Origin of the sequence: Devosia sp. 1566 (assembly GCF_004005995.1) — a bacterium.
Taxonomy (GTDB): Bacteria; Pseudomonadota; Alphaproteobacteria; order Rhizobiales; family Devosiaceae; genus Devosia.
Map to the genome: position 1 here is coordinate 396,283 of NZ_CP034767.1, position 57,256 is coordinate 453,538.

General features: G+C 63.6%; 51 protein-coding genes and 3 pseudogenes (2 of these 54 running past the window's edge). 37 read left to right on the forward strand and 17 right to left on the reverse strand.

The genetic code is table 11. From position 1 onward, the window contains the following. On the forward strand, positions 1-495 hold the end of the coding sequence (locus ELX51_RS01895) for a 3-carboxy-cis,cis-muconate cycloisomerase (protein WP_127751920.1). It extends 537 nt beyond the left edge of the window; 495 of the gene's 1,032 nt are visible here — the last part of the coding sequence; its start codon lies off the left edge, out of view; it ends in the stop codon at positions 493-495. A gap of 76 nt (positions 496-571) precedes the next feature. Further along, a pseudogene (locus tag ELX51_RS01900) lies at positions 572-775 on the forward strand (3-oxoadipyl-CoA thiolase); the annotation flags it as partial. A gap of 490 nt (positions 776-1,265) precedes the next feature. On the opposite strand, the gene ELX51_RS01905 reads toward ELX51_RS01900, so the two are convergent. The 5 genes and pseudogenes from ELX51_RS01905 to ELX51_RS01925 form a co-directional block, all read right to left on the reverse strand. Continuing rightward, positions 1,266-2,294, reverse strand: a complete 1,029-nt coding sequence (locus ELX51_RS01905; protein ID WP_127751681.1) for an IS110 family transposase — start codon at positions 2,292-2,294, stop codon at positions 1,266-1,268. Between the two features lie 164 nt (positions 2,295-2,458). Beyond that, a pseudogene (locus ELX51_RS01910) lies at positions 2,459-3,899 on the reverse strand (IS1182 family transposase). Positions 3,900-3,978: 79 nt separating this feature from the next. After that, positions 3,979-4,476, reverse strand: coding sequence for an SRPBCC domain-containing protein (locus tag ELX51_RS01915; protein WP_127751921.1), 498 nt, complete (start codon positions 4,474-4,476; stop codon positions 3,979-3,981). Next, on the reverse strand, positions 4,476-4,814 hold the full coding sequence (locus ELX51_RS01920; protein WP_127751922.1) for a metalloregulator ArsR/SmtB family transcription factor: 339 nt from the start codon (positions 4,812-4,814) through the stop codon (positions 4,476-4,478). Before ELX51_RS01920 ends, ELX51_RS01915 begins: the two co-directional genes overlap by 1 nt. Beyond that, a complete protein-coding gene (locus ELX51_RS01925) occupies positions 4,811-5,497 on the reverse strand; it encodes a glutathione S-transferase family protein (protein WP_127751923.1) in 687 nt (228 codons plus the stop codon). The genes ELX51_RS01920 and ELX51_RS01925 overlap by 4 nt, the downstream gene beginning before the upstream one ends. A gap of 361 nt (positions 5,498-5,858) precedes the next feature. Between ELX51_RS01925 and ELX51_RS20395 the strand changes: the two genes are divergently transcribed. From ELX51_RS20395 to ELX51_RS01940, 3 genes are all read left to right on the forward strand, one after another. Continuing rightward, positions 5,859-6,140 (forward strand): RES family NAD+ phosphorylase, encoded by a 282-nt coding sequence (locus tag ELX51_RS20395; RefSeq protein ID WP_206524683.1) that lies wholly within the window; start codon positions 5,859-5,861, stop codon positions 6,138-6,140. A 174-nt stretch (positions 6,141-6,314) separates the two neighbouring features. Continuing rightward, entirely contained in the window at positions 6,315-6,845 is a 531-nt protein-coding gene (locus ELX51_RS01935) for an AAA family ATPase (RefSeq protein WP_127751924.1), read from the forward strand. Next, entirely contained in the window at positions 6,769-7,287 is a 519-nt protein-coding gene (locus ELX51_RS01940) for an SMP-30/gluconolactonase/LRE family protein (protein ID WP_127751925.1), read from the forward strand. The genes ELX51_RS01935 and ELX51_RS01940 overlap by 77 nt, the downstream gene beginning before the upstream one ends. Before the next feature lie 91 nt (positions 7,288-7,378). Here the strand turns inward: ELX51_RS01940 and fabA are convergent, their stop codons facing one another. Next, positions 7,379-7,909 carry a bifunctional 3-hydroxydecanoyl-ACP dehydratase/trans-2-decenoyl-ACP isomerase gene (gene fabA, locus ELX51_RS01945; protein ID WP_127751926.1) on the reverse strand — a complete coding sequence of 177 codons (531 nt, stop codon included), beginning with the start codon at positions 7,907-7,909 and terminating at the stop codon, positions 7,379-7,381. A gap of 192 nt (positions 7,910-8,101) precedes the next feature. After that, positions 8,102-9,052, reverse strand: a complete 951-nt coding sequence (locus tag ELX51_RS01950; RefSeq protein ID WP_127751927.1) for an AraC family transcriptional regulator — start codon at positions 9,050-9,052, stop codon at positions 8,102-8,104. 268 nt (positions 9,053-9,320) lie between these two features. Here ELX51_RS01950 and ELX51_RS01955 point away from each other — a divergent pair, with 268 nt between their 5' ends. From ELX51_RS01955 to ELX51_RS01975, 4 genes are all read left to right on the forward strand, one after another. Further along, entirely contained in the window at positions 9,321-10,319 is a 999-nt protein-coding gene (locus ELX51_RS01955) for an aldo/keto reductase (protein ID WP_127751928.1), read from the forward strand. A 743-nt stretch (positions 10,320-11,062) separates the two neighbouring features. Beyond that, positions 11,063-11,617 (forward strand): DUF992 domain-containing protein, encoded by a 555-nt coding sequence (locus ELX51_RS01965; RefSeq protein WP_127751930.1) that lies wholly within the window; start codon positions 11,063-11,065, stop codon positions 11,615-11,617. A 32-nt stretch (positions 11,618-11,649) separates the two neighbouring features. Beyond that, positions 11,650-12,405, forward strand: coding sequence for a hypothetical protein (locus tag ELX51_RS01970; RefSeq protein ID WP_127751931.1), 756 nt, complete (start codon positions 11,650-11,652; stop codon positions 12,403-12,405). Beyond that, complete coding sequence (locus tag ELX51_RS01975) at positions 12,335-13,168, forward strand: hypothetical protein (protein ID WP_127751932.1); 834 nt, start codon at positions 12,335-12,337, stop codon at positions 13,166-13,168. Before ELX51_RS01970 ends, ELX51_RS01975 begins: the two co-directional genes overlap by 71 nt. Positions 13,169-13,587: 419 nt before the next feature. Here the strand turns inward: ELX51_RS01975 and ELX51_RS01980 are convergent, their stop codons facing one another. Next, positions 13,588-14,955, reverse strand: coding sequence for a sigma-54 dependent transcriptional regulator (locus ELX51_RS01980; protein ID WP_127751933.1), 1,368 nt, complete (start codon positions 14,953-14,955; stop codon positions 13,588-13,590). After that, positions 14,952-16,811 (reverse strand): ATP-binding protein, encoded by a 1,860-nt coding sequence (locus ELX51_RS01985; protein ID WP_127751934.1) that lies wholly within the window; start codon positions 16,809-16,811, stop codon positions 14,952-14,954. Before ELX51_RS01985 ends, ELX51_RS01980 begins: the two co-directional genes overlap by 4 nt. Positions 16,812-17,000: 189 nt before the next feature. Between ELX51_RS01985 and ELX51_RS01990 the strand changes: the two genes are divergently transcribed. The 4 genes from ELX51_RS01990 (at position 17,001) to ELX51_RS02005 (ending at position 21,133) form a co-directional block, all read left to right on the forward strand. Then, positions 17,001-17,981, forward strand: a complete 981-nt coding sequence (locus ELX51_RS01990) for a tripartite tricarboxylate transporter substrate-binding protein (protein ID WP_127751935.1) — start codon at positions 17,001-17,003, stop codon at positions 17,979-17,981. A 124-nt stretch (positions 17,982-18,105) separates the two neighbouring features. Next, the gene (locus ELX51_RS01995) at positions 18,106-18,567 is read left to right on the forward strand and encodes a tripartite tricarboxylate transporter TctB family protein (protein WP_127751936.1); all 462 of its coding nucleotides are present in this window, start codon (positions 18,106-18,108) and stop codon (positions 18,565-18,567) included. A 9-nt stretch (positions 18,568-18,576) separates the two neighbouring features. Continuing rightward, positions 18,577-20,082 (forward strand): tripartite tricarboxylate transporter permease, encoded by a 1,506-nt coding sequence (locus ELX51_RS02000; RefSeq protein ID WP_127751937.1) that lies wholly within the window; start codon positions 18,577-18,579, stop codon positions 20,080-20,082. A 76-nt stretch (positions 20,083-20,158) separates the two neighbouring features. Continuing rightward, the gene (locus tag ELX51_RS02005; RefSeq protein ID WP_127751938.1) at positions 20,159-21,133 is read left to right on the forward strand and encodes a tripartite tricarboxylate transporter substrate binding protein; all 975 of its coding nucleotides are present in this window, start codon (positions 20,159-20,161) and stop codon (positions 21,131-21,133) included. A gap of 126 nt (positions 21,134-21,259) precedes the next feature. On the opposite strand, the gene ELX51_RS02010 is transcribed toward ELX51_RS02005, so the two are convergent. The 4 genes from ELX51_RS02010 to ELX51_RS02025 all read right to left on the reverse strand — a co-directional run bounded on the left by ELX51_RS02010 (position 21,260) and on the right by ELX51_RS02025 (position 29,934). Further along, positions 21,260-21,502 carry a hypothetical protein gene (locus tag ELX51_RS02010; RefSeq protein ID WP_127751939.1) on the reverse strand — a complete coding sequence of 81 codons (243 nt, stop codon included), beginning with the start codon at positions 21,500-21,502 and terminating at the stop codon, positions 21,260-21,262. A gap of 496 nt (positions 21,503-21,998) precedes the next feature. Continuing rightward, a complete protein-coding gene (locus tag ELX51_RS02015) occupies positions 21,999-22,253 on the reverse strand; it encodes a hypothetical protein (protein ID WP_127751940.1) in 255 nt (84 codons plus the stop codon). 86 nt (positions 22,254-22,339) lie between these two features. Further along, a complete protein-coding gene (gene pbpC, locus ELX51_RS02020; RefSeq protein WP_127751941.1) occupies positions 22,340-24,451 on the reverse strand; it encodes a penicillin-binding protein 1C in 2,112 nt (703 codons plus the stop codon). After that, positions 24,448-29,934: an alpha-2-macroglobulin family protein gene (locus tag ELX51_RS02025; RefSeq protein ID WP_248305308.1), complete on the reverse strand. Its 5,487-nt coding sequence runs from the start codon at positions 29,932-29,934 to the stop codon at positions 24,448-24,450. Before ELX51_RS02025 ends, pbpC begins: the two co-directional genes overlap by 4 nt. 171 nt (positions 29,935-30,105) lie before the next feature. Between ELX51_RS02025 and ELX51_RS02030 the strand changes: the two genes are divergently transcribed. The 18 genes and pseudogenes from ELX51_RS02030 (at position 30,106) to ELX51_RS02110 (ending at position 46,709) form a co-directional block, all read left to right on the forward strand. Further along, the gene (locus ELX51_RS02030) at positions 30,106-30,399 is read left to right on the forward strand and encodes a hypothetical protein (RefSeq protein WP_127751943.1); all 294 of its coding nucleotides are present in this window, start codon (positions 30,106-30,108) and stop codon (positions 30,397-30,399) included. Between the two features lie 281 nt (positions 30,400-30,680). After that, positions 30,681-31,064, forward strand: a complete 384-nt coding sequence (locus ELX51_RS02035) for a RidA family protein (RefSeq protein ID WP_127751944.1) — start codon at positions 30,681-30,683, stop codon at positions 31,062-31,064. Then, the gene (locus ELX51_RS02040) at positions 31,065-31,631 is read left to right on the forward strand and encodes a DNA-3-methyladenine glycosylase (protein WP_248305222.1); all 567 of its coding nucleotides are present in this window, start codon (positions 31,065-31,067) and stop codon (positions 31,629-31,631) included. It begins immediately after the preceding gene. A gap of 136 nt (positions 31,632-31,767) precedes the next feature. Continuing rightward, positions 31,768-31,935 (forward strand): annotated as a pseudogene (locus ELX51_RS19890) (plasmid stabilization protein); the annotation flags it as partial. A 36-nt stretch (positions 31,936-31,971) separates the two neighbouring features. Then, on the forward strand, positions 31,972-32,826 hold the full coding sequence (locus ELX51_RS02045) for an SDR family oxidoreductase (RefSeq protein ID WP_127751945.1): 855 nt from the start codon (positions 31,972-31,974) through the stop codon (positions 32,824-32,826). A 69-nt stretch (positions 32,827-32,895) separates the two neighbouring features. After that, a complete protein-coding gene (locus ELX51_RS02050) occupies positions 32,896-33,225 on the forward strand; it encodes a hypothetical protein (RefSeq protein WP_127751946.1) in 330 nt (109 codons plus the stop codon). Between the two features lie 90 nt (positions 33,226-33,315). Then, a complete protein-coding gene (gene recQ, locus ELX51_RS02055) occupies positions 33,316-35,148 on the forward strand; it encodes a DNA helicase RecQ (protein WP_127751947.1) in 1,833 nt (610 codons plus the stop codon). Then, positions 35,145-36,131, forward strand: coding sequence for a heparan-alpha-glucosaminide N-acetyltransferase (locus tag ELX51_RS02060; protein ID WP_127751948.1), 987 nt, complete (start codon positions 35,145-35,147; stop codon positions 36,129-36,131). The genes recQ and ELX51_RS02060 overlap by 4 nt, the downstream gene beginning before the upstream one ends. A 159-nt stretch (positions 36,132-36,290) precedes the next feature. After that, positions 36,291-38,150: an ABC transporter ATP-binding protein gene (locus ELX51_RS02065; RefSeq protein WP_127755145.1), complete on the forward strand. Its 1,860-nt coding sequence runs from the start codon at positions 36,291-36,293 to the stop codon at positions 38,148-38,150. Next, the gene (locus ELX51_RS02070) at positions 38,147-40,039 is read left to right on the forward strand and encodes an ABC transporter ATP-binding protein (RefSeq protein ID WP_127751949.1); all 1,893 of its coding nucleotides are present in this window, start codon (positions 38,147-38,149) and stop codon (positions 40,037-40,039) included. Before ELX51_RS02065 ends, ELX51_RS02070 begins: the two co-directional genes overlap by 4 nt. 100 nt (positions 40,040-40,139) lie before the next feature. Further along, positions 40,140-40,880 (forward strand): TSUP family transporter, encoded by a 741-nt coding sequence (locus tag ELX51_RS02075; protein ID WP_127751950.1) that lies wholly within the window; start codon positions 40,140-40,142, stop codon positions 40,878-40,880. A 34-nt stretch (positions 40,881-40,914) separates the two neighbouring features. Further along, positions 40,915-41,826 (forward strand): LysR family transcriptional regulator, encoded by a 912-nt coding sequence (locus tag ELX51_RS02080; RefSeq protein ID WP_127751951.1) that lies wholly within the window; start codon positions 40,915-40,917, stop codon positions 41,824-41,826. A gap of 48 nt (positions 41,827-41,874) precedes the next feature. After that, positions 41,875-42,393 carry a copper chaperone PCu(A)C gene (locus tag ELX51_RS02085; RefSeq protein WP_127751952.1) on the forward strand — a complete coding sequence of 173 codons (519 nt, stop codon included), beginning with the start codon at positions 41,875-41,877 and terminating at the stop codon, positions 42,391-42,393. A gap of 157 nt (positions 42,394-42,550) precedes the next feature. After that, positions 42,551-43,477: an ABC transporter substrate-binding protein gene (locus ELX51_RS02090; RefSeq protein WP_206524684.1), complete on the forward strand. Its 927-nt coding sequence runs from the start codon at positions 42,551-42,553 to the stop codon at positions 43,475-43,477. Positions 43,478-43,552: 75 nt separating this feature from the next. Then, positions 43,553-44,524, forward strand: coding sequence for an ABC transporter permease (locus tag ELX51_RS02095; protein WP_127751953.1), 972 nt, complete (start codon positions 43,553-43,555; stop codon positions 44,522-44,524). Positions 44,525-44,555: 31 nt separating this feature from the next. Then, positions 44,556-45,521, forward strand: coding sequence for an iron chelate uptake ABC transporter family permease subunit (locus ELX51_RS02100; protein ID WP_248305309.1), 966 nt, complete (start codon positions 44,556-44,558; stop codon positions 45,519-45,521). After that, a complete protein-coding gene (locus tag ELX51_RS02105) occupies positions 45,518-46,276 on the forward strand; it encodes an ABC transporter ATP-binding protein (RefSeq protein ID WP_127751955.1) in 759 nt (252 codons plus the stop codon). The genes ELX51_RS02100 and ELX51_RS02105 overlap by 4 nt, the downstream gene beginning before the upstream one ends. A gap of 34 nt (positions 46,277-46,310) precedes the next feature. Continuing rightward, positions 46,311-46,709, forward strand: a complete 399-nt coding sequence (locus ELX51_RS02110; protein WP_127751956.1) for a VOC family protein — start codon at positions 46,311-46,313, stop codon at positions 46,707-46,709. Here the strand turns inward: ELX51_RS02110 and ELX51_RS02115 are convergent. Next, the gene (locus ELX51_RS02115) at positions 46,706-47,128 is read right to left on the reverse strand and encodes a helix-turn-helix domain-containing protein (RefSeq protein WP_127751957.1); all 423 of its coding nucleotides are present in this window, start codon (positions 47,126-47,128) and stop codon (positions 46,706-46,708) included. The two genes, ELX51_RS02110 and ELX51_RS02115, sit on opposite strands and share 4 nt — an antisense overlap. Positions 47,129-47,228: 100 nt before the next feature. On the opposite strand from ELX51_RS02115, the gene ELX51_RS02120 reads away from it, so the two are divergent. Further along, positions 47,229-47,978 (forward strand): SDR family oxidoreductase, encoded by a 750-nt coding sequence (locus ELX51_RS02120; protein WP_127751958.1) that lies wholly within the window; start codon positions 47,229-47,231, stop codon positions 47,976-47,978. Between the two features lie 22 nt (positions 47,979-48,000). Here ELX51_RS02120 and ELX51_RS02125 read toward each other — a convergent pair whose 3' ends face one another. The 3 genes from ELX51_RS02125 to ELX51_RS02135 are packed head-to-tail and all read right to left on the reverse strand — an operon-like array spanning position 48,001 to position 51,726. Continuing rightward, positions 48,001-49,521: a hypothetical protein gene (locus tag ELX51_RS02125; RefSeq protein WP_127751959.1), complete on the reverse strand. Its 1,521-nt coding sequence runs from the start codon at positions 49,519-49,521 to the stop codon at positions 48,001-48,003. 4 nt (positions 49,522-49,525) lie between these two features. Beyond that, positions 49,526-50,470 (reverse strand): DUF6384 family protein, encoded by a 945-nt coding sequence (locus ELX51_RS02130; protein ID WP_127751960.1) that lies wholly within the window; start codon positions 50,468-50,470, stop codon positions 49,526-49,528. A gap of 29 nt (positions 50,471-50,499) precedes the next feature. After that, the gene (locus ELX51_RS02135; RefSeq protein ID WP_206524685.1) at positions 50,500-51,726 is read right to left on the reverse strand and encodes a cell surface protein; all 1,227 of its coding nucleotides are present in this window, start codon (positions 51,724-51,726) and stop codon (positions 50,500-50,502) included. A gap of 233 nt (positions 51,727-51,959) precedes the next feature. Here ELX51_RS02135 and ELX51_RS02140 point away from each other — a divergent pair, with 233 nt between their 5' ends. From ELX51_RS02140 to ELX51_RS02160, 5 genes are all read left to right on the forward strand, one after another. Then, the gene (locus ELX51_RS02140; RefSeq protein WP_127751961.1) at positions 51,960-52,436 is read left to right on the forward strand and encodes an SRPBCC domain-containing protein; all 477 of its coding nucleotides are present in this window, start codon (positions 51,960-51,962) and stop codon (positions 52,434-52,436) included. A gap of 176 nt (positions 52,437-52,612) precedes the next feature. Further along, positions 52,613-53,617, forward strand: a complete 1,005-nt coding sequence (locus tag ELX51_RS02145; RefSeq protein ID WP_127751962.1) for a BMP family ABC transporter substrate-binding protein — start codon at positions 52,613-52,615, stop codon at positions 53,615-53,617. 12 nt (positions 53,618-53,629) lie between these two features. Beyond that, entirely contained in the window at positions 53,630-55,225 is a 1,596-nt protein-coding gene (locus tag ELX51_RS02150; RefSeq protein ID WP_127751963.1) for an ABC transporter ATP-binding protein, read from the forward strand. Continuing rightward, a complete protein-coding gene (locus tag ELX51_RS02155; RefSeq protein WP_127751964.1) occupies positions 55,222-56,352 on the forward strand; it encodes an ABC transporter permease in 1,131 nt (376 codons plus the stop codon). The genes ELX51_RS02150 and ELX51_RS02155 overlap by 4 nt, the downstream gene beginning before the upstream one ends. 3 nt (positions 56,353-56,355) lie before the next feature. Next, positions 56,356-57,256 carry the 5' portion of an ABC transporter permease gene (locus ELX51_RS02160; RefSeq protein WP_127751965.1) on the forward strand. The gene runs 68 nt beyond the window's last position, so only the first 901 of its 969 coding nucleotides appear in the window; it begins with the start codon at positions 56,356-56,358; its stop codon lies beyond the right edge, outside the window.

Sequence of the window (57,256 nt, forward strand, 5' to 3'; positions counted from 1 at the left end):
CGCCGTACCCTGCTCGTGGTGCAACTGGGCGGGCCGGTGGGGGATCGCGGCAGTTTTGCCGGGCAAGGCGACGCCATTGCTGCAGCCCTCGCGCTGCGGCTTGATCTGGGACTCGCTGCCCCTTGGCAGGCCACGCGCGACCCCATCGTGGCGCTTGGCAATCTCCTGGCGATGATCAGCGGCAGTCTGGGCAAGATCGGCGCGGATATCGCCTTGTTGGCGCAAAATGAGGTGGCAGCAGTGCAGCTGCACGGCGGGGGCGGCTCGTCGGCCATGGCGCACAAGTCCAACCCGGTCAATGCCGAGGTGCTGGTGGCGCTGGCCCGCGCCAATGCGGGCCTGGCCGGCACGCTGCAACAGGCCATGGTGCATGAATATGAGCGCTCGGGCGCAGCCTGGACCCTCGAATGGCTGACTTTGCCGCCCATGCTACTCAACACCGGCGCCAGCCTGCGGCTGGGTCTGGAGGTGCTCGATCAGGTGGAACTGCGCTAGCGCAGCATACATTGCAATTCGCGTGGACGCGCCGCATGGCGGGCAGATACCTGGTCAGATCCTCGGCGCTGCTCCGCAGATCATGGGCCTCGCAGAAGATGATCCGCGCGTTAACTCCAATGGCGGTGCCATCGCCTTCGGGGCACCCGCTAGGCATGAGCGGGCCCGCATCACCGGCACCGCAGCGCTGGAGTTGTCACTTACTGGTAAGCGCCGCGCGCTCGTCACCATGTGCATCGGGGTAGGGCAGGGCATTTCAGTCGGATTTGAGGGTGTCTAACCGTGAGCAGGTGAAAAGAACACCGCATCAAGCAACGCAGGTTGGCAACACGTCTTTAGCTAGAGAAGCCATCGACGTCTGCTTTGGACCAGAGCTGCTTGAATGCGGACTGGCAGCATTCCACCCCCAGGAAGACGTTCCGGGGCGCCGAACCAGAACGGCTGCTTTCGGGAGCTTGATTGGACTGGCTGAACGGCCTCTGTGGATGGCTCCCGCATTGCAAGAGGTAATTCGACATTTTGGCGCGTTGTTCGGGTGCAGTCTTCTGTCCGGCCTGTTGATGCAGCCATAGAGACTGCTGGCCCTGATGGGGTCGGCGAACAGGGTCCCAATCTGGAATTCAGGCTATCATGCCTCGGTCGTTCGACGGGTTGTCCCTGTTTCCGGCCTGACCGGTTTCGCCATCACATCGCTTCGCTCTCACAACCTCATGGAGCCGGTTGGTCGGCTCGAACTGGATCTTGCTTCAAGATTCAATCTCTTCCTGGTTTTACGCTGCAAGACCGGGGGCATGGCGAGCCTGGTAGACCTCGCCGCGGGCCATGACCGCCCAGACCACGCGGGCCATTTTGTTGGCCATTGCCACGCTGGCATCACGCGCCGGCTTTCGGGCAAGCAACGCCAGGAGGTAGGGATCCGCGGCCTCTGGCTTGTGCTTGGTTCGGCGGACCAGAGAGGTCGCGCCGATCACCAGGAGCTTTCTCAGATACCGGTTACCCATCTTGGTGATGCGGCCAAGCCGGTCTTTGCCGCCACTCGAGTTCTGCGAGGGTGTCAGTCCCAGCCAGGCGGCAAACTCTCGACCGGAGCGGAACTGTCCTGGATCGGCAACCGATGCCGCGAGCGCTGTGGCACCAACCGGCTTGATGCCAGGAATGGTGGATAGTCGCCGCGCCACTTCGTCTGTTCTCTGCAGGGCAATGACCGCGCGGTCGATCGCCTGCAAACGGACATGGGTGTCCAGTACCTGACCACACAGGAGATCAAGAATCTGCATCGCTATCGCGGGCACTTCTGGTTTGGCTTCCCTGGTCGCGATCTGGCTCGCCAGCTTAAGCGCCCGCTCCAGGCCTTCTGGGATGTTGATGCCGAACTCGGCCAGGAGGCCGCGGATCATGTTCACCAGTTGTGTGCGCTGCTTGACCAGAAGGTCGCGTACCCGATGCAACGACAGTGCTGCCTGCTGATCGGTCGACTTCATCGCCACAAAACGCATGGTGGGGCGGGTCACGGCTTCGCAAATCGCTTCGGCGTCCACCGCATCGTTCTTGCTGCGCTTCACATAGGGCTTCACGTAGGCCGGCGGCATTATGCGCACTTCATGGCCCAGCTTTGTCAACTCGCGAGCCCAATGGTGGGATGTGCCGCACGCCTCAATGCCGATCAGACAGGGCGGCAACTTGGTGAAGAACGGCAGCACCTGCGATCGCCGCAGTGTTTTGCGGACAACAACGTCTCCGGATACGTCGACGGCATGAACTTGAATGGCCAGATCAAGGCCCACGGTGGTAATCTGCATGGCGGATGGCTCCTTTGCTCGGGTTGCCTGATAGCAAACCCACTTTGGCACTCAGATGCCGGGAGCGGGAGCCATCCACCTCATCTGGAATGGGGCGGAGGCTGTGTGAGAACTCGCGGCGGCGTCTGGCCTGAGCGTGATGCGATGGCATCAGCGGGACCGCTTCATCCCCTTAACGCTTGGAGGACTGGCACGACGCCGACGACAGCGATGGCGCGCTTGATGTTGTAGGCCAGGATTGCCAGGCTAGCTTCGGTGGCGACGTTCTTGAGCCCCCGCGTTCGGAAGTGGGTGGCACCCATCCAGCCCTTGATGGTGCCGAAGACGTGCTCGACAGTACAGCGGCGGACCGCCATTGCCTCGGGCATCGCTTCGAACCTGCGCTCCATCTCGTCGAGCACCGCCTCATGCTCCCATCGCCGGATGCGCTTCTCCTTGCCGGCCGTGCACAGGGGACGCGAGCGGCATGCGCTACAGGCCTTCTGGTTGAAGTAGGCCCTGATGAGCTTGCCGCCCTCCACTCGGGCGAAGCGCTTCTGCAACTGCTGGCCGGCGGGGCACCGATAGGTGTCGGTCTCGGGCTCATGCACGAACATGGCCTTGCCCCAAAAACCTCGCGCCTGAGCCGGTGAGGTATTGGGCTTGGGCACCATCGGGATGATACCCGCTTCGGCGCAGGAGCGGATCTGCTCGCCTTCATAGTATCCACGATCGGCAAGGGCGATCATTCCCGGAGCGCCGGTCTCTGCCTGTGCGGCCTTTGCCATCTCCAGCAGGTGCGATCTGTCATGGCTCCCGGTTCGTCACCGCATTGGCGACGACGATATGGTGCTTGGTATCGAGTGCCGCCTGGACGTTGTAGCCAACGACGCCGCGATGGTCGCTTCCGGTCGCCATGGCCCGCGCGTCCGGATCGGTAAGGGAGATCTGCTCCTCGGGAGCGGCTTGCAGTTGGCGGCCGATCTCCTCGAGTTCCCCAAGTCGCCCGCGCAGCGACGCCAGCCGTTCGGTCAGGTGCTCGATGCGCGGCGTAGCCGGGCCGGTCTCCGCACTGTCGGCTTCCTCAAGCTCGGCGAGATAGCGCGCGATGCTCTCCTCGACATGGGCTTTGCGCCGCGCCAGCTTGCCCTTGGTGTAGTTCTTCTCGTGCGTGTTCACTGCCCGCAAGCGTGAGCCATCGATTGCGACCATAACGCCGCCGACCAGATCAAGAGCGCGGCAGATGGCAACAAAGCGCTGACATGCGATCTGGATCGCGCCGGCATTGTCGCGGCGGAAATCGGCAATGGTCTTGAAGTCCGGTACCAGCTTGCCGATCAGCCACATCAGCTCGATATTGCGGCCAGCCTCGCGCTCGAGTTTCCGGCTCGAGGTCAACTGATGCAGATAGCCATAGACATAGAGCTTGAGCATGGTGCCGGGGGCGTAGCCGGGTCTGCCAGTCGCTGCCGGCTGCACGCGGGCAAAGCCGAGTTCGGCAAGATCGAGTTCATCGACAAAGGCGTCGATGATGCGGACCGGGTTGTCAGGGTCAACATAGTCTTCAAGACAGGCCGGCAAAAAGCTCGCCTGGTCACAGTCAACAGCTTCAACGAAACGTCCCATATGGCACCCCCGAAGCAGTGCCAGATTATAGCATCATCAGGGGTTTTCACACAGCCTCGGGCGCAATGCTGTCGGCCATCTACGTGGCTTGGGCGCAACGATAGCCTAGGCTGGCAGGGTCCTCTATGTCAGCCATGACCTCTTCCAGCCGCGAGAAGCCGATCCCGGTGCCTGCTTCGCGAACCTCGCCATGGGCCGTGCTGCTGAAGACCGCCTGCTCCGTGAAGGTCATGAGGGTCTTGCCGTCTCCACCTTCAAACTCGACCGTGACCAGCGACGACGAGATGGGCGCACCATCCGCTCGCATAACGTAGGCGTAGATGATGCGCTGGCGAGGGTGAACCTCAAGGAAGTGAGCAAGCATGGTCTGCTCGATACCGTCGGGCGTGCGCCAAGCCAGGACCTCCTGCCCATCAACCCGGAAATCAAACCGGTCCTCAATCACGTGCCAGTCAGGGTGGCAGGCGGTCCAGCGGCGCTTCAAATCATGTTCGGACCAGAAGCGGAACGCGTGCGCGGGTGTACCCGGTAGTTCTCGCTTGATGACGAACGATCTGTGGTGAATGGAAGCACTCATCAGTGATCCTCCTTCTCGGGAATCTCCGACATCAAGCTGGCAAGGCGATCGAACGCAGCGTTCATTTCGCGCTGTCGCTCATCGAGCCAATCGGCCAACACAGCAAAGGCTTCCTGACGTATCCGGTAGGTTCGTGTGCGCCCCTCCTTCTGGCTGATGACGATCCCTCCGTCTTCCAGCGCTTTGAGGTGCTTGAGGACTGCCGGCAGCTGAACGTTGGCCGGTGCGGCCAGCTCGGTCACCGTTGCCGGCCCCTCACACAGGCGCTGCACAAAGCTGCGGCGGTGCCGGTCGGCCATGAGCTGGAACACCCGGTCAAGGCCGTCCTGGTTCGTCATGACAGTGGCTCCAGGAACTGCCGCGGCATGGCCTCTCGGTAAGGAAAGAACTCGAAGTAGGGCTGCGCCTCGGACAGCACGCGTTCAACGGAAGGTCGTGCGAGAAGACGCTCAAGGTAGCCCTGCAACTGTGGGCTATCGGTTCCGGCGGGATGGACGATCGTCGAGAAGAACAGGGCTGGCAATGCCGAGCAGTCCGCCATGGTGAAGGTTTGACCAGCAATCCACGGCGCCTTATGGAGCTGTCCTTCGATCATCCTGTAGGCCGTATCGAGTGTGGTCCGCGCTTCCACGACGCCATAAGGGTCTGCCGCACCCTCGGGGCGTATGCGATCCCCGACGATCTTCTGCATGGGCACGCTGACATAAAGGTCAAAGAAACGATCCCACAGACGCACGTCCAGCTGACGCTCCGCGTCGTTCGGGATCAGTTGCACAGGGCCAGGATAGTGGCTCTGCAGGTATTCGATCATGATGCTGGTTTCGGCGACTACGCGGCCGGTCTTGCTGTCATAGAGAACCGGGATCTTGCCAACCGGCCAGCGTTCAAGGAGCGCTGCCGCAGAGCCCGGGCTTGAGAAGTCAACGAGGCTGGCCTGGAAGGGCGTGTCGTTCTCATACAGGGCGATGAGCACCTTATGGCAAAAGGAAGCCAGGGGATGCAGGTACAGGGTGAGGCTCATGGTATGACTCTCAGTTTCCTTGCGCGGAAACTATTAGTACGCTGTCGCAACTAAGGCAACCCACTTCCGGAGGAGTAGAGTGTGTGTAGCAATCGATGAAGGCGCCGGTCGCATTGCACTCCGCGCGGTGGTTTCCAGGTCCGCTCTCGGGTACGCGCTGGCGCAGCGTGAACGGCCGACATGGGGCGCAGAGCCGATGGGCAGCTTTCGGCAGCATCAAACCGGAGGCTCAACGGCGCCGATCGTGGCGCCTGGTATGCTGCTCTGGATGTCGCCACCTGCATCAGCGAAGTCGGACGTCACCTGACCAACATGCTGGCAGATGCGGGGGATTGCCACGCCAGGGTTTGAGTACGCGGAGATGTTCTGTAGCCTTGCCGGCGAGTTCCTTGACCTTAGGCAGGTACCCGACCATCCTTCGCTCGATCCGGACACGGCGGGGGCCTACCCGGTCGGCAACGCCATTGCGGAGCGCGCCCGGGCCACTGGCCTCAACGGCATTATCTACCCATCCGTACGGCACCCGGGTGGTACCTGCATTGTCGCCTTGCGGCCGGCTGCCGTTCAGTCCGTTCGCCAGGGGGCCGTCTACCGCATGATTTGGAAGGGCGATCCAGCACCGCTGATCGAAGGGCCGCTGTGATCGCTTCGACCCTGATCAGATGGATGGTTGGACGGAGGCAGGGCAGGGCAGGGGCGCGTTGCCGCCCGGCAGCAATCGACCCCCCCCAAGGAGGCCGTTCAGCTATAAACCGCTTTCAAGCCGTCCCAGGCCTCCTTACTTTTAGCCGAAATCGGACATCCAACGCGGGATACCATGAACCTCAAACACATTGTGCTGTCCGGGTGTTCGGGTGGCGGGAAGTCGACCCTCCTCGCAGAGTTGGAGCGAAGGGGATTTTCCGTCGTACCTGAACCTGGTCGCCGGATCGTGGAGGAGGAGCAACGCAGTGAAGGGCTTGCCATACCCTGGGTCGACCTTGCCGCCTTCGCCAAACGGGCAATTGACCTCGCGTCCGAGGACCGGAGACGCATGGTAGACGAGGCGAGCTGGGTCTTCTTTGACCGGGGTCTGGTGGACGCGGCAGTGGCGCTTGAGCATGCGACAGGAAGCCCAGCGCGGACCTTGCTGGCCTCCTACGACCGCTACCATCAAAGCGTTTTTCTAACGCCTCCTTGGCCAGAGATCTATGTGACTGACACGGAGCGACAACACGATCTAACCGAAGCGACTTCAGAGTACGACCGCCTACTGACCGCGTACCGCGAGCTTGGATACGACACGGTCATCTTGCCAAAGGTCGGGGTCGGAGATCGAGCGGATTTCATCCTCCGGCATCTCAGCTAACGACCCCTTTGCGGTCGTAAATTCGCTTAGCCGCACTTCCCGAACCCGAACCTGGCCAGACGGCAAGACGCTGATTTGCGCCGAGTCTTACAACGGCAAATTGACCGCATTCGACATTGCACCCGACGGGACTCTGTCCAATCAGAGGCTGTGGGCGCATATCGAGGGACAGGGCGGCGACGGCATCTGCGTCGATGCGGAAGGCGCAATCTGGGCAAGTTCTGGAAAGCGCTGCGTCCGCATCATAGAAGGCGGCGCCGTGCTCGATACCGTCTATCTGGACCGGATGGCATTTGCCTGCATGTTGGGCGGAGTCGACGGTAAAACGCTTTTTATCGCAGCTAACGAATGGACCGGCAAAATCGACCCAACTGGAACAACCGGTCGGCTTTACTCGACGCAGGTTCAAGTTCCCCATGCCGGCTTCCCCCGCAATGGGTGATGGCGGAAGTTGATCGCGCTTAGTGATATGCTATTTGGCAGCAACCTGTCTGAGCATAAGGGGCATCTTTGCTGGGCCGAAAGCAGGCATCTTAAACCTCCGGCTTGATCATCCCGACCCTTAGGTCTTTGGCTGAGTAGATAGCCTTCCCGTCCACCAAAACCTGTCCATCGGCCTGCCCTAGTGTCAGTGCACCCCGCCGGGCTCGCTTGATGCTGACTTCGTACCTAACCAGGTTGGATGAGGGGGTGATGTCGCCACTAAAGCGCACTTCACCAACGCCAATAGCCCGCCCCTTGCCGGGCGCACCCGACCAGCCCAGCCAATAGCCGACGATCTGCCACATGGCGTCCAAACCAAGGCATCCAGGCATGACCGGATCATTTACGAAGTGGCAGTTGAAGAACCAAAGGCTTGGAGTGATATCGAGCTCAGCGACAACGTAGCCGTTCCCATATGAACCCCCATCCATGCTGATTTCGGTGATCCGGTCCATCATCAGCATCGGAGGAGCGGGAAGCTGGGCGTTGCCAGGACCGAAATATCCCCCGTTGGCCGAGGCGATCAGGTCAGGCTTGGAGTACGACGACTGCGGTGTGTGGAACGCGTGTGGACTTTGCACCCTTCAATACTCCAGTCAGCTATGTGTCTGCCGCGAGGCTGTTTCAGTTCCACCAGAATTAACCCGCTCCTGTTGAGACCGCCACTCCCTTGAAGCGCCACGGCGCTAACGCATCTGCCTACTGCAAATTGGCACTCGATAGCGGACCGGCAGAAAACCACCCCATTTTAGTCCTGTGAATGCCGACAGCATTCAGTTTAGGTGCGACGCCCGCGTAAGTGAAGTTGGAACGTGCTTCGTTGCGTCACCGACACGCGATCCGGAAGGCAGCGTTGCCCTCAACATTGCTGCGTCTTCGCTGGGTGTGAGGTTGAAAAGCCGGCGATAGTCGCGGTTGAACTGAGAAATGCTCTCATACCCCACATCATAGGCGACTGCCGAAATCATGCTGGCGCCCGATAGCCCACGGCGAGCTTCCTGCAGGCGAACGCGTTTTTGAAACTGCACCGGGGTCATTGATGTGACCGCTTTGAAGTGCCGGTGGAAGCTTGGAACACTCATGTTCGCCCGTGCTGCAAGATCAGGGATGGCCAGCGCTGAAGCGTAGTTGTCTCTGATCCATGCGGTGGTGCGCCCAATACGCGCCGCATGGCCGTTAGCAAAGGCCAGCTGGCTCAGCATGGGGCCATGCTCGCTGTGCAGCAGTCGCCATGCAATTTCTTTGACGATCAGGGGCGCCATGACAGGCATGTCATAAGGACGATCAATCAGCAACAGCAGCCGAACGAGCGGATCGATCAGGTCCTGATCCAGTGCATATTTGCCCGCAACCTTGATGTCCGGAGCAGTTGGACGTGGGCCGGGCTGTTCGCGCAAGAGCTCGGCAACTAAGGATGGATCAAAATCCAGATGGATAGCCAGGTAAGGTGCCGAGGGGCTTGCTTCCACTATTCGTGAGGTCACTGGAACATCGGCAGCACACAACAAGGATTCGCCCGCGGCATAGCGGAACGGCACTTCACCCACCATCAGTTCTTTGATGCCCCGCGCCACCAGGCCGAAGGACGGCTGGTACATCGAGTGTGCGACTTGCGTCGGCAAGTCGGTTCGCCCGACCTTTAGACCAGGGACAGGCGTCACATAATCATATCGGGCGTAGCGCTCAATGACGCTAAGCAGGTCGGAAAACTGCGGTTCGATCATTGGCAGATCCTTTAGTGCAAGCCAAACAACCGGCTCGACTTCGCTCTCCAGAACACCACCCAATGCAAGCAAGCGCTACGCATATTCTATCACGGACACGCCTTTTGATATCAAACGAGTTCGCGGCGCGAACCTGGGGTCATGGTTGAGAGCCGCAGGCAAGTCCCTGATAGGATCTGCATAGGGTCGGAGGCCGACCCTTCTCTATCCTTTGAGCAACAGCGCTGAGCGGCGCCTGTTCATCCCACCTCATCCCAGGATAAATGCCATGCGCATGCGCAAGTTTGGAAGCAGCGGTCTTTTTGTATCGGAGCTGTCATTGGGTGCCATGACCTTTGGTGGCACAGAGGGGATCTGGGGGCAGGTCGGTAAACTGGGTCAAGAAGAGGCGGATCTCCTGGTCAAGGCCGCTCTTGATGTGAGCATCAATCTCTTCGACACCGCCAATATCTATGCCAATGGTCGCAGCGAGGAGATCCTCGGGCAATCGTTCAGGAACCTGGGCGTGGCTCGAGAAGACGTGGTGATCGCCACCAAGGTGCACGGCGCCATGGGCAAAGGTCCAAACCGCCGAGGCGCCTCTCGCAGCCACATCCTGAGCGAGGTCCGCGCCAGCTTGAGGCGCCTGCAAGTCGAGCACATCGATCTTTATCAACTTCATGGGTTCGACCCGAACACGCCGATGGAAGAAACCCTGGAGGCGCTTGACACGCTCGTTCGAGCTGGAGATGTCCGCTACATCGGTCTGTCAAACTGGGCGGCGTGGCAGATAATGAAAGCGATCGGCATCACCGCACAGCGCCACCTTGCGCCGATCACCTCCTTACAAGCCTACTATACTCTGGTCGGACGAGAGCTCGAGCGTGAGATCGTGCCGATGCTGACCTCCGAGAAGATTGGCCTGATGGTGTGGAGCCCTTTGGCTGGAGGCTACCTCAGCGGCAAATACTCTGCTGGCGGCCACAGCACTGGCGGCCGCCAGACCGAGCTCAATTTTCCACCCATCAATCGGGATCGGGGCGAGCCGTTGATCGAGGTGCTGAAGGCCGTGGGTGCCAAGCATGGGCGCCAGCCGGCGCAGATCGCTATCGCCTGGCTCTTGCGGCAGCCTGTAGTCTCAACCGTCCTGATCGGAGCCAAGCGGACTGGCCAATTGCAGGAAAACGTCGCGGCCACCGAGATCACGCTGGATGATGACGATATGACCCAGCTGGAGTCGGTTAGTCGGTTGCCGATCGAGTACCCCGGCTGGTCACTCGGCGGCTAGCTTCTCCGAAGAATTGGAGTGGCAGGTTCCACCCGTGTTCGGGCTGCAAGCTGCCATTCCGCTACCCACCCCGGTGACGACAGGCACCTGCCACCCCATTCCTGACCCACAACACGGCGTAGCGACATCCCGAAAGCGGCCGTTGGCATGGTGCGCGCGCACTGTCGAACCTGGAAGAAGTTGCTCAGCCGACGAAAGTGGTGATCGCCAACCAGCCAGCATAAGCGAATGCGACGATGATGCTGGAAACGATCACGAGCTAGGCGATGGACACCAGGGTGCCGATCACCACCCAAAGACCATCCCGCTCTATCAGGCCGAACACCTGGATACAGATCGCAATAGGGGAAGCATATTCCCCAGTGGGATGGGCAGAACAGAATAATGCCGAGCAGCAAGGCAAGCGCGCCGACCAGATACTCGGCTGGTGATCTCGCGAGCATCGTCAAGCGCGGACGCATCAGCTTTTCTGCTGTCTGGAGCCAGGGTCCAACCTTGGTCACGACCTGCCGACCGCGGCAGTCCCTTAGCGTCACAAGTTGTGCACGGTGCGGCGATCACCCATGTGTGGCTTTGGGCGAGGAATGGAAGGGGCCGACTGATCCCGTCAACTTCGAGGACTGCACCCCGCCACCCCGGCACCGGTGAAATCGTCACGATCTTGACTTTGGTCAGCGCCGCAGGGGGTGAGGGCATTAGAATGATCTCAGGCTCCGAGGTGCGGGGCTTCCAAGGAGATCACGATGCGCCAAAACTCTGAGATCCAACCCCGGTACACTGACGGCATCCAGGCAGACGCTTTCCGCCATGCGATCCAGCAACGGGTAGTAAAGACGGGACTTCTTGCAGGGCTTACCCTCCCCATGATGTTTGGAATGTCAGGGGCCGCCTTCGCCGCCAAGCTGGAGGTCGGCACTCTGGCCTGCACGGCCGGATCCAGCGGCGGCCTCATCGTAATGACCGAGCAACCGCTGGACTGCGTATTCCAGCCGGCCGACGGCGGTGACGCCCAGCAATATGTTGGCGAGGTCCGTAAGTTCGGACTGGACGTTGGCGTGACGGGCGGGACCCAGATCCAGTGGCTTGTTCTCGCAGACGAGTCCGACTGGGATCCTTCGGCGCTTGGCGGTAACTATCTCGGTGTGTCAGCCGATGCGTCCCTGGGCATCGGTGCGGGCGTCAATGTCCTGCTCGGTGGCACCAACGGCTCCATCGTGCTGCAGCCGGTCAGCGTCCAGGAAGAAGTCGGCCTCGATATCGCCGTCGGCATCACCGACCTACAGTTGACCCCGGCATAACTGTACCCGACGGCGCTAAAGGGGGGGGGACAATGGGTGAGGTCGTCCAGCTTGCTCCGGCGGTGATGAAGCGCATTGGCGAGGTGCATGAGCGCTATCAGTCCTTCAACATCGAAATGCTCGAGGTGACCGGCGGCAGGTTCTGGAAGCCCTATAGCTCCATGGGTAAAGCCGCCAGCTCTGATGGCGCCGCGCCTGGTGGTGAACAAGGGGTGCCTGCTGGCATGGACCCCAATCTTTATGAATATCGTGCCCCGATCAATCTCACCAATCTGCGCCTGCTGGCCAAGGCACTGGCGCCGGCCTTTCTGCGCATAAGCGGCACCTGGGCCAATTCGACGTATTTTGCTGAGGGGGACAACCCGCCAGCGGCGCCGCCCCCGGGCTTTGGCAGCGTGCTGACGCAACAGCAATGGCAGGGGGCTATCGATTTTTCGCGCGCGGTTGAGGCGCCCATTGTCACCTCCATGGCGGTGAGCGGAGGTACCCGCGACGCCGACGCAGTCTGGCAGCCCGACGCGGCGCGCAGATGGCTGGCCTTTACCAAGGCGCATGGCGGGATGGTCGCCGCGGCTGAATACTTCAACGAGCCCACGATGGCGAGCCTGGGCGGCGCCCCCCAACTACACCGCGGCGGACTTTGGTCGCGACTTCAACATTTTCGAAACGATGCTGCGCCGCGAGTTTCCGGACACTGCGCTGCTGGGTCCCGGCTCAGTGGGCGAGGCGGATGCCAATTGGGCGGTCGCGCGCGGCGGTTATGGCAGCTTCCAGATTTTGAAAAGTGAGGACCTGGCGCAGTACACCGGGGGCGCCGACGCCTTTTCCTACCATCATTACGGCGCGGTATCGCAGCGCGGCGCACCCATGGGCCATCAAACCAGCCCGGACCGAGCGCTGGGCGAGGGGTGGCTTTCCCGGACCGACCAAACGCTCGCCTATTGCCGGCGCGTGCGGGATCGCTGGATGCCGGGCAAGCGCTTCTGGAACACCGAAACGGGGGAAACGGCCTGTGGTGGAAACCCCTGGGCCGGCAGCTTTCTCGACACCTTCCGCTATCTCGACCAACTCGGGCGTTTGGCCCGTCAGGAGGTGGAGGTCGTGCTCCACAACACCCTTGCGGCGAGCGGCTACAGCCTGCTCCACGAAGGCGACTTCACGCCTAAGCCAAGCTATTGGGGGGCGCTGCTATGGCGCGGGCTAATGGGAACAACAGTGCTCGATACCGGCTTCACCAATCGACCCGGACTGCATGTCTATGCCCATAACCTGCGCAGAGCGGCGGGGGGCGTGGCGCTTTTGGTACTCAACACGGATCGTGCGGCAAGCCGCAGCCTGGCCATACCGGTGGCCGCGCAGCGCTTCACGCTCGCCGCCACCAGCGTGACCGACACGTCAGTGACCCTCAACGGCACGCCGCTCGAGCTCGGCGCCGGCGATGCGCTGCCAGCGATGGCGGGCCAGCAGGTGGGCGCGGGCGAACTCGCCTTTGTCCCTGCAACCATCACCTTCCTCGCGATCCCTGCGGCGCAGAACGAAGCCTGTCGCTGAGATCGTCGCGCCCTGAGCAGGGTCGCGAAAGTTGGTTCTCTGGCACTTTGGCGGTGGCGCCGGGTTCCACCCCCGGCGGGCGATCACGCGTGCCGGTACGAGGGCGCATTTACTGCGTGGCAGCTATTGCTACCTGCCGCCCAAGAGCAGTCGGTCGGCTTGCCACCCCACTTCAGCCATGCCCGGCGCTCGAGCTAGCCGCGGGTCTCTTGGCCTTCGCTGCCCCAGTTGGGATCAGAATTTCCCAATCATTACAGTGCCCATCTATGTCGCAGCGGGCGCGCCACTTCTTTTCCATGACTTAGATTATTCCACCCGCCTTTGCCGCAGTGCTCGGCGAGGTCGGTTGTGAGTGCGCCAGCTTTCCCTTGGGAGACGGTTGCCAGCCGGCGGCCGCGCCGGCTGGCAACCAGATGCGTTTACGTCTCCTGCAGGCTTCTTCGGACCGCGAGGCGGGTCATTTTCTCGCTAAGCGTTCGCCGGGGGACCTGGAGGGTTTCGGCAACGGCCGCGACCGAGCCGGCGTGGAGAGACAGTTCGGCCTCGATGACGTGCCGTTCATAGCTCGCGACACGATCGGCCAGGCTCAGGCCCGAAACTGGCACCGCCTTGATGCGCGGATCAAGGATCGCCTGGAGCGAATGGCCCGACGGGTGAAGACCTAGCGCAAAGCGTTCGGCGGCGGCGCGCAACTCGCGCACATTGCCCGGCCAGGAATGCATCACCAGGGCATTGATGTCGGCCGGGTGGAGCGGAGGCACCGGTCGGCCAAAGCGGTGGGCGGCTTGGGCAAGGAAATGGTGGAACAGCATGACGCAATCGTCACCGCGCTCACGCATGGGGGGCAGCTGGAGCGTCGCCATGTTGAGGCGATAAAACAGGTCCGCGCGAAACCGCCCGGCCTCTGACTCAGCGCGCAGATCCACTTTGGACGCGGCAACAATGCGCAGATCGAGCGGGATCTGCCGGTTGGAGCCGAGGCGCTCCACGGTGCGCTCCTGGATCACCCGCAGCACCTTGGCCTGCGCGAGGAGCGGCATGGATTCGATCTCGTCCAGCAGCAGCGTGCCGCCATTGGCGAACTCGAATTTGCCGATGCGCTGGCCCTTGGCGCCCGTAAAGGCGCCGCCTTCGTGGCCAAACAACTCCGATTCAATGAGCTCGGCCGGGATCGCGGCGCAGTTGACGGCGACAAACGGGCCCTTGGCGCGGGGGGAGAAATCATGAAGGCACCGGGCGACCACTTCCTTGCCCGTGCCGGTTTCCCCCAGCACCACGACGTCGGTTGGAATGGGGGCGAGCTCACGGATGGCATGGCGCAGCTCTTCCATGATCCCTGAGGCGCCGACCAGGCGGGCGGCGAGTTCATTTTCGCCCCCATCGAGGCGCCGCCGCAGCTGGGCGATTTCGCGCTTGAGCGCGGCCTGCGACACGGCGCGATGAAGGCTGGCGACGAGTTCGTCGGGCACATAGGGCTTTTGCAGGAAATCAAAGGCACCCGCGCGCATGGCCCCCACGGCCATGGGCACATCGCCATGACCGGTAATGAGGATGACCTCGGTGGGCAGCGCCCGGTCGCGTACGGTGCGCAACAGGTTCATGCCCGACAGCCCCGGCATGCGCACATCGGTCAGCACTACATCGGGATGCACATCATCGAGCGCCAGCAGGGCTTCGGCGGCGCTGGTCGCGACCTCCACGGCAAAGCCGGAGAGGCGCAACCATTGCGCAAGGGCCGTGCGCACCATCTCCTCATCGTCAACAATTAGAACCAGGGGATCGCTCATGCGAATAGTTTCTCCGCAACACTGGAGTGGGCAAGGGGAAGGCGGACGGTGAAGGTGGAGCCCTGCTCGGGAGAGCTGCGTACGGTGATGGCGCCCCCCAGATCGCGCACCAGCCCATAGGATATGGCAAGGCCGAGGCCCAGCCCGCGCCCGACTTCCTTGGTGGTGTAGAATGGGTCGAAGACATTGCCCAGATCGGCCGGGGCGATGCCGGTCCCGGTATCGGTGACCACTATCTCGGCGCTGCGCTCATGCCGGTGCACGCCAATTGACAGCACCCGCACCGCGCTATGTTCCATCGCATCGGCGGCGTTGGACAGGAGGTTGATCACAACCTGTTCGAGATGAACGGGATTGCCGGTGGCCGGCAGCGCGGCGCGATGGCGCTGATATTCCACATCAATGCCAAAGGCGCGCAGCTTGTGGTCGACGAGGTCGAGGGCGTTGTTGATGACGCTGCCCAGCTCGGACTGCTGTTCGGTGCGCGTGTCCTTGCGCGCAAAGGTCTTGAGATGGCTCGTGAGGGCCGCGAGGCGATCGACCACCTTGTCCATGGTGACCAGGATCGGGGTGATATCCGTATTGGGCGAGCGGGTAGCGATGAGCTTGGCACTGGCCAAGTGCGTGGTCAGCGCCGCGACGGGTTGGCTGACCTCATGGGCTACCCCCGCAAGCGCCTGGCCAAGGCTGGCGAGCTTGGCCGCCTGCACCAGCCCCGCCTGCGCTTCAGCCTGCGCGCGCTCGGCGTGAATGCGCTCGGCAATCTCGGCGCGCAAAGCTTCATTGGCGACGTGAACGGCTTCCGTGCGTTCGGCCACGCGCTGCTCGAGCTGTTCGTGATCGGCAAGGCGTTGGGCGACGATGCGCTGGCGTTGCCAGAGAAGCGCGAGGATGAGGAGCACGGCCGCGGCGCCCAGCCCGCCCGCAGCCGCGGCAATCCAGGCCGAACGGAACAGCGGGGTCATGGGCGTAAAGGACACCAGCCGCCATTGATGGGTGGGCAGGCGCATCTCATCGACAGTGAATAGGCCCCGGGTTTCGCTGTCCTGGCCGGTGAGATAAGCCAGCTGGGTGCCGCGCGAGGGCCAGATATCGGCGGCGATAGGCGTTTCCACCCAGCCCCCGTCGCCATAGCGGCGCTGGTCGGTGATGCGGGACAGCTCGGCTGGGGAGGGCGCCAGGAGCGGGCGATAGCGCCAGTCCGGGCGCGTCGACAAGATGGCGACAGCGTTGTTATCGACAATGGCGATCAACTCGCCCGAACGCCACCAGGTCGCCTCGATCTCCCCCAGATTGATCTTGGTCACTGCAACGCCCAGCGGCCCGTCCGGGCCATCGATCCGGCGGGCCAGGAAATAGCCGGCAACACCGGTGACCGTGCCCACCGCATAGAATTTGGCGTCGCCATCGAACATCGCTTCTTCGAAATAAGGGCGATAGCCGAGTTTCTCGCCGAGCAAGCTGTCATAGGCCCACCAGTTGGATGCGGCGACCACCTGCCCATCCGTGCTCATGATGAACAATTCGCTCGCGCCGGCCGCATCATTGAGCTTGGACAAAAAGCCATTGGCGCGCTCGCGCAACTCGTCGTTGGCGGGGCTTTGCAGCAGGTCGCGCGCTTCGGCGGCAAGGGCTACCGAGGAGGGAAGATAATGAAAGCGCTCGATGATGGCCTCAAGCGTGCGATCGAAGAGGGCAAGCCGCCGATCCGCTTCATGCCCAGCATTGCGGATCGCGCCGGCCAAGGCGAACTCGAGGCACGCCCAGCCTACCGCGGTCACCAGCACCAATGCGCCCAGTGCTCGCGCCAGCTGCGCGCGGTTGGTGCTGGCCAATGGGGTGAAGAGTTGGGGCATTCGTCTCCCTGGCAGGTTTTTGCCAGATCTTGGTAGAAGCTCGGCAAGTTCTTGCCGGAACTGCTAGCACGCCAGAAGCTCCCTGCATATCTGCCTTGCGTATGCCGCTTGGCACGGCGATTGCAAAGCTTCCAGCATCGGGGTGGGCACGATCTGCTGCCCCTTGCTTATCCCCCGGGAGGATCAACAATGAAAAAGACTTTGACTGCCCTTGCCGCTGGCGCTTTCGTTGCCGGCCTCGGCCTTGCCTCCACCGCCTTCGCGCAGGATTACCCGACCAAGCCGATCACGGTCGTGGTGCCGTTCTCGGCCGGCGGGCCGACCGACACGGTTGCGCGCCTTGTTGCCGAAGTGATGAGCGCCGATCTGGGCCAGCAGGTGGTGATTCAAAATGTGGGTGGCGCGGGCGGCACGCTGGGTGCCGGCCAGGTCGCGACCGCGCCCAATGACGGCTACACGCTGCTGTTGCACCATATCGGCATGTCGACGGCGCCCAGCCTCTATCGCAGTCTGCCCTATGACCCGACCACCGATTTCGAGCCGATCGGGCTCATCACTTCGGTGCCGATGACCCTGGTGGCGCGCAAGGATTTCGAGCCCAGCACGCTGTCCGAGCTGCTTGAATACATCAAGGCCAATGGCGAGAACATCACCTATGCCCATGCCGGCATCGGTTCGGCGAGCCAGTTGTGCGGCATGCTGCTGATGAACGCGCTTGATACGCAAATGACCACCGTGCCCTATCAGGGTGCCGGCCCGGCCATGACCGACATCATCGGCGGCCAGATCGACATGATCTGCGACCAGACCACCAATACGACGAGCCAGATCCAGGCCGGCGAAGTGAAGGCCTATGCGGTGACGACGCCAGACCGTTTGAGCAATTTGCCCGACCTGCCGACCACGGCCGAAGGCGGTCTTGAGCTCGAGATCGGCGTCTGGCACGGTCTTTATGCGCCTGCCGGCACCGATGCAGCGATCATTGCCCGGCTCGAAGCCGCGCTCCAGGCCGCTTTGGCCAACGAAACCGTGGTGAGCCGCTTTGCCGAACTGGGCACCGTCCCGGTTTCTGCCGATGAAGCGACCCCCGCAGCACTGACCGAAACCCTGACCAGCCAGATTGCACTGTGGAAAGGCGTGATCGAAGCCGCCGGCGTCTTCGCTGAGTAAGGCGCGCGAGGTCTGAGGACCCCGTGCTGTCGAGTGTCGAGGTCGTGGCGCGATGCGATGCGCCGCGACCTGGCCCTCGGCATATCGATACTGCATCTAAGCGCAGAAAAGGAGTGACCGGCTGATGGCGGTCAATGCATCGACTAAAGAGCTCGTTTCCGGCGGGCTGTTTGTGGCCTTCGGCACCTATTTCGCCACCGAAGCCCTGCACTATGAAGTGGGCACGGCCTTTCGCATGGGCCCGGGCTTCATGCCGCTGATGCTGGGGGGTGTACTCGTCGCCCTTGGCGCTGCAGTGGCCATCAGCGGGCTGGGCAAGCCCGACAAGGAAACACGTTCGCCGCCGTCCTGGCGGGCGATCGTGCTGATTCTCGGGACGATCATCTTTTTTGCCGCAACGATCCGGGGCCTTGGCTTTGTGCCCGTGGTCTTCATTTCTGCGTTCGCCACCGCGATGGCCAGCCGCAACAATTCGCCCGTCTTTGCCGTGATCTTGGCGGTGGGACTAACGGTGATGTGCGCGCTGATCTTTGTGATCGGACTTGGCTTTTCCGTGCCGCTCGTCGGCCCCTGGCTCGGGCGATAGGAGACGGCCATGGATATCATTGCTTCGCTTGGACTTGGCTTTTCCGTTGCGCTCGATCCGATCAACATCTTTTATTGTTTCATCGGCGTCCTGCTGGGCACCCTGGTGGGCGTATTGCCGGGCATCGGGCCTACCGCCACCATCGCCATGCTCCTGCCGATTACCTTTTCGCTCTCGCCGGCCACCGCATTGATCATGCTCGCCGGTATCTATTACGGCGCGCAATATGGCGGCTCCACCACCGCGATCCTGATCAATCTGCCCGGTGAATCCTCCTCGGCGGTAACCGCCATTGACGGTTACCAGATGGCCAAGCAGGGTCGGGCGGGCCCAGCACTCGCCGCCGCAGCGCTGGGCTCGTTTTTCGCCGGGACCGTGGGCACGCTGTTGCTGGCCTTTTTCGCGCCGCCCTTGGCGCGAGCGGCGCTCAATTTCGGTGCGCCCGAATATTTCGCGCTGATCGTGCTGGGCCTGCTGGTCTCCATCGCGCTGGCGCATGGCTCAATCCTCAAGGCCCTCGCCATGATCGTGCTTGGCCTGCTGCTGGGCATGGTTGGGCAGGACATCTATACCGGCCAGCCGCGCTTCACCTTCGGCATCCGCGAGCTTTATTCCGGCTTGAACTTCGTGTCGGTTGCCGTGGGCATCTTCGGCGTCGCCGAAATCCTGCGCAATCTGGAGGTCGAAAAAGGCCGCGAGATCATGGTCAAGGCCGTCAAGAATCTGTGGCTGACCAAGGAAGATTTCCGCCGCTCCACGGGTCCCGTGCTGCGCGGCACGGCACTGGGGTCGGTGCTCGGTATCCTGCCCGGTGGCGGGCACATCCTGGCATCCTTTGCCTCCTATTCCGCTGAAAAGCGGCTGAGCAAGAATCCACAGGAATTCGGGCACGGCGCCATCGAAGGGGTGGCCGGGCCGGAATCGGCCAATAATGCTGCGGCCCAAACCAGCTTTATTCCGCTAATGACGCTGGGTATCCCCGCTCACCCCGTGATGGCGCTGATGGTGGGTGCCTTTATTCTTCAGGGCATCACGCCCGGCCCCAACGTCATCAACGACCAGCCGGCGCTGTTCTGGGGCATCATCGCTTCGATGTGGATCGGCAATGTGCTGCTGGTGCTGCTCAACCTGCCGCTGATCGGGCTTTGGGTGAAACTGCTGTCCATTCCTTACCGGGCGCTGTTTCCGGCCATCGTGCTCTTCGCCTGTATCGGGTGTTTCTCGATCAACCAGAACATCTACGACATCTATGCCATCGGGTTCTTCGGCATTGTCGGTTATGTGCTGATCCGGTTCAGTTGCGAGCCGGCGCCGCTGCTGCTGGGCTTTGTGCTGGGGCCGCTGCTCGAAGAGCATCTGCGCCGCGCCATGATCATCTCGCGGGGCGATCCGATGATCTTTGTCACCCGGCCCATCTCGGCAACCCTGCTCGCCCTGGCGGTTCTGGCGGTGGTGATTGCGGTGCTGCCCAATATCCGCAAGAAACGGCAGGAGGTTTTTGTCGAGGAGGACTGAGACCGCTTTTTCAAGCTACACCAAACGGGCGAATGTCCGCCGCAGAGCGGCTTCGCCCATTCATCGGGAGGAATAAATGCAACCAACGTCTTTGCTTGTCGCCGCCTTGTCACTCGCCTCAGCCCTGGTCACTCCAGCCTTGGCGCAAGACAATTTCCCCACCAAGTCCATCAACCTCGTTGTGCCCTTTGCACCCGGCGGCTCCACCGATCTGGTGGGGCGCGTTGTTGCCGAAGCCATGAGCCAGCAACTTGGCCAGCAGGTGCTGGTGGTCAACCAGGCCGGTGCCGGCGGCGTGCTCGGTGCCACTGCGGTGGCCGACGCAACCCCAGACGGCTACACGATCCTGATGGGCACCATCGCCACCCATGCCCTCAGCGCCTCGCTCTACACCACGCCGCCCTTTGATCCGGTGGCCGATTTCACGCCGATCTCCCTGCTGGTGACGGTGCCTAATGTGCTTCTGGTCAATCCTGATTTCCCAGCCAACACTGTCGAGGAGCTGATTGCCGAGCTCAAGAGCAAGCCCGAAGAATATGCCTATGCCTCTTCAGGGAATGGCACGCCCCTCCACCTTTCAGGCGAAGTGTTCAAATCCATGGCCGGAGTTGAAATGGTTCACGTTCCCTATCAGGGTTCGGGCCCTGCACTGGTGGACGCCATCAGCGGCGCCGTGCCGATCATCTTCGACAATCTGCCTTCCGCGAGCGAGCACATGAAGGGCGGTACGCTGCGGGCGCTGGCGGTTACGACGCTCGAGCGCTCGCCCAGCTTCCCCGACCTGCCGACCATGGATGAATCAGGAGTTCCCGGTTACGAAACCAACACTTGGAATGCGCTTTTTGCGCCAGCCGGAACGCCGCCCGAAGTGATCGCCAAGCTTAATGAGGCAGCGGTCGCGGCGGTCAAGGATCCCGCTGTGACGGCCCGTTTGGCAGAAGTAGGGGCTGTTGTGGTCGGCTCCACACCCGAAGAACTGGGGGAATATGTGCAGGCCGAAGTGCAGCGCTGGGCGCCAGTGATTGCCGAGGCGGGCGTCAAGATCCAATAAAGCTTGCCGCGTGAGCCGGACGACCCGCAAACCACGCTCGACACAACAGACCGGCGCCAGATCACTTCTGGCGCCGGTCTGTTGATCTTTGCAGCTAGCTTGTGCGCCGCATTGCCGCCAAGTTGATCAGTGCTTGCGCGGCAGCGGGAAATCGGCGCTGCGGTAAAGCTGAGTGAGTTCATGCTTACGATAAGCCTTGGTGCCCACCTGGAGCAGTGCCCCATGCAGGCTCACGGGTGCAGCTTCTTCAACGGCAAAGCGGATGGCCTGGGCAGCGGTCCGGAACCGCTTGGCCCCCTGTTCGAAGGCAGTCTGGTGATCACGGCCAAGGAAAAGCTCGGCGGGGGCAGTGTAGTCGGTATGTGTCATTCGGTCTCGTTCTAGGAGCCCCACTGGAGCGGGGGCTATGCTAACTCGCTGAACGCTTGTGGCGCTTTGGGGCGAGTTCCTGCGGGCTGAAAAGAGTTGGACGCGCGCAGGGTTGATGGTTCGGCAAGGGGAGGGCTGGCTGGCACCAATCCGGCGCCGCCTCGGCGGTGCGGTTCACATTGAACCTGGCCGCCAAGCCTGCCCCTCGACGAGTAAGGGCGAACAACGCGCTTTGGTTTCAGCTCTTCGGCAAATCGACCATGATGGTGAGCATCGTGGCGATGGCAGCGCTTCCCAAACCTGTCAGGTCGAGCTCAACAACCGCTCGGCCATGAGCCTGCGGTTGATAAACCTGCGCAATAAAACGAAGGAAGCCGCGCCGAAAATCCGCAGCCGCTTGGGCTGGAAACGCGTATGCTGCACAAATAAGCGCTCGCGGTGGGAAAGTAAAGCCCGCGGCAGCTTATCAGGTACCAGCCGGCGAACTACGGTGACTTCAGGCCAGTTCGCCCCAGTCATTGCGCCAAAGCCGCTCGTCTTCCACCATTACGACGATGCGGTTGAGACCCGTCTTGCGCCGTAGCTCCTCGGCGGCGGCCAGGGCCGCCGGCACCGGCAGGGGAAAGTCGGCGATAACATCCACCGCGGCAACATCGGCCACAGTTCGCCCCAGAGACTCCCGCACGGTCACCACCACTGCGTCCCAGGGCACCCGAGTTTTGGGTAACAGGCGCTCAAGTTTGATCAACACGCAATCCCCGACTGATTTCTAACACGGTAAATAAACGGCTAACCAGTTCGGTTGCATCACAAATGAGCATACATAAGTCATGGCCGTCATTGAACAAACACCGTGGCCGAATCTGCGCGCCCTTGGGCATCGACCACGGCCAGTTCAACAAAGCCAGGTCCATCGGGATGCCAGCTGTTCTGGCGGGCAAAGGCCGAACTCCCGATCGGCGCGCCGTTGGCGAAAAAGGTAAAGGGTGGGGCGCCGTTGCGGATCTTGACCGTCAAGGGGCTGTCAGATCCCCCTGCGAGCCCCAGATCAAGGTCGACCCCGTCGAGGGGAAAAGCAATCTCTGGCCCGCTCTGCTGGGCTACCCTTGTTTCATCAGGATGCCGAAAGCGGCGCAGGGGCTGAGGCAGTTCCGAATTCGCCGTGCGCAGCACGCCCGGAGGCGGCTGGCGCAGAGGCACGGCGGGTGCCCCGAGCCGATCAAAACTCTCGAACAGGATCGGCGCAGCACTCGACACACCCGAAAGGCCCGGAACTGGCGCGCCATCCGGGCGGCCAACCCAGACACCGATCACAGTCTGACCATCAAATCCGATTGCCCAGCCATCGCGGTAGCCATAGGAAGTTCCAGTCTTGTAGGCGATACGGCCGGGAGAGCCATTGAGCGGCGGCGGCACGTCACCCAAGATGTCGGCGACATACCAGGCCGCGGTGGCATCCAGCACGGGGGCTGCCAGTGGTGGTTCGTCGGCCTGGGTCAGTGTTTCATGCAAGTGGACCGGGGTGCCGCCGCGGCCAAGCGCAGCATAAACCCCAACCAGATCGCGCAAGGTCAACCCGACGCCGCCCAGGCCCATCGCCAGCCCCGGCGCGGCGCCCTTGGGCAGGAGAGGCGTAGCGCCCGCTCGCCGCAGCCGCGACACCAGCCGGGCGGTGCCCACGGCATCGAGCACCACCACGGCGGGAATGTTCAGCGACTCCGTCAAAGCCTGGCGGATGCTGACCGTCCCGCGACTGTAACCATCGAAATTGACCGGCACATAGCTGCCAAAAGCGGTGGGCCGATCTTCGATCAGGCTTTCGGGATGCGCGAGTCCCAGTTCGAAGGCCAGCCCATAGATTAGCGGCTTGAGGGTCGAACCTGGCGAGCGAACCGCCTTGGTCATATCCACAAAGCCGGCGCTGTCCTCGGCAAAAAGGCCCGCCGAGCCCACGGAAGCCACAATGGCACCACTGCTCTGGTCGGCAACGAGGATTGCTACCGAAACGCCGGGTCCCAACTGGGCGGCTCGCACCGCCCCCAGCCGCTCAAGCGCAGCCTGGAGCGGGCGCTTGAGCGTCAGCCGGATTTCGCGTTGGTCGGGCGCTGCCACGAGCGCAGCCTGAGCGAGATGGGGCGCCAGCAAGGGGAAGGGATGGCGGGCGGTGGGGATGGGTTCGCTCATGCCCGCTGCGGCATCATCGGCGGTCAGAATGCCGCGGCTCACCATCCGCTCCAGCACCAGATTCCGGCTGGCCAGCGCCGCCTGCGGGTCGCGATCGGGCCGGCGCGCTTCGGGCGATTGCGGCAGTGCCACCAGCAAGGCGGCCTCTGCGGGGGTGAGGCGGACCGGCTCCTTGCCGAAATAAGCCAGGCTCGCGGCGCGAATGCCCTCGAGATTGCCGCCATAGGGCGCCAGTGTCAGATAAAGGGCGAGGATCTGGTCCTTGCTCAGCGCGCGCTCGAGAGCATCGGCATGCACCATCTGGCGCAGCTTGCCCCAGCCATTGCGCGTCGGCTCGCCCTCCAGCAGCCGCGCTACCTGCATGGACAGGGTGGAGCCACCCGAAACGATGCGCCCGCCCGCGCCGACAAACTGCCCCGCCGCCCGCAGCATCGACCACCAGTTGATGCCATGGTGGCTGGCAAAATCGCGGTCTTCATAGGCCAGCAGCATGCGCAGGAATTGCCGGTCGACGGCGTCTGGAGCAGCCGGCAAGCGCCAGCGCCCGGCGATGGTGAAGGGGCGCAGCAGCGCGCCGTCGCGGTCCACCACGACGCTCGAGACCGGCATGGTGGCGAGATCCGGCACGGGCGGCAGAGTGGCGCGGATCTCCTCGATGGTCGCGCGCAGGCAAAGGGCGCCGCCCGACCCCAGCACAAGCAGCAGCAGGAGGCCGATCGCGAGGAGGCGCCGGGCGCCCCAGCGCCTCCGAGGGGCCGGGCTCATGGCCCAGCCGGGACAACCTCAAGGCTCCCGGCTCCCCCGTTGGCGCGCAGTTCTGGCCGGTACATGTCCTCCACCGTGGCGCCGGGCAGGGCGAACTGGCCCGGCGTGACCGCGCGGACGAGGTAGGCCGTCGAGAACTCGGGCGCTTCGGACCAGTAGCGGAAGGCGGCGACATATTGGTCGGTCCGTGCTTCCACATGGGCGGGGGTGGCGACCTCCAGCCAGGCAAAATCGGCAACGCCTTCGCCGCCCGCCAGCCGCGGGTTCTCGATCTCAAAGCCGGCGGGCAGGGGATCGACCACCAGATATTGCCCGGAGCCGAGTGTGGTCGGGGTGACCGTCAGCACGACCACCAATTGCTCGTTCTGGGCAATGGGAGTGGCGGTGGGGTCGACCGGGGTGCCATCGGGGCGGAAATATTGCCGGCTGAGACTGAAGCCGTTTTCGCTCGCGGGCGGGGCGACGGCTGGGACCCCCGTCACTGCCACCATTGCTTCGGTGGGCGTGGTGCCGGTGTTGCTCAGCTCGACCGGCGTTTCGCTGAGTTCCTGCTGGCTCCGGCGCCGGAAGATATCCCCGGAGAGGGGCTCGCCCGCGAGGGTGATGCTGCTGGTGGCCGTCTGGTCGGCGAGTGCTGCTGCCGCGAGGAGCGTCCAGGCATCCTCCTGGGTGGAGGTGTATTGGGCGTTGTTGCGCTGCTTGCTGAGGCGAGCGGCTAGAGTGGATGGATCAACTCCGGCGGGGGCGAACTCCGCAACCAGGGCCAGCACGGCGGCGGTGTCGCGCAACTGACTGCCGTAATCGGGGCGGTAGCCGGTGCGGTCATCGCCCCCTGCGAGCGCGTCGGCCGCAGCCAAAAACGCATCGGCTGCGCGGGTTTGGTCGCCATAAAGCGCGAGCGCCGCGCCCAGCTGCGCCTTGGCCAGGGGCGTTGCGAAAGCGTCGAGGCGGGCTTCCGCGTAGTAGCGCAGATCGCCGATGGCGGCGCGGCCGGCGCGGGCGAGGTCATGCAGGGCATAAGCAATGCCTTCCCCGCCATCGGTGAACTCGCTGGCATAGGCGACCTGGTTAGCCAGGTTATCCAGCGCCATCTCCAGAGATTGCTCTGGAACTGCAAAGCCTTGCGCCTTGGCGCGCAGCAGGAAGTCCGTGACATAGGCATCGAGCCAGAGATCGGTGGTGTCATAGGCGCCCCAAAGGCCGAAGGCGCCGCCCGAGTTCTGGTTGGCGAGGAGGCTCCTGATGGCGCCGCGGATGCGCTCATCAAGCTCGGTATCGTTGCCCAGACCGAGCATGGATGCGGTATTGTTGAGGTACAACAAGGGCATGGCCCGGCTCGTGACCTGCTCGGAGCAGCCATAGGGATAGCGGTCGAGCTGGGCGAGGAGCGAGGGGACATCGAGCCGCGCGATGGGGCCGACCGCCAGGGTCAACTCACCGGTGCCGGGCAGCAAGCCATTGAAATGGCTGGCGTCCAGCACAAGGGTGGCGCCGGCTTCGAGCGGCAGGAGGTTGCGCGTGGTGGCAGGATTGCTCGTGGCGAGCACGCCCAGGGTCAGGAGCTTGGTTTGGGTGGGGCCATCGGGGGCGGTGATGGTGAGCTCGAGCGGGAAATCGCCGATCTGCGTGCCCGAAAGCGCCACGTCAAGCGCCACCCGCTCGCCGGTCGCGAGGGTCACGTCGGGCTGCGGCAGCTCCGCCACAAGGCCCTCGCCGGTGCTGATGGCGAGGGCGTAAGTGCCTGCGGCGCCTTCGATATTGTTGATTTCGACCAGGAGGCGCGAGGTGTCGCCGACCCGCAGGAAGCGGGGTGGGCTGAGGGTTGTGACCACCGGGTCGCGGACCACGACATCAGCCTGGGCATGGCCGAGCGCGGTATCGGTCCAGGCCATGGCCATGAGGCGCACGGTGCCGGCAAAATCGGGCAGGTCAAACGTGACCTCGGCCACACCATCGCCATCAACCTGAACGGTTCCTGAATGAAGCGCGACGAGAACCGAAGTGGGTGGCGGCGTGCCGAGCCGGACACCGGCGCCATCGCCCCCGGATCGCATGGCGCCGGGCAGGCCCTGCATGGGATCGATCAGCTGGCCATAAAGGTCGCGGAAGGCGACGCCGAGCTGGCGCTGGCCGAAATACCAGCCATCGGGATCGGGGGTGGCAAAATTCGTCAGATTGAGGATGCCGAGGTCAACGGCGGCAACCGCGACATAGGCGGTGGTGCCGGGCGCGACATTGCCGAGCTTGACGCGGGCGGTCACCGCTTCGCGCGGCAGGGTGATCTCGGGCGCTTCGATGCTGACTTCGAGCACGCGATCGCCCGGATCGACATCGGCATAGGCGAGGCCGAGCGCGCGGGCGGGCATGCGCTTTTCGGCGGCGTCGGAGGGACGATAAAGAATGGCGGTGACATAGGCGCCCGGCCCCCAAGCCTCGGTGACGGGGAGCGAGACCGAAGTGCCTTCGGCCGGGACGGGGACGGCCAGCATGTCGATGATGCCCTGATCGACCACCATGACGAGCGCCGTGCCGGCAAATTGCGGCTCAAGGCGCAGCGTTGCGGTGTCGCCGGCGCGATAGGCTGGTTTATCGAGGGCGACCTGGAGCGTGTCGGGCGTGTCCGAGCCCGCTTCGGCATAGTAGTAGCCGGCATAAAAGCCGTAGCTGCTGGCGGTGGCGCCGGGGCCGCGGCTATCGACGTCGAGCTGGTAGCGACCCGAGGCGACGGGTGCGGCGATGGTGGCGGGACCAGCGGCCGTGGTGTCGAGCTCGCCATTGGCGACTTCGCGGCTGGTGCTGATCGCTTCCCACTTCCAGGTGCTGCCGTCGCGATACCATTGGTAGCTGGTTTCGATGCGCGACAGCGTCCACTGCAGGTCCGTAACGGCGACGGGCTCGCCATCGGTGCCGACCACGAGAATGTCGAACCGGGCTTCGCTACCTTCGGGCAGGTCGCCGGTACCAAACAGGGGCTTGATGCCGATGAGGTTGGTCGCGGCACGCACCGGGCGGGTAAGGCTGCGCTCGACGGGGCGACCATTGGTGTCAACGAGCCGGAACAGCAACTGCGCTTCGAGCGGCTTGGTGGTGACGGGCAGCTCGGGGATGGTGAGTTCGGCCGCGGCAGTGCCGTCGCTGCCGGTGGTGGCGACGACGCCGAGCGGGCGGCGGTCGGTTTCGATGGCATCATCCAGACGGCCGAACTGATAGCCGGGGAAAGCCGGGAGCGTGGTGCGCGGGCGCAGCACCAGATCGGCCTCAAGCTTCAGATCGGGCGCGGTGGCGCCATAAAGATAGCGGGCGGCAACATCGATGGCGGCCGTTCCGCCAGGCCTAACAGGGCCTTCGGGGGCGGTGACCTCGAAGGCCAGCCGCTCGGGCTCGAAATCTTCCACGAGGAAAGCAATATTGGCCAGCGGCTCGGCCTTGGGATCGGCAAGAAGGCGCAGATGCCAGGAGCCGCGCATGGCTTCGGCCGCCAGGGGCAGGGCCTGGTGATAGCTGCCGCTACCCACGTCGGACAGCAATTGACGCGAGGCAATGACGCCATCGGGGCGTTCGACCTCGAGGGTCAGCGGCAGGTCCTTGACCGCCTCGGCATGGTTGTCGCGCAGGAGCGCGGTGAGAAAGACGGTTTCCCCGGGGCGGTAGACACCGCGCTCGGTGGTGGCAAACAGATCGAGCGGACCGGGCGAGGGGCGCCCCTCGACGCCGCGGTCGGTCAGATCGAAGGCGGGCTGGGACACGTCGAGAAAGGCATAATCGCCGGCCGAGGTTTCGGCGACGAGCAACTGGGGCGCGCGGCCGCCGGTGCCACGGGCAAGGCCCGGCGTAAAGTCAAAGCGCCCCTGCGCGTCCGTGCGCCCTTCGCCCAGGATTTCGTTGTTGACGGCAACGAGGCGCAGGCTGGCATCGGCCACCGGCTCGGCCGATGTCAGCGAGCGCACAAAGGCATGCACGCCATCTTCACCGGCAATAGTGGTGAGGCCCAGATCGGTGACGATGAACCATTGGGTGGCGATCTCGTCCCAATATTCGCTCTTGCTGTCCTTGACCCGGGCGGTGATCACATAGGCGCCGGGTGCGACCCCGGCCAGGACGTCCGCCACGGGAAGGGCGGTGGTGGTCATGGCGTTGCGTGCGCCAGTGGCAAGGTCGACCTCGCCTTCCCAGAGCTTTTCGCCATAGTCATTGGCCACGGTTTCGGCGGAATAGCCGGTCAGGGTGCCACGAAACACATTATTGCGCACGGCGGCGGCAATGGAGCGGTCGCCAATGCGGTAGATCACCGCTTCTGCGGTTTCGGCATTGATCGAGGAGATCGGCAGCCCGCCACCGAGACCCGCGGGCAGCACATAGGCATTGTTGGCAAAGCCCACAAAGGGCGAACGGTCGGGCACGTAAACGCTCAGCGCCACATCCTTGCGCAGGGTCTCGTTGTCGGCCGAAGGCAGGCCGGCGCGCAGGCGGATCTCATAGCGGCGGCCATGTTCGGCGCCATCAAGGCAAATCTGGCTGGTTTCGGTTTCCACCGCCAGCGTCGGGGCGTTTTCGACCATGACGAACGGGGTCAGGTCGGTATTGCCAGCGGGCAGGGGATCGGAAAACACAACGCAGATGCGCGGCGATACGGCTTCCGCATCCACCTCATGCGAGACAACGCGAAAGCCGTGTTCGGCCACGGCTTGTTCGAGCCGCTCGGCGGTGGCGGGATCATTCGCAAGGGCAATGCTGGCGCGATAGGTAGCAATGGCTTCGCGCCACATTTCCCGGCGCGCGAGGCCGCGGCCGAGGAGGGACAGGGCATAAGCGCGCTCGGCTTCCCCTTCGGACGCCAGAAAGCCGTTGAGCGCGGCCGAGGTGCCGACAACGCCCAGATCATAGCTGTTGTCGCCCTCAGATTGGCCGGCCACCGCGTCAGCTTGCGTGAGGGCGAGCTCTGCCAGCTCCAGCCAAACGGCGGGGTCATTGCCGTTGATCGCCAGCGCCTGGCGCAGGTTCAACATGGCGGCGGCTGGATTGGCTTCGGCGGCGGCAGCACGCCCCTCCGCCACGAGATCGGCATAGCTGGCATTGGGCGGGGGTGGATCGGTTTGTTCGAGCTCGGCGGCAAAGCGTCGGGCTGCATCGATCAGGTCGGCGGCGGGAAAGGGCAGTTCGGTTTGGCGGGCCGCGGTGATCTCTTCGGGGGAAGCGCCATGGCTGACGCGGCCGGAACTGGCGGCGGCGAAGGGGACCTCATCGGCGCTGCCCGATTTGAGAAAGCACCAGTTCGCTTCGGTGTTGAAGGTGAAGGCGCGGCAAAGATTGTCGTCTTCGCAGGCGGCCTGACAGGCCCCGATGGTGGTGTTCTGTTGCACGGCATAATCAAAGCCGGGCAGGTCGATGCCGGGCAACAGCTCGGTGCGGCTTGGCTGGGCCAGCGCCCCGCTGGCCAGCATGGCAACCAGCGTGGCGCCAAGCACCGCGACACTCCGCATCATCACGCGCATTGGTCCCACCCTCATGCCCCCCGGCGCTGCCACCTTATGTGCACTCCCAGGTGGCGTAAAGCGCCACTGCAGCAAGCTTGCTGGCGCGACTGTGAGTCGATGGCGGGGGAACATCTGGGGAAAGGACACGTTGGTTTTGGTGCAACCCAAAGGAGAACCAACATGGCCAATCCTTCCAGCAATACCGGCAATCGCAGCGGCGGCCAGCAGGGCGCCAAAACTGCCGGCCAGGGCGAGCCCGGCGCCACCCTCGACGAGTTCGACCTTGCCGCCGATATCCAGGGCAAGAACAGCCTGCAAGGCGACAACCAGACCAATGTGGTCAACCAGCGCCAGGCGCAAGCCGGCGCCAAGGGCGAAACCGATGGTTTGATCGAAAGCTTTGAAAAGCTCGACAAGGATGTCCGGGCCGAACGCGACCTGGGCAAGGGCAATCGCAGCGGCGGTAAGCACTAACTTCGATCAGTGGCCAACAGGCCGATCATTCATCCCAGATGTGGGTGATTTGCCCTCCCTCCTCCTTGGGGAGGGGGTGGGTTTGGTGACCCGCCGATGGACCTCCACCCTAGCCCTCCCCTCAAGGGGGAGGGGACTGATCGAGTTGGCGGCGGCGCTCGGGTTCTGCGCGGGCGGTCCGCAAAGATTTTGCACAGGCTTTTGGAGGTCGCGGGGCGCAAGGGGGCGCGAAAGCGGCTAGGTTTTGGCCAGAAGGACAAAATCGAAAAGGAGCCGGATACATGCCGATCAAGCGCTATGGGGCGGAGAAAAGCGGTGCGGGCGGGCAGAACCTGCCATTTGCGCGGGCGGTGGAAGCCGGCGGCTTCCTTTATGTCTCGGGCCAGGTCGCGATGAAGGACGGCGAGATCGTTGGCACCGGCATCGTCGAGCAAACCCATCTGACCATCAAGAACCTGATCGCGATCCTTGAGGAAGCCGGCTACGGGCTCGAACATGTGGTGCGCTGCGGCGTGTGGCTCGATGATCCCCGCGATTTCTGGAGCTTCAACGCCGTTTACAAGAGCTATTTCGGCGAACATCCGCCGGCACGCTCGGCCGTGCAGTCGCACATGATGGTGGATTGCAAGGTCGAGATCGACTGCGTCGCCTTCAAGGATCCCTGAGTGGCGCAAACGTTGCTGAGCGCAGCGTTTTTCAACCGTCCGGTGACGCAGGTCGCGGCCGAGCTGATCGGCGCGACCCTGCTCGTCGACGGGGTCGGCGGACGGCTGGTCGAGGTGGAAGCCTATGACGGGGCCGACCCGGCCTCGCATAGCTTTCGCGGCCCGACGCCGCGCAACGCCGCGATGTTCGGGCCGCCCGGCCAATCCTATGTTTACAAGATCTACGGCATCCATTGGTGCCTCAATTTCGTTTGCGAGCCCGGCAGCGCGGTGTTGATCCGCGCGCTCGAGCCCACCACCGGCATCGCGCAAATGCGCGAGCGGCGGGGCGGATTGCCCGATCGCCAGCTCTGTTCTGGGCCGGGCAAGCTGTGCCAGGCACTGGGGATTGATGGCAGGCACAATGGCCTGCCGCTCGACGAGCCGCCTTTTGCCGTGCTGGCGGCAACTGGTGAGGCGCGCGTCGGCACTGGGCCGCGCATCGGCATCACCAAGGGCGCCGATACGCCCTGGCGCTTTGCCGAACCGGGCTCGCCCTTTTTGAGCCGGCCGCTGCCCTTGGGCTAATCTTGGTGCGCTCGGCGGAACAATCCGGGCGCCCGATCTTTTTCCCTTTATCGACGGCTTGGCAGTGACGGCAGCGCGCGGGTCCTTCCCGTCAGCGCTGGTCCACCTTTGCCGCTCCGCAAGAGGGAGATCCACCATGCCTCAAAGCGACAAATCCGCTTACACCGACAAGCAAAAGCGCAAGGCCGAGCATATCGAGGAAGGCTACGAAAAGCGTGGCCTGCCTGAAGAGGAGGCCGAGCGCCGGGCCTGGGCCACCGTCAACAAGCAGGATGGCGGGGGCAAGCAATCCGGCTCCGGCCGCAAGCACTAGTTCCCCACCAACCCAGAAGGTTCCCCCATGTCCGACGATCAGATCAATCCGCCCCAGCACCAGGACCATCAGCCCGGCCGGGAAACCGAAATGACCCCGGCACCCGATTTTGCCCCCAAATTCCCCGGCAACGGGCGGCTTGCCGGCAAGGTCGCGATCATCACCGGCGGCGATAGCGGCATTGGCCGGGCCTGCGCGGTGCTGTTTGCCCGCGAAGGGGCCGAGGTCGCGATCGTTTATCTCGAGGAAACCGAGGACGCCAAGATCACCGCCGACGCGATCAAGGCGGAGGGCAAGAATGTCCTGCTGCTGCGCGGCGATGTGGGCGAAAAGGCCTTTTGCGACAATGTCGTGGGCAAGGTGATCGAGGAATTTGGCAAGATCGACGTCCTCGTCAACAATGCCGCCGAACAACACCCGCAGGAAGAAATCACCGACATTTCCGAAGAACAGCTGGAAAAGACCTTCCGCACAAATATCTTTGGCTACTTCTTCATGACCCAGGCGGCAATGCCGCATCTGCAGTCGGGCGCATCCATCGTCAACACCACCTCGGTCACCGCCTATCGCGGCTCGCCCGAACTGCTCGATTATGCCTCGACCAAGGGCGCGATCCTGGCCTTTACCCGCTCGCTTTCGGGCAGCCTTGCCGAAAAGGGCATTCGCGTAAATGCCGTGGCGCCCGGCCCGATCTGGACGCCACTGATCCCCGCCACCTTCCCCGAGGACAAGGTGGCCGAATTCGGCGCCTCCCAGCCGATGAAGCGCCCCGGCCAGCCCAATGAAGTGGCGACCTGCCACCTGTTCCTGGCTTGCGACGAGAGCTCCTACATCTCGGGTCAGGTGCTGCATCCCAATGGTGGCGAGATCGTCGGGGGCTAAGCCGGCGGCAGATTGATCTCTTGAGGGCCCCATGCCACTCCTTGTTGCGCGATGCAGCGGGGGTGAGGCATGGGGCGCAGTGTTTTGGTGCGGCTGGGCGGATTGGCGGCGATCGCCATTGGCGTCGCTGTTTTGTATTTCTTTTTACTGGTGCCGCTCGGGCAGGCGCAAAGCGGCGCGCCCGAGGTGCACTATCAGCTGCGCGCCTTTGCGCTGGTGCCGCTATGCCTCGTCTTCGGGCTGGTGTTTCTGCTCGGGGGCGAGCGCTTCCAATATCGCACGGCCGACCACAAGAACCTGACCGCGGCAGGCTGGATCGCCTTTGCCGTCGTGGTGGCGCTCACCGCAATGGGCTGGTGGTGGTTCGACAGCCAGTTCACCGCGCTGGGCTATGTCTAGCTGTTGAATCAGCTGTGAGTTGCCCGTCACGCTCAGCTATGCTCGAAGCACGGTGCGGCGGGATTCGCCGCTTCGGAGCCCCTCCCTCGCATGGCAGCCTTGAGCCAAACCACCTCGCTTGATCTTCGCCCCGATCCCCTGGCGGTGCTGCGCGATGTGTTTGGCCACAAAAGCTTCCGCGGCCAGCAGGAAGAAGTGGTGCGCCATGTCGCCGATGGCGGCGATGCGGTGGTGCTGTTTCCGACGGGCGCGGGCAAATCGGCCTGCTACCAGATCCCGGCCCTCTGCCGGCATGGCGTGGGCATTGTGGTTTCGCCGCTGATTGCGCTGATGCGCGACCAGGTCGAGGCGCTGCGCCAGGCCGGGGTCGCGGCGGCGGCGCTCAATTCCTCGCTGTCGCCCGAAGAGTCTGCCCAGGTGCGCGGGCAGCTGCGCCGCGGCGAGCTGGACTTGCTTTATGTGGCGCCCGAGCGGGTGGCGACGCCCGGCTTCCGCAACATGGTGGATGGGCTCGATATCGCGCTCTTTGCCATCGATGAAGCCCATTGCGTCAGCCAATGGGGCCATGATTTCCGGCCCGAATATCGCGAACTCGCCCAGCTGACCGAACTCTTTCCCGGCGTGCCGCGCATTGCCCTGACGGCGACGGCCGACCCCACCACCCGCGCCGATATCATCGAGCGGTTGGGCCTGGGTGGGGCGCGCGTATTTGAGACCAGTTTCGATCGCCCCAATATCTCCTATTCCATCATCGAGCGCGACAATGCCCGCGCTCAGCTCTTGCGCTTCCTTGAGGGGCACAAGGGCGAAAGCGGCATTGTGTATTGCCTGTCGCGGGCCAAGGTGGAGGACACCGCGCAATGGCTGGAGGGTAAGGGCGTTCGCGCGCTGCCCTATCATGCCGGCATGGATGCCAGCATCCGCTCGGCTCACCAGGACATCTTCCTGCGCGAGGAGGATGTGTGCCTCGTGGCGACCGTGGCTTTTGGCATGGGCATCGACAAGCCCGATGTGCGCTATGTCGCCCATCTCGATCTCCCCGCCTCCATCGAAGCTTATTACCAAGAAACCGGCCGCGCCGGGCGCGACGGCCAGCCCGCCGACGCCTGGATGAGCTATGGCATGGCCGATGCGGTGCAGCGCCGGCGCATGATCGACGAGGGCGGGGCGCCCGACGAGATCAAGCGGGTCGAGCACGCCAAGCTCAACGCGCTCCTGGGCGTCTGCGAAACTGCCGAATGCCGGCGCCAGGCGATCCTCGCCCATTTCGGCGAAGTCTATGAGGGCCCTTGCGGCAATTGCGATACCTGCCGCTCGCCCGTCGCCAGCTGGGACGGCACCGAGGCAGCGATCAAGGCCATGGCCGCGATCTATCGCACCGGGCAGCGCTTCGGTTCGGGGCACATCATCGATGTGCTGCTGGGCAAGCGGACCGAAAAGGTCGAGCGCTTTGGCCACGACAAGCAGGCCGTGTTCGGCCAGGGCCAGGAATATGACAGCCGCACCTGGCAATCGGTGCTGCGCCAGCTGACCGCGTCCGGCCTCGTGCGGGTCGACCATGCCGCCCATGGCGCCTTGACGCTGGGGGAGGGCGCGCGCGCCGTGTTCCGCAAGGAGCGCACCGTCACCCTGCGCAAGGACCGGCCGAAAAAAGCGGCCGAAGTGCGCCGCCAACTGGCGGGCGCGGTGGAACTCGACGAAGCCGATATGGGCGTGTTCAATGCCCTGCGCGCCGAACGGCTGCGGATCGCCAAGGCGCAGGGCGTGCCCCCTTATGTGGTCTTTGGCGACGCGACCCTGCGCGCCATGGCGCAAACCCGGCCGGCCAAGTTGCACGATCTGCTCAATATCCCCGGCGTGGGGCAGGCCAAGCTCGAGCGCTATGGCGCGGCGTTCCTGGCCATACTGGATAGGGCGCGGTGAGCGAGCTCACCGCCCCACCGGTGCGCGCCCGCTTCCCGGTGATCGACATCGCCCGTGGCGTCGCCATCATTGCGATGATCATCTATCACCTGTGCTGGGATCTCGCCTATTTCCGCTTCATCCCCGCCGATGTCGGGTATGACCCGGGCTGGGTGCTGTTTGCCCGCAGCATTTTGTACAGCTTCCTGTTCCTTGTCGGCGTCGGCATGGCGCTGGGCAGCCGCGTGCCGACCGATTGGCCCCGGTTCTGGCGTCGCTGGGGGCTGCTGGTGCTGGGAGCGCTGGCGATTACCGTCGCGACCCTCTTCGCCTTCCCCGACACCTTCGTTTACTTCGGCGTGCTGCACGCCATAGCCCTTTTTACCCTCCTGGCGCTGCCGCTGCGCCGGGCGCCCTCCTGGCTGATCGGGCTAATCGCTGTGGTGGTGCTGGTGCTGCCCGCGGTCTTCTCCAACGAGTTCTTCAACGCCAAGGCCTGGTCCTGGCTGGGGTTCTGGACGGTGGCGCCGCCCACCAATGATCTCGTGCCGGTTTTTCCCTCCTTTGGCGTGGTGCTGCTGGGGCTGCTGGCCGGGCGCTGGTTGATCGGGTCGCGCTGGAGCACGCGCCTCGCCGCCATTGCCCCCGCCAATCGGCTGGCGCGGGTACTGCAAACCATGGGGCGCTGGAGCCTCCTGATCTATCTCGTGCATCAGCCGCTGCTGCTCGCCGTGCTGTTTCCGCTGGCCGGCTGGCTGCAGCCCCAGATCGCCATGCGGCAAACCGACTTCCTCAATGCCTGCCAACGCACCTGCGTCGAGGGCGGCACGACGCCGGGCCTTTGCACCACCTATTGCCAGTGCGGGCTCGAGACCGTGGAAGCCAATGATCTGTGGGATCCGGTGTTTTCCGGCACCATATCGGCCGAGCAGCAAGCCCTGCTCGATGCCGGCAACCGGCGCTGCTCGGCCGTAATCTATCCCGAGCTCAATGAACCTAAGTGACAGTTCCGTCACAAAGCGCCTAGCGTGGCGCTTTTTTGCGCAAATTGCCTCTTGAATGGTACTGACGATGGGCGTTGAATAATTCCACGAGATGATTTGTCGCACCCGGTGGCTGCCCTGCGCCCCACCGGAGCACCCTTTTTGAAGTCTGGATCTGCTGTGACCACCCCCTCGGCTGGCCGCGTCCGTGGGCGCGCTGACCCCCGCGCTCACCTGGCCTCTGTCCATGCCGGTAAAGGCACCGGCGTCTTGTGGCGCATCACCAAGCTGACGCTGCGCCATCCCTGGCAGGTCACCATTGCCATCGGCTCGACGGTGATTGCGGCGGGACTCCAACTGACCATTCCCCGCCTGCTGGGCCGCGCGGTGGACGAGGCGCAGGGCATTCTGGTGGCGGGCGATGCCGGCGAGCGGGCGCTCTGGACCACGGCGCTGCTCCTGCTGGCCGTGTCGGTGGCGCGCGGGCTCTTCACCCTGGCGCAGAACTATTTCAGTGAATCGGTGGGCCACACCATCGGCTACGAACTGCGCCTGGCCTTCTATGAAAAGGTGCAGCGCCTGAGCTTTTCTTTCCACGACCGCATCCATACCGGCGATCTCATCACCATCGGTCTGCTCGACCTCGATGGCGTGCGCATGTTCTTTTCGACAGGGCTCGTGCGCATGGTGCTGCTGTCCGTGCTGATCGGGCTGGGCGCCTATCTGCTAATCTCGACCGATCCGCTGCTGGGCGTCTTGAGCCTGAGCTTTGTGCCCTTTGTCGCCTGGCGCTCCTCGGTCGCGCAACTGACCCTGCGCAAGACCTGGCTGATGCTGCAGGACAAGCTGTCCGCCGTCACCCGCGTGATGGAAGAGAATCTGGGCGGCATTCGTGTCGTGCGCGCCTTTTCGGGCCAGAAGTTCGAACTCGCCAAGTTCGACCGCGCTTCGGCAGAAGCCCTGGAGCTCGCCTATACCCGCGTCGGCATTCGCGTGCGCAACACCAGCGCCATGACCTTCTCGTTCTTTGCCGCCATGGGGCTGGTGCTCTGGTTCGGGGGCAACAAGGTCATCGACGGCACCATGACCGTGGGCACCCTCGCTTCGTTTTTGACCTTCATGACCATTCTGCAGATGCCGGTGCGCCAGCTCGGCATGATGGTCAACAGCTTTGCCCGCGCCGCCACCTGTGGCGGACGCCTGTTCGACTTCCTCGACCAGCCGCTCGAGATCGACGACAAACCCGCGGCCAAGCCGCTCAAGTTAGGCGAAGGCGTGCTGCGCTTTGAGGATGTGCACTTCACCTATCCCGGCGCGCTGTATCCCACGCTTGACGGGGTGAGCTTTGAAGCCAAGCGCGGCCAGACCATCGGCATTGTCGGTGCCCCCGGCAGTGGCAAGTCGACCCTGGCCCATCTGATCTCGCGCTTTTACGAAGTGAGCGGCGGGGCGGTGACCATCGACGGGCAGAACGTCAACGACGTGACCCTCGCCTCGCTCCGGCGCGCCGTGGCCGTGGTGCAGCAGGACTCGTTCCTGTTCACCACCACGATCGAAAACAACATCGCCTATGGCGATCCCTGGGCCAAGGAGCGCTCCATTGCCGGGGCCGCCGAAAGCGCCCAGCTGCACAACTACATCATGGGCCTGCCGGCCCAATATGGCACCGTGGTGGGCGAACGGGGTGTCTCGCTTTCGGGTGGGCAGCGCCAGCGCCTGTCGATTGCCCGCAGCCTCGTGCTCAAGCCGGCGGTGATGGTGTTCGACGATTCCACCGCCGCCATCGATGCGGGCACCGAGCACCGCATCCGCAGCGCCATCAAGCGCTATGCGCAGGATCGCGTCACCCTCATCATCTCCCACCGCCTGAGTTCGCTGATGCATGCCGACCAGATCCTGTTTCTTGATGGCGGCAAGATCGTCGAGCGCGGCAGCCATGAGCAGTTGCTGGCCCAGAACGGTCGCTATCGCGCGCTCTACGACCTGCAGGTCAAGCCGGTCGACGCCGAGGACTTTGCCGTGGGGAGTGCGGCCCAATGAGCGTTATCGAGCATGACGACGACGTTCCGGTCAATCGCGGCCAGCGCCCGCCCCGCGCCACGGTGGGTTCGCACCGGATCGAGGAAGAAATCTTTGGCAAGGCCTATGATCCCAAGACCATCCGCCGGATCTGGGCCTTTGTGCATCCCTATCGCCGGCGCATGCTGCTGGCGGTGGCGGCGGTTATCGTTTTCACGCTGACCCAGCTGGCCATTCCGCTGATCATCGGCTTTGCCATTGACCGCGGCATGACCGCAGGCGGCGATCACGCCAACCTGATCGGGGCCGTCGTGGCCTTTGGCGTGGTGGTGCTGCTCAATTTCGGCGCCAGCTATGTGCAGGAAACCGTGGTCGGCGAAGTGGCCGAAAACGTGCTGTTCGATATGCGCCGCGCCATGTTCAGCCAGCTCCAGCGCGTGTCGCTGTCCTTCATGGACAAGACCGAAGTGGGTCGCCTGATGAGCCGCCTGCAGGGTGACGTCAATTCCATGCAGGAGTTTTTGGAAACCTCCGTGATCTCGGTGGGCGACATCGTGCTGCTGGTCGGCATTGTCGTCGTGCTGCTGACGCTTGATTTCCGACTTGGCCTGCTAACGCTCGCGACCATGCCGGTGCTGTTCGTCGTGCGCATTTTCTGGCTGCCGCGGGCGCGGGCCGCCTTCATGGCCGCGCACGAAACCAATTCCTCCACCGCGGGCGCCCTGGCCGAAGGCATTCATGGCGTGCGCACGGTGCAGAACCTCGATCGCCAGCGGGTCAATTTCGACCTCTATGACGACAAGGCCTTTGGTAACCTCAAGACCCAGCTGACCGCATCGAAATATGCCCAGGTCATGGTGCCCATCGTTGATAGCCTCACCGGCATCGCCATGGCTGTTGTGATCGTGGTGGGAGGCTCCATGGTGCTCAATGGCGGGCTGCAGGTGGGCGTGATCGTCACGTTCCTGTTCTATATCCAGCGCTTTTTCGATCCCATCCGCTCGCTCACCATGCAGTATTCTGTGATGCAGCGCGCCATGAGCTCGGGCCAGCGCATCACCGAAGTGCTCGATGTGCCCGTCGATATCGCCGACAAGCCCGGCGCCGTGGCGCTGACCGGGGCCATGGATGGCTCGGTTGAGTTCCGCAACGTGACCTTCGGCTATCGCGCCGATCATCCCGTGCTCAAAAATGTCAGCTTCCGCGTCAATCCGGGCGAAACCGTCGCCCTGGTCGGCCCGACCGGCTCGGGCAAAACCAGCGCCATGGCCCTTGTGCACCGCTTTTATGAAGTGCAGGGCGGCTCCGTGCTGGTGGGCGGTCACGATGTTCGGGATGTGACGCAGGAGTCACTGGGCGAGCAGGTGGCCATGGTGCTCCAGGAGCCGTTCCTCTTTACCGGCAGCGTGCTCGACAATATCCGCTACAACAAGGCCGATGCCACGCGCGAACAGGTGGTTGCGGCAGCCAAGGCCGTTGGCGCCCATGAGTTCATCGAACGGCTGCCCAATGGCTATGATGCCATGCTCGAGCAGCGCGGCTCCAATCTGTCGCTGGGGCAGCGCCAGCTGCTGAGCTTTGCCCGGGCGCTCGTCGCCGATGCCAGGATCCTCGTGCTCGATGAGGCCACCGCCAATATCGATTCCTATACTGAGCGGCAGATTCAGAAGGCGCTCCTGACCGTGCTCGAAGGGCGCACCGGGCTCGTGATCGCGCACCGGCTCGCCACTATTCGCGGGGCCGACCGCATCATCGTGCTGCAGAATGGTGAGCTGATCGAGAACGGCAATCACGACCAGCTCATGGCCAAGAACGGGCTTTATGCCCGGCTCTACAACATGAACTACGCCTCCTTTGACGACATCCCCGAAGAGGTGATCGCCGCCGGCCCCAAGGCCGCCTCCACCTGACCGCGCCAGCTTTGCCAGGAAAGCACCGGGCCATGCCCGATCCGTGCTGGCGCGCGGCTGCCCTGCCGGGCATGAACCCGGCTGAAACGGGGGAGCCCTGATGCTGAGCCTTGGAGCGGTGCTTGCCCTGTTGGGGGCGGTGTTTTTGACCTCGACCCTGTCGGGCGTCTTCGGCATGGCGGGTGGGCTGATCCTCCTCGGCATCCTTTTGGCGCTGCTGCCGGTGGGCACCGCCATTGCGGTGCAGGGCGCCATCCAGATCATCGCCAATGGCTCGCGGGCCTGGCTGTCGCGCGCCTTTATCGATTGGCGCATCATGGGCTGGATTACGCTGGGGCTGCTGGTGGCGGCCACCATCCTCTTCATCGTGCGCTATACGCCCGATCTCGCGGTTGTCTGCATCGCCATTGGGCTCTTGCCGATCCTTGTCTGGATTCCCGCCGACTGGCTGCGGCTCGATGCCAGCAAGCCCCATCATGCCGTGCTCTGCGGCATGCTCGGGGGCGGGCTTAACCTCGCGGTCGGTGTGTCGGGGCCGACCGTCGATATCTTTTTCATCCGCACCGCCATGGACCGGCGGCGGATCGTCGCGACCAAGGCGGCGGTGCAGGTGCTCTCGCATGGGGCCAAAGTGGTGTTCTACTGGAACGCCACCATGGTGCTGAGCTCTGGGGAATGGCTGGGCGTGGCGCTCGCCGCGCCTTTCGCGGTGGCCGGCACCAGCGCCGGCTACTGGATCCTGCAGCGCGTGACCGACGCCAATTTCCGCAGCTGGACGCGCTGGATCGTCTCGGCCATTGGCATTTTCTATCTTGCGCGCGGCCTTTCCCTGGTGCTCTGAACGCCCTATCAGTGGGCTCAGCCAGGGAGATGGGATGGCACCGTTCGACAGCGTCACCGCACGCCTGATTTTGCTGCTGGCCGATACCGGCTCGATCGGCCGCGCCGCCGAGCGCGAGGGCATTGCCTCTTCCGCCGTCAGCCGCCGCGTATCGGATCTCGAGAACCGGTTGGGCACGGCCCTGTTTGATCGCTCTGCCCATGGCGTGCGCCTGACCGCTGCCGGCAGCGCCTATGCCGAGGGTTGCCGCACCGTGCTGCGTGCCATCGCCGATCTCGACGCCACCATGGTGGATTTTTCCACCGGCCAGCGCGGCAGCCTGCGCCTCGCCTGCACCGGTTCGGCGCTGACCGGCCGGCTGCCCGAACTGCTGGCCCGCTATAGCCAGAACCATGCTGGCATCGGGCTCGACATCATGGAAATGGGCGCCGCCCGCGCGCTGCTGGCGCTCGATGAAGGCCGGGCGGATGTGGCCATTGTTTCGGACAATTACGATTTCGCCCGCTTTGAAACGCGCCCCTTCGAGGATGACCGCGTCTGGGTGCTGGCGCCGCCCGAGCATCCGCTGGCGCCCCGGCTCGAGCCCCGCAGCGGCATTGCCTTTGCCGAGGTGGTCGAGCACGCCATTGTGGGCATCCACCATGCCGGCGCGCTCGATCGCCTGCTCGCCGAAGCCGCCCGCCGCGACGGCCGCAAACTGACCGAAAGCCTGCGGGTGGAGAGTTTCCCTGCGCTGGTGCGCATGGTGGAAGCGGGCTTTGGCATCGGCTTTTTGCGCTCGACGAGCCTGCATCTGCTGGCGGGTACGGACCTCGCCTGTGCCCCGCTCGCCGATAGCTGGGCGCTGCGGCAACTGCTGGTCGCCCGCCGCCGCTCGACGCCGCTGTCAGCGCCGGTGAAGGGCTTTTTGTCGCTGGTCAGCGAAACCTATGCACCTACGCCCTAGTGGCGCGTTAAGCTGACGCCGTTCATCCGCTCACCCAGGATCACTCCGATGTTCCGCCGTTTCCGTGCCGCCGCCATTGTGTCTGCCCTGCTGCTCGTTGCGCCTGCTCTTGCTCATAACGGGGTGGTGCATCATGGCCCTCTCAACATTTCGGTGCCCTTTACCCGCGCGACCCTGCCCAATGCTCCCGTCGCGGGCGGGTATCTGACCATCGAGAACACGGGCGATGCGTCCGACCGGTTGGTTTCCGCCACTTCCCCCGCTGCCGGCACGGTGCAACTGCACCAGATGAAGATGGAAGGGGATGTCATGAAGATGAGCCCCCTGGCTGACGGCATCACCATCGAAGCGGGTGAAACCGTGGCGCTCGAGCCCGGTGGGCTGCACATCATGTTCCTGGGCCTGACCCAGCCCTTCGTTGAAGGCGAGAGCGTGCCGGTGACCCTGGTGTTCGAGCATGCCGGCCCGGTCGAAATCGAAATCCCCGTGCAGGCCGCCGATGCGACCGAAGCCCATGGCGCGGGTGAGCACGCTCATGACGCCCCCGAAGGCGAGCACAGCCACTAGGGACTAAAAACCCGGCGCCACTCGCCCTGTATAGGTGAGTGGCAGCCTCAACTATCTTTTGACTCGGCGCTTCCGCCCGGTTAGGTAACCCGACAAGCAACGTCAGCTTAAACTGGCAGTGCTGAGCTGTTTGCCCAAACCCTGGATTGGAAGTCTCGTGAACACCATCACCCGCACCCCCTCCTTGCTCGCCGCGCTCGTCGCTGGCGCGCTGGCCTTTACCAGCCTGGGCACCCAGGCTCAGGAAGTCACCGTCACCCATCCCCAGGGTGAAACCACCATCACCGGCGTACCCGAAAAAGTGCTGGTGTCCGATTGGGCAGCCTTTGACAACCTGACCGCGCTCGGCGTTCCGGTCGCTGGCATTCCCTCGTCCAATGTGCCCGCTTACCTCGCTGACTCCGTTCCCGCCGACGCGCTCAAGATCGGCTCGCTCCAGGAGCCCGATTTCGAAGGCATCGCTGCCGCCGACGCCGATCTTTATATCGTCGCTGCCCGCTCGCGCACCGCGTACCCGACCGCCGCCGAAATCCTGCCCACCATCGACCTGACCGTCGACAATGCCGATCTGGTCGAGGGCGTGGAAGCCAACATCACCAAGCTCGGCGAGATCTTTGGGCTCGAAGAGAAGGCCGCCGAACTCAACGCCAATCTCGAAGCCAAGATCGCCGAAGTCAAAGCTGCGGCCGAAGGCAAGGGCACCGCGCTCGTGCTCGTGACCAATGCCGGCAATGTCGGCGTTTACGGACCCGGCTCGCGTGTCGCCTGGATCTACAATGAACTCGGCATGCCCTCGGCCATGGCCGATGTGGAAGACGGCGATCACGGTGGCGACAGCGTTTCCTTCGAGTTCATCCTCGAAACCAATCCCGATTGGCTCTTCGTGGTCGACCGTGATGCCGGCGTTGGCGAGAACACCGGCGCTGCTGCCGCCCTGCTCGACAACGAATTGGTGAACCAGACCACCGCCGCCAAGGAAGGTCACATTGTTTACCTCGACCCTCAAGCCGCTTATGTCACCATGCATGGCTATAACGGCCTGATGCTGATGCTCGATCAGGTGCTGGAAGGCCTCAACAGCTAACACCGGCCCCTAGCGATCAATCATTCAGCCCGGCGGATCATTCCGCCGGGTTCTGCCATTTAAGAACGAGGTGCCATGCGGGCCTTGCCGCTGCTGATTATCGCTGGTGTGGCCACGCTTCTGCTGGCGATTGCGAGCCTGTTTATCGGGGTCAGCGATGTGACGCTGGCGGGAGTGTTTTCGGGTGGCCCCGAAGGGCGGCCGATGCAGGTGCTGCTGATCAGCCGCGTGCCCCGTACCCTGTCGCTGCTGCTCGCCGGCTCGTCCATGGCTATTGCCGGCCTTGTAATGCAGATCGTCGTGCGCAACCGCTTTGTCGAGCCGGGCACGGTGGGCACGACGGAGTCCGCGCTGCTGGGCTTTTTGCTCGTGACTCTGCTGGCACCCGGTTGGCCCATCATGGCCAAGATGATGGTGGCAGCGCTGTTTGCCCTCGCCGGCACTTTCCTGTTCTTGCGGGTGATCCGCAGCGTGCCGCCCCGCGATGTGCTGCTCGTGCCCCTGATCGGCATCATGCTCTCGGGCATTATCGGCGCGGTGACGAGCTTTTTTGCCTATCGCTTTGGCCTCCTGCCGTCGCTGCTCGCCTGGGAGCTCGGCGATTTTTCCGGCGTGCTGCGCGGCCGCTATGAACTGCTCTGGATTGGGCTGGTTTGTGCCGTCGCCGCGTATTGGGCCGCCGACCGCTTCACCGTCGCGGGGATGGGCGAGGATTTCACCACCAATCTGGGGCTCAACTACAACCAGACCATGACCCTGGGGCTCATCATCGTCTCGATCTCGAGCGCGGTGGTGCTGGTGTCCGTCGGCATCATCCCCTTCCTCGGCCTCGTCGTGCCCAATGTCATCAGCCTCCTGGTGGGGGACAATATGCGGCGCACCGTGCCCTGGGTGGCGGTATCGGGCGCGGCCTTCGTAGTGGCCTGCGATATCCTGGGGCGGGTGATCCGCTACCCCTATGAAATCCCGATCGGGGTGGTCGTCGGCGTCATCGGCAGTGTCATCTTCCTTTATCTGTTGCTCAGGACCCGTCGCAGTGCCGCCTGATCTCTCCACGGCTCACGCCCCGTTCCTGGGCATATCGCGCCGCACCTGGACCCGGCCGGTGCTGGTGCTGGTCATCCTGTCGCTGCTGGCACTCGTTTCCATCGTCTGCTTCATGACGCTGGGGGCCAAGGGCAGCTGGAGCTTCGTGATCCCGTTCCGCGGCCGCAAGCTCCTCGGTTTGATCCTCGTCGGCTATTCGGTGGCGCTCTCGACCGTGCTGTTTCAGACCGCCACCAATAACCGGATTCTCACGCCCTCGATCATGGGCTTTGATAGCCTTTACGTGCTGCTGCAAACCTCGCTGGTGTTCTTTTTCGGCATTGGCAGCCTCATCAGCCTCAATTCCGACCTGCATTTCCTCCTCGAAATGGTAGTGATGATCGGCTTTGCCAGCGCGCTGTTCTCCTGGCTGTTCGTCTGGCAGGAGCGCAGCCTGCATTTGCTGGTGCTGGTGGGCATTGTCTTTGGCATCATGTTCCGCAGCGTGATTTCCTTCATGCAGCGCCTGATGGATCCCAATGCCTTCAACGTGCTGCAGGACAGCTTTTTTGCGAGCTTCTCGCGGGTCGACACCGACCATCTCCTCTTCGCCTATGCGGTCCTGGCGGTTGTGACCATTGCCGTGATCCGGATGATCCCGGTCTTTGATGTGCTGACCCTCGGGCGCGCCAATGCGATCAATCTTGGGGTCAACTACAAGCGCACCATCACCGCCATGCTGATCATGGTGTCGGTGCTGGTGGCGGTCTCGACGGCGCTCGTGGGCCCGGTGACCTTTTTTGGCCTCCTGGTGGCGAGCCTGGCCCATTCGCTGGTGGGCAACAGCAAGCATAAATATGTGCTGCCCGCGGCGGTGCTCCTGGCCGTGATCTGCCTTGTGGGTGGGCAAACCGTGCTCGAGCGCATATTTGAGTTCGATACGGCGCTCTCGATCATCATCGAGTTTTTGGGCGGTATCGTCTTTATTTTCCTTGTGCTGCGGAGAACCGCGCGATGATCATCACCACCAACGTCACCAAACATTATGGTGCCAGCTGCGTGGTGGATGGCGTGACGCTGTCCATTCCTTCTGGCGGCATCACCTCCATTATCGGGCCCAATGGGGCCGGCAAGTCGACCCTGCTGTCCATGGTCAGCCGCCTCATGAGCATGGACAAGGGCACCGTCACCGTGGACGGACTCGATGTCAGCAAGACCGGCAGCGAAGTGCTGGCGCGGCGCCTGTCCATCCTGCGACAGGACAACCACATGACCGCGCGCCTGACCGTGCGCGACCTCGTTTCCTTTGGGCGTTTTCCCTATTCGCGCGGCCGGCTGACGCGAGACGACGAGAAGCGCATCGACGATGCCATTGGCTATCTCAATCTGGGCGAGTTGTCGGACCGGTTCCTCGACGAGCTTTCGGGCGGGCAGCGCCAGCGCGCTTTTGTGGCCATGGTCCTCTGCCAAGACACCGACTATGTGCTGCTCGACGAGCCGCTCAACAATCTCGATATGAAGCATGCCATGGGCATGATGAAGCTCTTGCGCAAGGCGGCCAACGAGTTGGGCAAGACCGTGGTGCTGGTGCTGCACGACATCAATTTTGCCTCCTGGTATTCCGATTTCATCATCGCCATGAAGCACGGCAAGGTCGCGGCCCAAGGCCCCGCCGATGAAATGATCCGCCCCGAAGTGCTGTCCGGGATCTACGAGATGGACATCAAGGTCCATGAGATCGGCGGGCAGCGCATCAGCGTGTACTACGAATAACGCCTACTGAGACCGCCCGAGGAGCGCGCCAGCCATGAAGCCAACCATCAGCATCATCACCATCGGCGTCGATGATCTGCCGCGCGCCTTTGCCTTTTACCGCGCGCTGTTCGAGCTGGGCGACGACCAGATCGGGGCAGGGGACGACCATGTGGCGTTTTTTCTCGATGAACGGCTGAGCTTTGTGCTGTTCCCGCGCACCCAGATTGCCGAGACCGCGGGGCTCGAAGCCCCCGTAGCGGGCTCGCCGGGCTTTGTGCTCAGCCACCGCGCCGCCGATGCCGTCGAGGTCGATGCCATTCTCGACCAGGTGCTGGTGGCGGGTGGCTCGATCATTACCCCGGGCACATCGTCCGAATGGGGCTACTCGGCTTACTTCGCCGACAGCGAAGGCAATGTCTGGGAACTGATGGCGACCCCAACCGCCAATTAAGCCGCGCCATTACGTTCGGCAAAGGCCTTGCGGCTCGCCTCGATAGCCGCGTGATGCTCTTCCGCCCACAGCCAGACGCCGCAAAACGCGCCCCCGAGACTCCGGCCCATCGGGGTGAGGCTGTATTCCACATGGGGTGGGATCACCGGATGCACGGTTCGTTGCACGAGGCCATCGGCTTCCATCTGCCGCAAGGTCTTGGTCAGCATCTTCTGGCTGATCTCGCCGACCTTGCGTCCCACATCGGTGAAGCGCAGCGTACCGTGATCATTGAGGGCCTCGAGGATCAGCATGGTCCATTTGTCGGCGACCTTGCCGATGATGTCGCGCACCAGGCGATCGAGTTCGGGATCGAGCGGCTTGCCGCCAGCGCGCTCGCTCCACTGGTAGATCGAGGGGGCTGAAACTTCTCGCGGCATCGACACTCTCCGTTGGGTGCGTATGGATCTTTTGGGTGCCTACTTCCCGTAGGAGAGTATGCGGCTTAACTCTGGGCGACACAAGCCAAGGAGAGTTTTCATGCGCATGAGCGGCAACACCATTCTCATTACCGGCGGCGGCTCCGGCATCGGCCGGGGCTTGGCCGAAGCCTTTCACCGCGCGGGCAATCAGGTGATCATCAGCGGGCGGCGCCAGGACGCGCTCGATGCGGTCACCGCCGCCAATCCCGGCATGGCGGCATTCACCGTGGATATGAGCGACCCCGAAGCGATCCGCGCCTTCGCCCAGCGGGTGATCGCGGCCTTTCCCGCGCTCAACGCCGTGATCAACAATGCCGGGATCATGGTCGATGAAGATTTGGTCGCGGGGGACTATCTGGCGATCGCCGAGGCAACGGTCGCGACCAATCTGCTGGGGCCGATCCGTCTTACGGCTGCCTTGCTGCCGCATCTGCTGGCGCAACCTCGGGCGGCGGTGTTGACCGTCTCCTCAGGCCTGGCCTTCGTGCCCAAGGCGTCGACCCCGACCTATAGCGCCACCAAGGCGGCGATCCACAGCTATTCCCAGTCGCTGCGCCATCAGCTGCGCCACACGGCTGTGGAGGTGATCGAGCTCGCCCCGCCCTATGTGCAAACCACGCTGCAGGGCGAAAAGCAGGCCAATGACCCCAACGCCATGCCACTGGCCGACTATATCAGCGAAACCATGCAACTGCTGGCGGCAGGACCCGAGAATGGCGAGGTGCTGGTGCAGCGCGTGCATCGCCAGCGCTTTGCCGAGCAGAGCGGCAATGCCGCTGCGGTGTTCGGCTTCATCAACCCGGCCTGAGGCCACGGTCGGGTGGCGGGTGCTAGAACCCGCCGCCCGTCTTGAACCCGCCATGCTTGCGCGTGCCGCCTGAGCCGGTGCGCGGGCGCGAAAAGCCGCCGCCCCCTGCGGGCGGACGCCCACCGCCGCCGCCATCGCGCCTGCTGCCGCCGCCAAAGCTGCCTTCGGGCCATTGGAAGCCGCCCCCGCCTTGCGGCCAGGGATTGGCGCTGCGCCCGTTATTGGGCAGGCCTTCGCCGCCACCCCAATCACTGGTGCCGGGGTTCCAGTTCTGCGAGCGCCGCCAATGCTCCCAGTAGGAGGCGGCGGAAATGCCCCCGCGCAGGAAATCGTTGAGCATGTCGCCCACGAGCCGGTCTTCGCCAAAGCTCGAGCGGGGATCGTCGAACCGCTGCTTTTTGAACTCCCACTGGATGTCCTCGAGCTCGCGCCGGCGGGCGGCGAGGGTCTTGAGGCGCGCCTTTTGCTCGCGCACCTCGGCGTCTTCTTCCTTCATGCGCGCCCGGGCATCGTCGATCTGGGCGACGATGGTGTCGTCGCGCCCGGTGCGGGTCTGCCGCGCTTCGGCCAGCAGCGTCTGGATATCCTCGCGCCCCAGCTCGGTCGCGAGCGTATCGAGCGCTTCGGCAAAGGAGGGATCGCGCCCCTGCGCCATTGCGCCCAGCGCCTGGGCGGCACCATCGCGCCGATCTTCGGCGGCGACGATCTCGGCGTCGATCGCCTCGATGCGCGCCTGCATGGCGGCCAATGCTTCGCGCAAGGGGCGACCGCCCGCTTCGTCGATGGCGACCTGTTCGAGCCGGTCGAGCTCGGCCTGCGCCGCTTCCGCATTGGCGATCTGGCGCTCGGCATGCTCGCGCAGGCGCATCGGCAATTCGTTGAGCATGGCGAAATTGGGCCGCGCCTTGTTGAAGCCGACGATCCCCGCGACCCAGCCATCAAGGAAGCGCACCAGATTGTTGGCGCGATAGCGCGAGGTGCCATAACCGGCATCCCACAAATACATGAACAGCGGATCGCTGCGATAAGGGCTGCCCTTTTGCGCCTGGTCGGCTTCCGCCTGCTCGGTCTTGCGCATGGATTGGGCGGCAATCTCGGCGAGTTCCTCGGCCTCCTGCCGCTTGGCGATCCAGGCGGGGTCGGTGCTGATCTGCGCCTGGAGGCGCGCGCCCAGTGCCTTGAGCTCGCTTTGCCTTGTTTCGAGTTCCGCCAGCGCCTGGGCGCGCTGCTCGGTAAGGCCCGCCAACTCCGCATCGGCGGCGGCGAGCCCTTCCTCGGCCTGGCTCAGATGGCGCGCATGGTCCTTGAGCATTTCGCGCGCCTTGCTTTCGGCCAGCGAAATGCGCCCGTCGAGTTCGCCCTGCACGCCCGGATCGAGGCGTAATTGCGCCAGCTGCCGGAACAGCTCCGCTTCGCTTTCGCGCATCTTGCTCAGCCGCTCGGCGGAGCGGGCAAGGCGGCGCGAGATTTCGTCCTCTTCGCGCCGGATGTCGCGCATGGCCTCGTCGAGGCTGGCCAGGGCCTGGGGTCCGCGGATGCTCATTGCTTTACCACCGCGTCAGTGCCCCGCCGAGAACCGGCATCAGATATTCGACCTGCATGAACCCGTCCGATTTGCGGCCCACTTCATTGGCTTCGATGATGCCGTTGTCGCGCTTGTCGGCGGCAACGGCGTTGTAGACCGCCTCGGGCACGCGAATGGCCCAGACCGAAACGGTCTCGGTTTCCATGGTTTCCTCGTTGAGCACCGGCAGCGACAACACGTCCCCATCGGGCCCCACCGCTTCCACCACGATGTAGTAATTGGTCGCGGCGGTGTTGATCTCGGGGAAGGTCCAGAAACCCGATTGCTGATCGGGCCGGTTGATCACGCGCAGGGTATATTGCTGGCGCAGCAGGTCGCGCAGGTCGGTCAGGCGCTTGACCGCGTCTTCCGCGCCCGCGCGATTGCCTTCGGCCGCAAAGGCCTTGCCGCGCGAGCGCAGCACTTCGGCCTCCACCACGGCCTGCTGCACCTTGGTTTCCTCGAAAATGGTCTGGTAGAGCATGTCCATCTGCGCGGGCAGGCCTTCGCTGAGCTCGATGCGCGCTTGCTCAGCCTGGCTCGACTGATAAGGCCGCCAGGCGCCGAAATAGCCGACGGCACACACAAGCAGCACCAGCAGCAGCGCGCCCACCGGCTTGCCCCAGCTTTTGCGCCCGACATAAAGCCGCGCCAAAGTGGTGCGCCAGCCCGGAGTGGGCGGGTCATAAACGAACCGGCTTTCAGCCAGCGCCGCCACGCCTTCCCGCAGGATATGGTCGGGCACTTCGATGCCCTGGTGGCGATACACCTCGCGCAGCTTGTCGATCAGCTGCTGCTCGCGGGTCACCCCTTCGAGTTCACGCACGGCAAGGTCCTGCCGGTGACGGAGCGTGTCGACCACGTCCATCGCCAGCATGACCTCGTCGAGCGGGGCAGGGGCAGGGGCCTTCGCCTGAACATCGCTCATGGTCGGGCCTGCATCCGTGCTCGTCCTACTCAGCGGCCAGATTCAAGCAGCAAGGCATTGCCTTCGGTCGCAAGGGTCGCGAGGCGCCGCTTGCCGTCTTCCACCGCATCGCGGATTTCGGCCGAGTTCTTGGTCGAGGCCACGCGCATCTCGTTGATGATGGTGCGCGACTTTTCCTGAAAGTTTATGACGCTGTCGACGAGCTTCTTGACCGCATCGGCGCGCACGGTCGGGCCATACCCGGCGCGCACCGCTTCCTCGCCCACCCGGTCGCCGATTTCCGAGAGGGTCTCGAGGCTCTTGCTCATCCCTTCCTTCATCGCGTTGAGCGTGGCGGTGGATTCGTTGAGCCCGAACATGCCGGTGAACGAGGCCGACAGGGCCGTCAAAACGGTTTCATTGGTGGAAAAGAACGAGATCGACTGCTGATACACCCGCTCCTTGGCATTGGTGGTCTGCATCAGTCGCGCCATCACCACTTCGGAAGTGTTGTAGGAGATGGTCAAATTGTCCGAGAGGTCCTTGGCGATCTGGTAGCGCTTTTCCTCGTTCTGCATTTCGCGCAGGCGCTCGTCGCGCGCCATTTCAAGGCGGGCGCGATCGGCCGGCACAGTGCCGGCATAGCCGGCCAGTTCCTCGGCCGCAGCCTGCAAAATATTCTTCTTTTCTTCCAGCCGCTGCTCGGCGGTGGCCAGCACTTCGAGCGCCATCACCTCGGCTTGCTTCAGCGCCCCGCGGAAATCGCGATAGGCCTCGAGAATGGTGTGCTCGCGCTCGATCTGGTCCTTGGTGTCGGCGGTGACCGCGAGATAGGTGTCGCGAATGGAATTGAAGCGCGTGGCAATGTCGCCGCGGCTGACCTTCATCCACACATTGCTGACGCGTTCCACCAGGTTGATCTTGTTGTCGGCCAACTGGTCGACCATCGCCTTGGCGTCGTCGCGGATGGAGTCAAAGCCCTTGGTGATGTCCTCGTAGCGCTCGCCGATCTTGACGGCCGCGACCTGCTCGCGCACCACCTCGTTGAAGGCGCTGGCCTGCGAGAGCGTGCGCCCGATCAGGATTACTCGGGTTTCATCCAGATCGGTGATCTGTTGCAACAAGCCGGTGATGGGCTGCTCGCCCTGCTGTTCGGGCCAGATCCCCAGATTGCGGATCGCGTTGACGGCCTTGTCCAGATACTGCAGCGGCTGTTCGGCAACGGCGGAGGGCACCGAATTGGCGGTGGGCGTAGCAGTGGTGACTTGGCTGGCCATGTTCGCTCCTGATTCTGCGCGGCATCGGCGAGATCGCCTGGTTGCGCTATAGATTGCTGCTGGCCTAACGCGTGACAATTGCATCTGCGCCACAGGCCGACTATTTAGGCCATATTGGTGCGAAAAAGCCGCACGTAAAGGGCAGGGGCAAAATCAGTGCAAAGCATTTGCAAACCACGGTATTTTCGCCACAGCGCTGCCATTTTTCCGCCCGTCGCGCTGGGCATGCGCTGATGCAGTTCGGTGGCCGTTATCTCATCGCTGCGCCCCGTCCCGTGGTTTGGCTCGCCCTGAATGACGCCGCGGTGCTGCAAGCCGCCATTCCCGGCTGCCATCGCATCGAATGGTCGGGGCCGACAGCGCTCGACCTCGAGATCAAGGTCAATCTGGGCGTGGTGCATCCCGTGTTCAAAGGCGGGCTCAACCTGTCCAATATCGTTCCGGCCGAGCGCTATACGCTGACGGGCCGCGGCAAGGGCGGCCTGTTAGGGCTCGCCGAAGGGACGGCCGATATCGTGCTGACCGACCGGGGCGAACAGACTGAACTCGTGTTCACCGCCACCGGCGGCGCCTCGGGCCAGCTCATGCGCCTGGGACAGGCGATTATTGGCAACTCCGCGCAAAAGATCATCGATGGCTTTTTCGCCCGCTTCGGCGATGCGATGGGCGCCGCGGTGACTCCGCTGCCACCGCCAGAGCAGGCGGGTTAGCCGCCGGCCGCGCCTACCGGAGCGGCGGCATGGTCAATCTTTGTTCAGATCATTGAAGGCGCTGCTTTTTTGCTTGCGGACAAGGGGATTGCACGATTGTATCCCCCCAGAGCGCAGGGAGAATTCACCGTTGGGCGTGGCGCCAACGCTCCATTGCGAGACAGGGAGACGACCTCATGAAGTTTGCAAGCTCCATCAAGGCACTGGCCGGCGGGATCGCGCTGAGCGCACTGCTTTCGGGTGCCGCCTTTGCTGATCCCGCACTGATCTATGATCTGGGCGGCAAGTTCGACAAGTCCTTCAACGAGGCCGCCTATAACGGCGCCGAGAAGTGGAAGGCAGACACCGGCGGCAACTATCTCGAACTGGAACTGCAAAACGACGCCCAGCGCGAACAGGCCCTGCGCCGCTTCGCCAGCCAGGGCGCCAACCCAATCGTCGTGATGAGCTTCATGTGGGAATCGGTGCTGGCCCCGCTCGCCGCCGAATTTCCCGACACCAATTTCGTCGTGATCGACGCCGTGGTGGATGCTCCCAATGTCCAGTCGATCCTGTTTGACGAGCATACCGGCTCGTTCCTTGTCGGTGCGCTCGCGGCGATGAAGTCCGAAACCGGCACGATCGGCTTTGTGGGTGGCATGGACGTGCCCCTGATCCACAAATTCTATTGCGGCTATGCGCAGGGCGCCAAGGCCGTGAACCCCGACATCAAGCTGATCGAAAACTATACCGGCACCACCCCGGCTGCCTGGAACGATCCGGTGACCGCCGGTGAACTGGCGACCGCCGCTTCCGACGCCGGCGCCGACGTGATCTTTGCCGCTGCTGGTGGCTCAGGCCTCGGCGTGCTGCAGACCATGGCCGATCAGGGCAAGTACTCGATCGGCGTCGACAGCAACCAGAACTACCTGCATCCCGGCTCGGTGCTGACCTCGATGCTCAAGCGCGTCGACAATGCCGTGATCGAAGCCTTCACCAATGGCGCCGATGACGCCACCTTCAAGCCGGGCCTCACCATTCTGGGTCTGGATGGCGACTTTGTCGATTATGCCGTCGACGAGAACAACCAGAGCCTCATCACCCCGGAAGACCAGGCCAAGCTCGACGAGCTCAAGGGCAAGATCGCTTCGGGCGAGATCGAGGTGCATGACTACACCACCGACAACAACTGCCCGCTGTAAAGCCCAGCGCTGATGAGCGGTATTGATCCCACCAACCCACAGCGGCCGGACCCGGCCGCTGTTCCTGTCCCGGCAGCGGGCTGGGCCATCGAGCTTGAGGGGATCAACAAGCGCTTCGGCCCGGTCCATGCCAACAAGGACATCGACCTCAAGGTCGCGCGCGGCACCATCCACGGCATTGTGGGGGAAAACGGCGCCGGCAAGTCGACCCTGATGTCGATCCTTTATGGCTTTTACACCGCCGACAGCGGCACGATCCGCGTCAACGGGCAGGTGCAGGCCATCACCGATAGCCGCCATGCGCTGAAGCTCGGCATCGGCATGGTGCACCAGCACTTCATGCTGGTGGAAAATTTCACCGTGCTCGAAAACGTGGTGCTGGGCGCCGAGGATTCCGGGTTTTTGCGCCCAAGCCTGGCGCGGGCGCGCAAGGAACTGGCGCGGCTCGAAGCCGAATATGACCTCGAGGTCGACCCTGACGCGGTGATCGAGGATATCTCGGTTGGCCAGCAGCAGCGGGTGGAAATCCTCAAGGCGCTCTATCGCGGCGCCGAAACGCTCATTCTCGATGAACCCACCGGCGTTTTGACGCCCAAGGAAGCCGACGACCTGTTCCGGGTGCTGCAAACCCTGCGCGACCAGGGCAAGACGGTCATCATCATCACCCACAAGCTGCGCGAGATCATGGCCATCACCGACACTGTTTCGGTGATGCGCGGCGGCGAAATGGTGGCGACGCTCCCCACCAGGAACACCAATCCTGAACAGCTCGCCGAACTCATGGTCGGCCGCCGCGTCTTGCTGCGTATCGAAAAAGGCCCCGCCCATCCCGGCAAGACCCTGCTTGAGGTACGCAACCTCGTGGTTGCCGACGATCTGGGCATTGTGCGGGTCAAGGATGTCAGCTTTTCCGTACGGGCCGGCGAGATCGTCGGCATTGCCGGCGTGTCGGGCAATGGCCAGACCGAACTGCTCGAGGCCGTGACCGGCATGCGCGACCAGCGGGCAGGCGAGGTGATCCTCAATGGCAAGCCGCTGTCGCTGCGCGGCGATGATGGCGCGGCGCGCGCCCGGGCGGCGGGCCTGGCCCATGTGCCCGAGGATCGGCAGCGCATGGGTCTCGTCACCAGCTTTGCCGAATGGGAAAACGCCATTCTCGGCTACCAGGACGATCCCGCCTATGGGCGCGGACCCTTGCTCGATATTGCCGCCGCCAAGCGCGACGCGGCCGAGCGCATCGCCACTTTCGACGTGCGCCCCCCCGACATCAACCTCAAGACAGCGCTGTTTTCGGGCGGCAACCAGCAAAAGATCGTGCTGGCGCGCGAAATGGAGCGCAATCCCGATGTGCTGGTGGTGGGCCAGCCCACGCGCGGCGTCGATATCGGCGCCATTGAATTCATCCACAACCAGATCATCAGGATGCGCGATGCCGGCAAGGCGATCCTCGTCGTTTCCGTCGAGCTCGACGAAATCCGCTCGCTGTCGGACCGCATCCTCGTGATGTTTGACGGCCAGATCGTGGGCGAAGCCGATCCCGCTACCGCCACCGAAGGCGAACTTGGATTGATGATGGCCGGCGTCACCGACAGAAAGGCCGCCCAATGAGTGCGCTTCGGCCATTGCCGCGCTGGGCTGATATTGCCCTGCTGCCGGTGCTCAATCTCGTGCTGGCCTTTATCGTGTCGGGCATCGTGCTGCTGCTGATCGGGCAGAACCCGTTCGTGGCGCTCTGGGCCATTGTCACCGGCGCCTTCGGCAATGGCTACAATATCGGCTATACACTCTATTACACCACCAACTTCATCTTCACGGGGCTGGCCGTGGCGCTCGCCGCCCATGGCGGGCTCTTCAATATCGGCGCCAACGGGCAGGCCTATGTCGCCGGGCTCGGCGTGATCCTGGCCGCCACCGCGCTCGATACCACCCATTGGCTCATCGTGGCGCCCGTGGCGCTCTTGGCAGCAGCGCTGTTTGGCGGGGCCTGGGCGTTTATTCCGGGCTATCTGCAGGCCAAGCGCGGCAGCCATGTGGTGATCACCACCATCATGTTCAATTTCATCGCCTCGGCGCTGATGATCTACATGCTCAACCGCGTCCTCAAGCCCGCCAATGTATCGGGCCCGGAATCGCGCATGATCGCCGAAGCCGGGCGCATGCCCAAGCTGGGGCAGTTCTTCGAGCCCTTCAACTATACGCCGGTCAATCTCTCCATTGGCATCGCGCTGCTGGCGCTCGTCGCCGTTTACGTGCTGATCTGGCATACCCGTTTTGGCTATGCCCTGCGCACCATGGGGCAGAACCCCACCGCCGCGCGCTATGCCGGCATTTCCAACAGCAAGATGATCATTATCACCATGACCCTGTCGGGCGCGCTGGCGGGCATGGTGGCGTTCAACGAAGTGCTGGGCGTGCAGAACCGGCTGGTGCTCGATTTCGTCGCCGATGCCGGCTTTGTCGGCATTGCCGTGGCGCTGATGGGGCGCAACCATCCGCTGGGCATTGCGCTGGCCGCGCTCCTGTTCGGGGCGCTCTACCAGGGCGGCAATGAGCTGCAATATGTGATTTCGGGGCTCGATCGCACTGTCGTCGTGATCATCCAGGCGCTCGTGATCCTCTTCACCGGCGCCATGGAAGGCCTGTTCCGGCCCGCCCTGCAGCGCAGCTTTCTCCTCATCAGCCCGGAATCGCGCGCCGAAGCGGCCGCGCGCTCCACCGTTTCGAGCGAGAGCTGAGCCATGGATATCTCGGCCCTTCTGTCCATTCTCGATGCGACGCTGCGCCTCTCGACCCCGCTGCTGCTGGCGTGCCTTGCCGGCCTTTATTCCGAGCGGGCCGGCATTTTTGATATCGGGCTGGAAGGCAAGATGCTGGCGGCCGCCTTTGCCGCCGCCGCCGTCGCCGCCGTCAGCGGCTCGGTCTGGCTGGGCTTGCTCGCCGGCACGCTGGTTTCGGTGTCGACCGCCCTGTTGCAGGGCGTGGCCGCCATCACCCTCAAGGGCAACCAGCTGATCGCGGGCGTCGCCATCAACATGCTGGCGGCGGGACTGACGACCTTTCTCGGGCAGCAATGGTTCCGCCAGGGCGGGCGCACCCCGGCCTTGCCCCCGAGCGGGCGCTTCGGCACGATCGAGCTGCCTTTCGCGCGTGAATTGTCCGGGGTGCCGATCATCGGCCCCATCTATGCCGACCTGATCTCGGGCCACTACATCCTGGTTTATGTCGCCTTCGCCATGGTGGCCGTCACCGCCTATGTGCTGTATCGCACCCGCTTTGGCCTGCGTCTGCGGGCGGTCGGCGAAAACCCCAAGGCGGTCGATACCGCCGGCATTTCGGTCAACAAGCTGCGCTTCCAGGCTGTGCTGATCACCGGCGTGCTCTGCGGGCTCGCGGGCGCTTATTTTTCCATCGCCCAGGGCTCGGGTTTCGGCAACAACATGACCGCGGGCAAGGGCTATATCGCGCTCGCCGCACTGATCTTTGCCAAATGGAAGCCGGTGCCGGCCATGTTCACCTGCCTCCTGTTCGGCTTCCTCGACGCGCTGCAGATCCGCCTGCAGAATTTCGAGCTGCCGATCATCGGCGTCGTGCCGGTGCAGGCCATCCAGGCGCTGCCCTATGTGCTGACCGTGGTGCTGC

Excerpts from the sequence above, each read along its gene's own strand:
- ELX51_RS01905 (WP_127751681.1), bottom strand. The coding sequence starts at position 2,294 with ATGCAGATTACCACCGTGGGCCTTGATCTGGCCATTCAAGTTCATGCC.
- ELX51_RS01915 (WP_127751921.1), bottom strand. The coding sequence starts at position 4,476 with ATGAGTGCTTCCATTCACCACAGATCGTTCGTCATCAAGCGAGAACTA.
- ELX51_RS01920 (WP_127751922.1), bottom strand. The coding sequence starts at position 4,814 with ATGACGAACCAGGACGGCCTTGACCGGGTGTTCCAGCTCATGGCCGAC.
- ELX51_RS01925 (WP_127751923.1), bottom strand. The coding sequence starts at position 5,497 with ATGAGCCTCACCCTGTACCTGCATCCCCTGGCTTCCTTTTGCCATAAG.
- ELX51_RS20395 (WP_206524683.1), top strand. The coding sequence starts at position 5,859 with ATGTTCTGTAGCCTTGCCGGCGAGTTCCTTGACCTTAGGCAGGTACCC.
- ELX51_RS01935 (WP_127751924.1), top strand. The coding sequence starts at position 6,315 with ATGAACCTCAAACACATTGTGCTGTCCGGGTGTTCGGGTGGCGGGAAG.
- ELX51_RS01950 (WP_127751927.1), bottom strand. The coding sequence starts at position 9,052 with ATGATCGAACCGCAGTTTTCCGACCTGCTTAGCGTCATTGAGCGCTAC.
- ELX51_RS01955 (WP_127751928.1), top strand. The coding sequence starts at position 9,321 with ATGCGCATGCGCAAGTTTGGAAGCAGCGGTCTTTTTGTATCGGAGCTG.
- ELX51_RS01965 (WP_127751930.1), top strand. The coding sequence starts at position 11,063 with ATGCGCCAAAACTCTGAGATCCAACCCCGGTACACTGACGGCATCCAG.
- ELX51_RS01970 (WP_127751931.1), top strand. The coding sequence starts at position 11,650 with ATGGGTGAGGTCGTCCAGCTTGCTCCGGCGGTGATGAAGCGCATTGGC.
- ELX51_RS01980 (WP_127751933.1), bottom strand. The coding sequence starts at position 14,955 with ATGAGCGATCCCCTGGTTCTAATTGTTGACGATGAGGAGATGGTGCGC.
- ELX51_RS01985 (WP_127751934.1), bottom strand. The coding sequence starts at position 16,811 with ATGCCCCAACTCTTCACCCCATTGGCCAGCACCAACCGCGCGCAGCTG.
- ELX51_RS01990 (WP_127751935.1), top strand. The coding sequence starts at position 17,001 with ATGAAAAAGACTTTGACTGCCCTTGCCGCTGGCGCTTTCGTTGCCGGC.
- ELX51_RS01995 (WP_127751936.1), top strand. The coding sequence starts at position 18,106 with ATGGCGGTCAATGCATCGACTAAAGAGCTCGTTTCCGGCGGGCTGTTT.
- ELX51_RS02000 (WP_127751937.1), top strand. The coding sequence starts at position 18,577 with ATGGATATCATTGCTTCGCTTGGACTTGGCTTTTCCGTTGCGCTCGAT.
- ELX51_RS02005 (WP_127751938.1), top strand. The coding sequence starts at position 20,159 with ATGCAACCAACGTCTTTGCTTGTCGCCGCCTTGTCACTCGCCTCAGCC.
- ELX51_RS02010 (WP_127751939.1), bottom strand. The coding sequence starts at position 21,502 with ATGACACATACCGACTACACTGCCCCCGCCGAGCTTTTCCTTGGCCGT.
- pbpC (WP_127751941.1), bottom strand. The coding sequence starts at position 24,451 with ATGAGCCCGGCCCCTCGGAGGCGCTGGGGCGCCCGGCGCCTCCTCGCG.
- ELX51_RS02025 (WP_248305308.1), bottom strand. The coding sequence starts at position 29,934 with ATGATGCGGAGTGTCGCGGTGCTTGGCGCCACGCTGGTTGCCATGCTG.
- ELX51_RS02030 (WP_127751943.1), top strand. The coding sequence starts at position 30,106 with ATGGCCAATCCTTCCAGCAATACCGGCAATCGCAGCGGCGGCCAGCAG.
- ELX51_RS02035 (WP_127751944.1), top strand. The coding sequence starts at position 30,681 with ATGCCGATCAAGCGCTATGGGGCGGAGAAAAGCGGTGCGGGCGGGCAG.
- ELX51_RS02045 (WP_127751945.1), top strand. The coding sequence starts at position 31,972 with ATGTCCGACGATCAGATCAATCCGCCCCAGCACCAGGACCATCAGCCC.
- ELX51_RS02050 (WP_127751946.1), top strand. The coding sequence starts at position 32,896 with ATGGGGCGCAGTGTTTTGGTGCGGCTGGGCGGATTGGCGGCGATCGCC.
- recQ (WP_127751947.1), top strand. The coding sequence starts at position 33,316 with ATGGCAGCCTTGAGCCAAACCACCTCGCTTGATCTTCGCCCCGATCCC.
- ELX51_RS02070 (WP_127751949.1), top strand. The coding sequence starts at position 38,147 with ATGAGCGTTATCGAGCATGACGACGACGTTCCGGTCAATCGCGGCCAG.
- ELX51_RS02075 (WP_127751950.1), top strand. The coding sequence starts at position 40,140 with ATGCTGAGCCTTGGAGCGGTGCTTGCCCTGTTGGGGGCGGTGTTTTTG.
- ELX51_RS02080 (WP_127751951.1), top strand. The coding sequence starts at position 40,915 with ATGGCACCGTTCGACAGCGTCACCGCACGCCTGATTTTGCTGCTGGCC.
- ELX51_RS02085 (WP_127751952.1), top strand. The coding sequence starts at position 41,875 with ATGTTCCGCCGTTTCCGTGCCGCCGCCATTGTGTCTGCCCTGCTGCTC.
- ELX51_RS02095 (WP_127751953.1), top strand. The coding sequence starts at position 43,553 with ATGCGGGCCTTGCCGCTGCTGATTATCGCTGGTGTGGCCACGCTTCTG.
- ELX51_RS02105 (WP_127751955.1), top strand. The coding sequence starts at position 45,518 with ATGATCATCACCACCAACGTCACCAAACATTATGGTGCCAGCTGCGTG.
- ELX51_RS02110 (WP_127751956.1), top strand. The coding sequence starts at position 46,311 with ATGAAGCCAACCATCAGCATCATCACCATCGGCGTCGATGATCTGCCG.
- ELX51_RS02115 (WP_127751957.1), bottom strand. The coding sequence starts at position 47,128 with ATGCCGCGAGAAGTTTCAGCCCCCTCGATCTACCAGTGGAGCGAGCGC.
- ELX51_RS02120 (WP_127751958.1), top strand. The coding sequence starts at position 47,229 with ATGCGCATGAGCGGCAACACCATTCTCATTACCGGCGGCGGCTCCGGC.
- ELX51_RS02125 (WP_127751959.1), bottom strand. The coding sequence starts at position 49,521 with ATGAGCATCCGCGGACCCCAGGCCCTGGCCAGCCTCGACGAGGCCATG.
- ELX51_RS02130 (WP_127751960.1), bottom strand. The coding sequence starts at position 50,470 with ATGAGCGATGTTCAGGCGAAGGCCCCTGCCCCTGCCCCGCTCGACGAG.
- ELX51_RS02135 (WP_206524685.1), bottom strand. The coding sequence starts at position 51,726 with ATGGCCAGCCAAGTCACCACTGCTACGCCCACCGCCAATTCGGTGCCC.
- ELX51_RS02140 (WP_127751961.1), top strand. The coding sequence starts at position 51,960 with ATGCAGTTCGGTGGCCGTTATCTCATCGCTGCGCCCCGTCCCGTGGTT.
- ELX51_RS02145 (WP_127751962.1), top strand. The coding sequence starts at position 52,613 with ATGAAGTTTGCAAGCTCCATCAAGGCACTGGCCGGCGGGATCGCGCTG.
- ELX51_RS02150 (WP_127751963.1), top strand. The coding sequence starts at position 53,630 with ATGAGCGGTATTGATCCCACCAACCCACAGCGGCCGGACCCGGCCGCT.
- ELX51_RS02155 (WP_127751964.1), top strand. The coding sequence starts at position 55,222 with ATGAGTGCGCTTCGGCCATTGCCGCGCTGGGCTGATATTGCCCTGCTG.